The sequence below is a fragment of the Colwellia sp. 12G3 genome, from assembly GCF_002836775.1.
Lineage (GTDB): Bacteria > Pseudomonadota > Gammaproteobacteria > Enterobacterales > Alteromonadaceae > Colwellia.
On the sequence record NZ_PJAQ01000068.1, the window covers coordinates 403701 to 461371 of the forward strand.

The window sequence follows — 57671 nt, forward strand, 5'->3', positions numbered from 1 at the left end:
CATCATATTGCCGACCAAATGGAGATGAGTGTTGCAGCCGTTTTGGCATTAACCAATGATTTATTAGACCGCGGCGTTATCAGACGTATCGCAGCCGTGCCTAATCATTACAAGTTGGGTTATCTATATAACGGCATGACGGTATGGGATATTGATGATGAGCAAGCTGAAAAGTTTGGTGATGCTGTCGGTCGACTGCCTTTTGTCAGTCATTGTTACCTTCGCCCACGTCACTTACCCCAATGGAATTACAATTTATTTGCCATGGTGCACGGAAAAACCCCTGAAGCAATAGCCAAGTATAGGGGTCAGATCAAAGAATTGTTAAAAGAAGTATTGGTCACGCGCAACCATGATTTAAGTCAAGACTTCATGACTAAAAGTAATGATATGTTAACCAGCACAGCAATACTGAAAAAAACAGGTTTGCGTTTAAAGCGATAGCTAATTCAGCGCTACGCTTGTTCGCAACAAGAGCATTACCATTATTAACTTTGCCTGGGTATAAATAAATTATGTTTAGAATCTCACAACTTTTGAAAACATTGCATGATGATATGGCTGAATTTAAGCCAGTAAAAGCGGCAAGGAAAATGCCTGGTCCTGTGGTTATCTGGAACTTGATCCGTCGCTGCAATCTTCGTTGCAAACACTGTTATGCAACCTCGTTAGATATTGATTTTAAAGATGAGTTATCAACCGAGCAAGTTAAAGCCACCATTGATGATTTAAAGGTTGCTCACGTACCTGTGTTAATTCTTTCAGGTGGTGAACCTTTAATGCGCCCTGATATTTATGAAATTACCGCTTACGCTAAAGAAAAAGGTTTTTATGTTGCCCTGTCGACTAATGGTACTTTAATTGATGAGTCCAATATTGCCCAAATCAAAGCAGCAAATTATCAATATGTTGGTATTAGTATTGATGGTTTAGAAGAATTTCACGATGAATTCCGCCGACAAAAAGGCAGCTTTAAAACCTCAATGCACGCCATTAAATTATGTAAAGAGGCAGGTATAAAAATCGGCATGCGCCTTTGTTTAACCAAGGATAACGAAAAAGATTTACCTGCGATGTTAGATCTAATGGAAGAAAATAACGTCGATAAATTTTATCTGTCTCATTTGAATTATTCGGGTCGTGGCAAACGTACCGCTGAAGATGATGCCATGTTCAAGATGACTAAAGATGCAATGGAATTGCTCTATGAACGTGCTTGGTCTCATATCAGCCAAGGCATAGAAACCGATTTTGTCACCGGTAATAACGATGCGGACGGACCTTTTTTATTAAAATGGGCCACCAAACAATTTGGCGAAAGTCACCCACAATGTATTGCCAATTTACAGCAACGTTTAATCAATTGGGGCGGTAATGCCAGTGGCGTTAATGTCGCTAACATCGACAATACCGGCACCATTCACCCTGATACCTATTGGTGGAATCATCCCATTGGTAATGTGAAAACAGAAAAATTCTCTGACGTTTGGAAAAACACCCAAGACCCATTAATGCTTGGCTTTAGACAGAGCCCTCGTCCGGTAAAAGGACGCTGTGCACAATGTAAGTTTTTAAATATTTGTGGTGGTAATACCCGCACCCGTGCTTTTGCACAATCGGGTGATGCTTGGGCAGAAGATCCTGGCTGTTACTTAGATGACAGTGAAATAGGCTATACCCCACCGCCATCAAAATTTTCAGACGGGTTAGCCAATGAAAAAAAGGCAATTCAATTTGTCGAAGTTTAGCGGCGAATCGCAGACTAATTTTTAACAATACATACCGATTAAAGAAACTAATTAAGCAACCGAGCCTGTCCTGAAAATGGGCTCCAGTTCAATAAGGCGAGAGCATGAAGACATCATCATTAAATCAATCAAACCAGCCAAACAGCCTCATATCTGTAGATAATGGCAAAATATCAGCACGAGGAAAATCAGTATTAAACCAAGGCGAAGTTGCCTTAGTAGGATCTGGTCCTGGTGATGCTGAATTACTGACAATCCGTGCTATGCGTTTTATTGAGCAAGCTGAAATAGCCATCTATGACCGTTTGGTAAGTGATGAAATACTAGCGCTATTACCTGATAACTGTGAACGTTTTTACGTCGGTAAAGAGCAAGCCAAACATTGCGTACCGCAAGACCGCATCAACGAAATTTTAGTTGAAGAAGCGCGCTTAGGCAAAAGAGTGTTGCGCTTAAAAGGTGGCGACCCTTTTATATTTGGTCGTGGTGGTGAAGAAGCAGAATATATGCTGCAACATGGTGTAAGTTGCCATATTTGCCCAGGTATCACCGCCGCTTCAGGCTGTACCACCTATGCTGGCATACCGTTAACCCATCGTGGTGTTGCGCAAGGCTGTACTTTCATTACTGGTCATATTCAAAACAATGGTCAGCTTAACTTGCCATGGCAGAGTTTATGTTGCCCAACCCAAACGGTTGTGTTTTACATGGGGATTAATACCTTATCTAAAATTACAGAAAAATTAGTTGAGCATGGCCGAGATATTAATACGCCAGCAGCCTTAATTCGCAAAGGTACCCAACCGGAACAAAAAACCTATCGAGGCACTATCGGTAACTTGGCTGAGCTAGTAAAAAAACACAACATTACCCCACCAACGCTTATCGTTATTGGTGATGTGGTGAATCAGCTCACTGAACAACAATTAAAAACACCGGGCTTTTTAGATGCCAATGACTATGTGCAACCACAAGCAATAAAAATAGCTTAAATAAAACAGCTGGATCCTCGATTAACACACCACGAGGATGACGACTGGAAAGTTATTTCATAAAACCTTAGCCCAATAGCCGTCATTCCCGCATTCACTTAGCGGGAATCCATGGGCTAAATATCACGAACATAAAGGTTCCACCATGACTAAAAACCTTCTTTTACTGTCGCTCTCTGTCGCGATTTTATGTGGTTCCTTCACGGCTAATATTGCCAATGCAGCGACAACAACAAAGATCGCAATGTCTGCCACTGAAAAAGCTGCCACCAAGAAGCTCTATCAAGACAATTGCCAAAGCTGTCATGGTGTTGATAGATTAGGCGCTATGGGACCGGCTTTATTACCCGAAAATCTTGCTCGATTCCGAAAAAACAAGGCTATTGAGGTTATCAATAATGGTCGTGCTGCCACACAAATGCCTGCTTTTAACAATGCCTCAACGAAGACCTTAAGCAAGGCTGAAATAGCCAGTTTAGCCGATTATATTTATACGCCATCAAAAGCCTCACTTAGCTGGACAGTTGCCGATATTAACGCGTCAAAAGTACAACATTTTGATCAAAGTAAATTACCCAATGAAGCGCAATTTGATGCTGACTTAATGAATTTATTTATTGTCGTTGAATTAGGTGATCACAGCGCGACCTTATTAAACGGCGACACCTTTGAGCCCTTAGATCGCTTTAAAACGCGCTTTGCCTTACACGGCGGGCCAAAGTATTCACCTGACGGCCGTTTTGTATTTTTTGCCTCTCGAGATGGTTGGATCAGCAAATACGATATTTATAATCGCAAAACAGTCAATGAAGTTCGTGCGGCAATTAATACCCGAAACATCGCCATATCAAATGATGGCAACTATTTAATTGTTGGCAACTACTTACCTAACAATGTAGTAATACTCAATACCACTGACTTATCGCCGCTTAAAGTGATTGATGCCATCGATAGTGATGGCAATAGTTCTCGCGTCAGCGCTGTTTACAACGCACCACCTCGCTTTAGCTTTATCGTTGCACTAAAAGACGTCAAAGAAGTATGGGAAATCCCTTACAGTGATGAAGGTGGCGTTGAAGTCTATAAAGGTTGGGCGCATGACTATAGAGTAGAAGCCAAAGCAGAAGGTTGGAAAGCTGACTTATCTAAAAAGAATGAGCAATTCCCTATTCGTCGTATTAAAACTGATGATTACTTAAATGACTTTTTCTTCGACCCTGATTACATCAATTTAATTGGTACCGCGCGTAACAGTCACAATGGCCAAGTCATCAACTTAGACACTAAGAAAAAGGTAGCTTCAATCGGTTTAACAGGCATGCCACACTTAGGCTCTGGTATTACCTGGAACTATCAAGGTAAGGAAGTGTTTGCTTCGCCAAATATCAAAGAAGGTAAAATTACCGTTATTGATATGGAAAATTGGAATGTCATTAAAGAGATTAAAACCGAAGGACCTGGTTTCTTTATGCGCAGCCACAGTAAATCACGTTATGCTTGGACCGATGTATTCTTTGGCCCGAACAACGACAAAGTACATGTTATTGATAAGAGCACGTTAGAAATAGTGAAAACCTTATCACCATCACCAGGTAAAAATGCCGCTCATGTCGAGTTTACCAAAGACGGAAAATTCGTACTATTAAGCGTGTGGGATATGGATGGTGAACTCATTGTTTACGATGCTGAAACTTTAGAGATAGTAAAACGTATGCCAATGAAAAAACCGTCTGGTAAGTACAATGTATTTAACAAAATTAGCTATGAAAAAGGCACTAGTCACTAAATACTATTGATGTTTTATTACCAAGTAATCAATGACTAACTGATATAGTAATAAAAAGACAATTACATTGGTTAGGAAAAATTTAATGAGCTATAAAATTGAGCCCATCAAAACACATCAAGATCCACAGGTTTGCGAAATAATTAAAAAAGTTGGCGCCGAGTTTGGCGCCGTAGGTGAAGGCTTTGGCCCTTCGGATGCTGAAGTTAATGCGATGAGTCAGCATTATAAAAATGAAGACGCTAGCTGTTACTTAGTTGCCACTATCGAAGAGAAAATAGTTGGCGGTAGTGGTATTGCTGCTTTTAATGGTAGTGATGAAATATGTGAGTTACGTAAGTTATTCCTACTAGCAGAAAGTCGAGGGTTAGGCCTTGGCAAAAAACTTACTGAAGATTGTTTAGCTTTTGCTAAAGTTCAAGGCTATAAACAATGCTACTTAGACACATTAACTAACATGACATCAGCAATATCTCTCTATGAAAAACTAGGTTTCATTCATCTAGATACCCCTTTAGCAGGTACCATCCACAGCGGTTGCGATGTGTGGATGTTAAAGACGCTGTAATATATTCACTACAGCGCATCTATTTATAACTTGGCAGTAATGTCGTTCCAGTCGTTACTCTCTTGAAATAAGTTTACTCTTGGTCAGTTCTTAATTACCCTAGTTTTATAAGACTAAAGCTCACTCATGGGCTAATAAGCACTAATCAGCAATAAATAAAGGCATCCGTTAATGTTATCAACTTTCTTTAAAACAAAACCTGTGATTGATGAATCAAGCAAAGCGTGGGTATTTGATACCTTTGCTTGGTGTATTGATCAACTTGATGGCGACTTTTTTCAAAAGAACAGTGAGTTGATTCTACCTAACAATAGCTTTTATCCGGGTAGTTCAAGCAGCGTAGAAGAAATGGCAGATACCATATTTGCTAATACCCTTAAATATACCGGTATGACCTCATGGCCAATAAAGCTGACTGCTGCCGAAGGTTTTACCCAAAAACTAATGCCTCAGTTAACTTTTGAATCAAGACTTCGCGGTGAAACTGCTAATGTAAGTACTAATGCCAGCGCTAATATTGGCGCTGCTATGAGTTATAAAGTAGAGGGTGAAGAACTAGTAACTACAACCCCGACTTCAACACCTACGATAGATATTGCATTTCACGCTAGTCAGCTTAACCAACCACAAGATTTAATTGCCTATTTAGTTCAAATACAGGCCGGTATTTTAGTTAACCAACATGGCGTCCTCCCTCCTGGTGGCAAGGAAGTATTACCGCAAACAATAGATTTAGTCGCCTGTTTTATGGGCTTTGGTGTTATTTTTGCTAATACAGCTTACCAATTTAAAGGCGGCTGTGGTTCTTGTAACAACCAAAGCCTGAATCGTCAGGCGGCATTACCTGAGTTAGAAACAGTTTACGCGTTAGCATTATTTTGCGTAATAAAAGGCATTGAGATAAAACAGGTAAAGAAAGCATTAAAGTCTCATTTATATAAGCCATTTCGCCAAGCGCACAAAGAGATTTCACTGTATTTACAAGAAAACACTAATCCTAACCACGCACGATTAATCGCTGACAGTAAATCTTAATGTGTGATTTTATCTTCGCTAAGGCGTCTGTGCAATAATCCGCAATTCACTTAAATGGAGTTAACGTGAAACCACAAATCGGTATTGTATTTTTAGTTCTCGCTACATTAATAGCGATGGGCACAGCTGCTGCGCACTTATCTTGTATTTATTTAGGCCCGCAATGTTATGCCGCACAAATGGCGCCAGCGCAAATTATAGAGTCCGCAATTAATGGAACCTATTTAGCGCCAATAGGCACCCTATTAGTCTCTGGTATTTTTGTTGTGCTAGGTCTTTATGCGCTATCTGCTGCTGGTTTTACTGGTAAACTAATAAACAAATTACCGTTGGTGAACTATGCAATTTATACCATAGCGACCTTATGTATTATTCGCGGAATGTTGCCATTGCAGTTATGGCTACGCCAGCCCGAAAAAGTGAGTGACGTGGTATTTTACGTAGGTATTGTCTGGCTTTTTACTGGACTATTGTACTTATTCGGTTATCGACTTTGTGGTAAAAAACGTATAACAAACAATTAAAAATTAACGCTATATAAATATTGGAGAGATAATTGAATATTTTGCTTGTCAGTAGTAGCCAACGAGATGAATCTAAAAGTTTTGATGTCGCCAACTGTGTTCAAAAGCCCATATTGAATGACATCCAAGGTGTTAACTCATCAGTATTAGATTTATCACGTTAGCCTTTTTATTAGACCATTATGGTTTAGCTAGAGACGATTCAGCTGCGTTAGCAAGTAATAAAGATGAGGTGTTAAGTCAGTTATACGCCTGTGATGCAGTGGTGTTTATAGCACCAGAATGGGGCGGTATGATCCCCCCAGCCCTTGTTAATTTATTACTATTAACGGCTAATGGCTCCGCCAACGGTTTACCGCTAGGTCACAAACCTGCCTTTGCTATAGGTGTTTCATCCTCGGGTGGTGGCAGTAATCCTATTTCGTTATTAAAAGGTTATGCGGCTAAAAATAGTCAACTTATGTGGCTCCCCTTACATGCCATTATTCAAAATGTTGATGACTTTTTAGCGCAAGCATTGGATCCACAATTAGATAACAGATTCTCGCAAGTACAGTCACGTTTATTAGTAGGTTTAAAGAGTTTAACTATTTACGCAAAGCAATTAGCAAGTGTGAGAGAAGAGTTAGTTGAGTTGTCAAAAATTCATCCTTTTGGTCAGTAATTTATCTCGGTGAGCAGGGTAAGAGAAACTAGAATGAACTACATATCATGATAGCTGCAGTATTAAAAACAATGCGTCCTCCCTTCCTATTGTTAACACTCGTCTGTGTTTTTGTAGGGTTTTGCACATCACTGACTAGTGGTGCATTAGTTGATAAAACGCTATTTTCATTTACTTTTATTGGCGCTATGTCTGCTCACATCAGTGTAAATATGTTGAATGAGTATCATGATTTTAAAAGTGGTTTAGATTTTAAAACCCAAAAAACTGCGTTTAGTGGTGGCAGTGGTGCCCTGCCCAATAATCCGAGCATTGCTACTGTAGTGTTGTTATTAGGGCTGTTGGCATTATTTATTACTATCGTTATCGGCTGTTACTTTATTACTTTTATCGGTACTAGCATATTGCCTATTGGCCTAATCGGCTTGGTAATAATTGTCACTTATACTCAATGGCTAAATCGTATGCCAGTATTATGTTTAATTGCTCCGGGTGTAGGGTTTGGCTTATTGATGGTTGTGGGTACGTATTTAGTCTTAACGTTAGAATATTCACCACTGGTTTGGCTGGTATCGCTAATCCCATTTTTCTTAATTAATAATCTGCTTTTGTTAAATCAGTATCCTGATATGCAAGCTGATGCCAGTGTTGGCCGTAAAACCTTTCCGTTAGCTTTTGGTATTAAACGCAGTAATCAGGTTTATGGGCTATTTATGGTGGCTGCCTATTCTTTAATCTTAATATATATGGCTGTTGGAATACTACCGACAATAAGTGTTATTGCCTTAATGCCGTTAGCACTTTCAGTATTTACATTAACTGGCGCAGTCAAACATAAATCAAATATTGGCAGCTTTCCAAAGTACTTGGCCGCGAATGTTGCTGCAACACTATTAACGCCATTTTTACTCGGATTATCACTACTTATTGGCTGATGCTTAGTTGGTATTTAACTAATATAAAGTGAGTACTTGCTATCGTTTCCAAAAGACATTGATTAACGCACCGACCATAATTAAACCACCACCAATAATGGTAGTAGCCATAGGTACTTCACTAAAGTATGCCCAACCAATGAAAACTGAAAACAATACCTGTACATACGCATAAGCCGTTGCTTTGTTAGCATCAGCGCTGTGCAGTGCTTTGGTTAATCCTACCTGCCCTACTTGGGTGAATATCCCCACTAAAATGAGTAAACCGGTCGCCGCTAAACTGGGCATAACAAAGTCACTACCTAGCATGATCATAGAAATGGGCAAGGCAACCAGTGGGAAATAAAAGATAATGACTGAGCTGTCATCAGTTTTAGTCAGTTTTTTGATAATAATATAAGCCACTGCACTACCAAATGCCCCGAGTACGCCCGCGCCTATACTAATCCACGGATACTGAACGACGCTATCTAATTGTAAATTAGGTTGAATGATGATGAATAAGCCGAGTAAACTGATAACGATACAAGCGATGGTTGAGCGCTGTATGGTTTCTTTCAAAAAATACAAAGCTAGCACAGCGGTAAAGACAGGGTGCAAATATTGTAATACGGTCGCTTCAGCCAAAGGCAACGTTGTTACCGCATAATAAACAAACATCAAGGCAAACGATCCGACGGTACCACGTGCAATCAGTAATACTTTATTATGTCCCCATAGAGAGATTTTTTTACGCTTAATGTCAGCATAACTAATAATGCCCGACACGATTGCCCTTGCAGCAACAATTTCCAGAACTGGAATACCCAAGCCGCTAACCTCTTTTACGCAGGCTGCCATTAAGGCAAAACCTAACGCCGAGATCAACATATACCAAACGCTCATTGGCATTGTGTTTTTTATGGTCGTGAACATTTATTATTTACTCGAATAGAAAAAGAAACGTTATTTTTTCAGATCGGCGAACAGCGGGAAGACTCTATCTCTAATTGCTTGATATCGCTGCTGTTCACATAAGCCAAAACCCGATAATTGTCTTACTTTATTACGGCCAAACAAGGGTACTGTCATACCCGCAAAAAATCGGCAATAACTCTCAAGAGATAAAGCTTGGTTTATTTTACCTGAAAGTCGCTCAGCTAACTCAGTCATGCCCTGCTTTAAGGCTTCATCACTCGGCCATGGAATTTGTGCTTGAGAATGTTCAAGTACTGCAACCTGGCCACGACAAACACTACAATGACCGCATTGTGGCACTGTGCCTAAATGATTAACACCTGCAGCATCAAAGCAATTATCATCAAAGTAACGTGCCAAGTTTACCGTTAAGCAAGTGTCGAGTTGAAAGAAACGCACTAACGTAGCGATACGTTTTATTTCTTTTTCTTCATTGTCTTTAAAGTAATTACTGAGACTTGAGCATAAACTAGGATCAGCTAATTCATTAGGGTTTACTTTAAAAACCTCTGTCATACCTTTTGTTTCAAGTACGATCAGTTGCTGCTCAGCTAAGTATTCAAGTGCGGCAATAACGCGGTTACGCTCAATACTTTTATCTTGCAATAACGTATCAAAATTTAAACTGCCCCACACTTTTTTAAAGTCGGTCGCATTAAAAATTCGTTGTAAAAAATCTTTGCGTTGATCATTAAAACGATTAATTATTTCAGCTTTTGGTTTTAACAGTTTAATTTTAAAATCAGCAAAATAAGCATAGAGCGGTTCAATCACCCCAGCTAACTCTAATTGAACCAATAACGTTTTAAGCGGTAATTGTTTGATATTAACGGCATTAGATAATTGGAGTATTTGTAACTCCCACTTGCTGTCACTCACGCCGCCGTAGGCACTGGTGATAATTTCTGACTTTATGATATTTAATAACCTTTCAATGCCAGCAAACTCTGGTGTATCACCATAAACAAAATTTTCAACGGTATTTAAACCATCAAGGTTTGCTAAGGTAAAACACTGAGACGGCAGTCCATCTCGCCCTGCTCTGCCTATTTCTTGGCTGTAGTTTTCTATCGATTTAGGCAAGTCGTAATGAATAACAAAACGTATGTCACTTTTATCAATACCCATACCAAAAGCAATAGTCGCGACAATGACTTGGATTTTCCCCTCCATGAAATCTTGCTGGATTTGACTGCGGGTATCACTGTCAAAACCGGCATGATAAGCACAAGCATTAATGCCATACTGCTTTAAGTATTGTGCAACCTTTTCAGCGGTATGCTGCAAGGTAACGTAAACAATACCTGCGCCTTGTTGCGCCTTAATAACTTTTTCCAGTTGATTATTTTTATGTGATTCAGCAACCGGTAACACGCTTAAATCGAGATTTTGTCGATAAAAGCCCGTTTGCACAATATGTTCATCTCGAATCGAGAACTTAGCCGCCATATCTTGTTTTACTTTACGCGTAGCTGTCGCGGTGAGTAATAACACCAAGGAAATTTTTAACGCTTGGCAATAACTCGGTAGCTTTAAATAGTCAGGTCTAAAATTATGACCCCACTCAGAAATACAATGCGCTTCATCAACCACCAACATAGAGACAGGTACTGATTCAATAAATTGTCTGAAACGTTCATTTTTAAAACGCTCTACTGAGACCATCAATACTTTAATATCACCATCGCGCACGCCAGCCATAACCGTTTGTGCTTCATTGCCTTTTAAGGTCGAATCAATACTTGCTGCTTTAATACCTTTACTGGCAAGGAACGACAGTTGGTCTTTCATTAACGCTAATAAAGGCGATACTACTAAAGTTAGATGCGGTAAATGTAGTGCAGTTAACTGATAACATAAACTTTTACCCGAGCCTGTCGGAAATATAGATAAGCTCGATTGGCCATTTAATAATTGCGTTATTGTTTGCTCTTGCCCTGGACGGAAGTCATTAAAGCCAAACGAGTTTAACAGGGATTCTTTGAGAGAATTACTTGGCAGATTATTCATAATGTAAACCTTAATAACGGATCAAGTACCACAGAAAGTATGATAATTTTCATCACCATCAGCAGGAGAATTTTGATAGTTTTTAGTATTTTCTACTGTTGTATAAGGTTGTCGCAATACCGCCAAAAACTCATGCAATGCTGTTAAGTCGCCCTTTTCTTGATAAGAAGCTTGGCTTGTTGCTAAAATAGCTTCAACATCATGATTTCTTGGAATAACAACCGGATTATTGCTCAGCATTAACTTATGCGCAGCAGTTTTAAATCCTGCGATACGTTTTTGCCAATCTGGCAGCCACTCACTAAGCACGGTAAATGAAGATTCTTCAATAGAGTCATCGTTAAGTGAATCAACTAATGAGGCGGTTAATGCAGTAAAGGTTTGCGTGTAATCCAGGCTGTTTTTTTGCATGATGGCAATTAACTCACTAATAAGTTTACCATCACCCTCTTCAGGTTCATTAATACCAATTTTAGCCGCCATCATAATCAAATAACCTTGTTCAAACTCTTGATGGAATTGTGCTAATAGCGGTTGAAGTTGTGCTACTGCATCATCTTCATCGCTATCGACTAACGGTAATAATGTTTCTGCCAATCGCGTCATATTCCACTGCATAATACTTATCTGTTTGCCAAATGCATAACGACTATTACGGTCAATGGAGCTAAAAACAGTTTCCGCATGATAAGTATTCATCATGGCGCAAGGACCATAATCTATTGTTTCCCCAGAAATAGTCGTATTGTCTGTATTCATGACGCCATGGATAAAGCCAACTCTTAACCACGACAAGACTAAAGGAATCTGCTTTGATAAAACGGCTGAAAAAAAGTTAAGTACTTGTTGGCTACTAATTTCATTGTCATCCGCACCTTTTGATGTATCGGCACCTAACTCAACAAGTAGCTCTGGAAAATGACGATTAATAGAATAATTAATCAGCTTTTTAAGTGAGTCAGTATCGCCACGCGCAGCAAAATATTGAAAAGTTCCTACGCGTATATGACTGGCCGCGACACGGGTAACAATTGCGCCAGCAAAAGGCCTATCGCGATAAACACTTTGACCGGTAGTAACCACAGCTAAACAACGCGTAGTAGGCACACCAAGGGCAAACATCGCTTCACTCATAATGTATTCACGTAAGGCGGGTCCAAGGGCACAACGACCATCACCTTGTCTTGAAAATTGACTGACACCTGAGCCTTTAAGTTGAATGTCCCAACGCTGTCCATCAGCATCTGCAACATCACCTAATAAATGCGCGCGACCATCACCAAGCTGCGGATTAAATTGACCAAACTGATGACCTGAATAAGCTTGGGCAATTGGTTCACTGCCAGCAAGTAATTGATTACCCGAAAAGTACTGCGCTAATAAATCAGCATCTTTATTTTGTTCAAAGGTAAGACCTAAAACTTGAGCTAACGGTGCATTCCATAATAACAAAGAGGGCTGCGCTACAGGGTCAGGCATAATTTTCTGTGAAAAGCTTTCGCCAAGATCACGGTAGTTATTAGAAAGATTTATGGTCATTTATTTCTCTTGGTAAAATTTGTCTTCAATACGTTGGCAAAATTGTACTAGATTTTGATAATTTTTGGCTTGTTTAGTGAATACATTTTCAAAACCACAATCAAAGCGTACTGAAATAAACTCACATAAATGCGAATAGACTACCGCATCAAACGATGTATGCTGTTCGCCAAAGAAGAAGTCTTTATCAGCCAACAGCGTGGAGAGTGATGTTAGGCTTTTATCTGCCATAGCAAGAATTTCATCAGGGGAGTGACGACCGACACCTTGACCATGGAGGTTGTTCTTTACTTTTCTACGGATAATACTCGGAATAAACCAACGCAGTGGTGCTGGTAACTTACCAAAAAAGGCCTTTTTGGCAAACGGCCAACTATCGTCTAAGACCCAACGAGAATAAACCAAACACCAATAAAGACCTTCATCTAATGATTTAGTGATTAAATAGGCTTGTGCTTTTTGCTCTGACGTTAGCTCAGTATCTAAAGTTACCTGATAGTGCTTTGTTAAATAACTCACTATTGCTTCGGAGTCAGCAACTACTTTACCGCCATCATCAATGAAAGGTAATTTGCCTTTTGGCGATGTTTTTAAATATTTAGCACCACTTTTAACTTGGAAGGGAATATTCGCCATACGCATAAAAAGATCGACTTTAACGACAAATGGACTTGCGTCCATTACATTAAAACACTTTCCAAAACCATAGAGTGTAATCATTACTTATCCTTGTTTTAGGTATTTAATTAACTGTTGTATTAGCTAAGTTTACCAACAACATACTTTGTTTTTATACGATAACACGCTATAGGATTTCAGTTAGCATCTAAGTTAACATCAGTGTTGTTTTATCACGGTAAAAATGAGCATTTTTCGGGAGGGATAAATAATTTAACCGCTATATGACTTGCGGTATTTTAATTGAAAATTTGATACCTTCATTTACCACGCTAGTACACGTTATTGAGCCATTAAGACGTTGAGTCACTAAATTATAAACAATATTTAGTCCTAACCCAGTTCCCCCTTTATTGCGCTGGGTCGTATAAAATGGGTCAAATATTCTAGGTAACACCTCTTCTGAAACACCGAGCCCATCATCTTGATAAGTCAGATAAATAAACTCTTCATCCAGGGTAAATTTGATAACAATACTGTGCTGGATATTTTTATCAAAGCCATGCCTTAATGAATTTATCACAAAATTGGTCAGTAGCTGTCCAAAGGTACCGGGAAAATTATCAAATTCAAAAGATTGATCTCCTTCAATAGTCACCTGCACCTGATAAGACCTCAGCTCTGGCAGTAAACTCGCAATGACTTCATGCAGATAATCATAAAGATTAAACACTCGACGACTTTCACTACTTTGATCGACAGAAACTTCTTTAAACGTTTGAATTAATGTGGCGGCTCGATTCAGATTATTATAAATTAAATCACTACATTGCTTATGATACTTGAGGCTTGTTTCCATTCTCGATTTAGTCAATTTCCCTTGGCTAAAGTCATTTTCAAGCAGATCTATTTTATCCATTAGTGCCGTGGCAGCTGTAACAGCAATACCTATTGGTGTATTTATTTCGTGAGCGACGCCGGCAACTAACTGACCTAACTGAGACATTTTTTCAGATTCTACCAACTGCTTTTGCATTGCTTTAAGTTGTTCATTAGTTGTCGTTAGATCATTATAAGCACGTTGTAAATCATACGTTCTTTGCTTAACCCTTTGCTCTAGTTCTTTATTATTGAGTTGAATACGTTTTGCCATTTCAGCTAATACATCAATGATTTGACTAATTTCATTAAAGAAAAGTTCAGGTCGCTCTGGGTGCAAATTCCCATTGGCATACTCAGTAATCACTTGTGATAATTTACTTAATGGGTTGAGTATTTTTTGAATAATATAAACATTGACGACAATAATTATAATTAAGATAAACACCGTGAGAAAATTAAATTTCTCAATAACAGTACGTACTTTTTGTAAAGCATTCGCTTTATCACGCTCCACATTCGCATGTAATATGAGGTGTTTCTTATTTTCAACAAGATCTGAGGTTAACTCTCGATTAGAAGCTGTGATCTTATTTATCACAATATTTGTCTTTACCGCAATAATCTCTGCCTCATCACTCACAGCAAGGCCAGCATCACGACTTACAATAGATTCGTTTTCCAATGATAGATCGATTAACTGGCTATTCGAGAGTTTTGCCTGCCAATTATCAAACACTCTTTCCATCGGCACCAATCCAACCAAATAGCCGGTATTTAAGGTTTCAGAGTCAGTAAATATTAGCGGTGATATATAAAGTAAAATATGATCGCTAGGAGTTTTTCCTTGATAAATTTCATTATGAATAGAGGCTTTATTACGCAATGAATTACTAAGCTGTGAAGACTTTATTATTTTGACAATATATTGCGGTACCGTTGATTGATCTTTAGAGAGCTTATCTATTTCAGACAACAACACACTCACATCAATCAATTCAGCCTTACTCGGTGACGCCTCGGCAATCCATCCTGACTTATCAATTAACATCACCGCACTGAACAAAGAGTTTCGCGACGTTAATCTATTTAATTTTTCACGTGCTTTTTGACCAAAGACACCAATATAAGCCGATAAAATTACATCTGCATCTTGCGAGGTTTGTATTAAATCACTGGTGAGTAATTGCAGTTCAAATTCGACTGATTGTGCTACGTTTAAGTTTTGCAGTTCTAGCTTTTCTATTTGCTCATTGATTTGAATATGATGAAACTCTCCTATCAAATAATTAGAGAAAAAATAGAGCGGCAATAATGAAAAAACAAATGTCCAAATGAATAATGTTTGTCGTAAACTCTTAAAAAGATTTATGAACATTAATGATGCTTCCTGTTCAAGATCATCTGTTCACGCTCTACCGATTTTTGCATGTAAATGGCAGCTTCTTTTGCACTTAACTCCCCCTGCATATAAAGCATAAATCCTTTATACATGCCATTCCACACAGCAGGGATAGACGTACTAGCAGGTAAAGCCCTACTTCGCTGAAACTGCGCATATGAGAACTTAAAATCACTATCCGCATGAGCTAAAATTTTAGTCATTACCGCTACGTTAACAGGGAAAACACTGCTTTCTTCGAACATAAGCTGTTGATATTTTTCTTGTTGAATAAAATGACTAAATTTTACCAACGCATCATGCTTCGAGCCTTGTAATGAATGCTTTGGAAAGGCTATGACTAAATTACCTTTCATTGGTTTAAATTCATGACCATTTAAGGTGGGGAAAGGCGCTAAGCCTAAATTATCACCGAGGGCTTTTTTCGCCAATTTATATGTCCAAGATCCAGACAACGAATACGCAAATTTCCCTTGATAAAAGTCAGTACTCACACATTGATAAGTACAGTCTTTATCAAGTACGCCTATTTTAGCTAAATATTTATAATACTTAAGGGCAGAAACCGTTGCGGCAGTATTTAACTTTACCTTTTCTTTATCTACAGGAAAGCCACCAAAAGCATCAATAAAAGGCACAAACCAAAACATTTCATTATAATTAATGGCTACTGGCTTAATGCCTTTTTTGTTAAGATCTTCACTGGCATTAACCAAGGCTTCCCATGTGGTAGCGGGGTCATCTACCAAAGACTTATTGTACATAAACAATAAGTGATTTCCCTGAAAGAGAGGGATACCCAATATCTCATTTTTAAAGGTTGTCTGATCAATAACAACAGGGTTAACTGCGGGATTGATAATGTCTTTAGAAATCACCGAAAACTGCATAACGTTGTGATAACCAAGCCAGTCTGATGGCATCAAAATAATATCGGCTGACTTACTTTTAAAGCCAGATAAAATAATCGATTTTTTCATTTCTTCATGGGCAAAGCCATTAATTTTAAGTTCTATATCTTTATGTTCCGCATTGAAATCTTGTTTTATTTTCAGCCAAAGCGAATTATTTTCAACCCAACTATGCCATAAAACGAGCTGAGTTTTTGCCAGTAAAGAACTGGAATAAAACAGCATAAACATCAGAGGTAAAATGGTTTTAAAACGCTGAAGATACATTAATGCGTAACTCCTTCTAATTGTTTGATTTTATACAGCTCATGTTCTATTTTTTTCTGAATAAAGATAACGGTTTTATCTGCGGTTAACTCCCCAGCTAGATATAATTCAACCCCTAATGCCATACCAGGCCAAACTGCCGACATTGCTGCTGAGGTAGGCATAGCAAAGGTATTTTCTAATAACTTTAATACTATTTTTTGATTTTCACTGCCTTGGAGTTGCAATGTTTTGACTAAATTAGCATCAACTGGGATCTGACCATTTTTTTGGTAAAAATGTCGTTGAACCTTTTCACTTTGCAAATAATTTGAAAAAGTAAAGATAGCCTGTGCTTTTTCACTGTGCAGAGAATTATTAGGAAAGGCCAACACGGTAGTTGAGCGCATTGATTTTAAAGGTAAACCGTCGATAGTAGGAAGTGCTGCAATGGCAAAGTTATCGCCTAACCTTTTTTTACCGTCTCTATATGACCATATGCCATTAAATGAATAAGCAAATTCACCACTAAAAAACCGTTCATTGGTACAATCAAAATCACAACTTTTTTCAGTCAATTTTTTATCCAATAAAAATTTGTAGGCTTTTAATGCTTTTTTCATCGCTAGCTCATTTATGACTACTTCATCATTCACCAGTGAGAAGCCGTTGTAGGCATTTAAGAAACTAATAAACCAGTACATTTTGTTAACTCGCATCGCAAGAGGTTTAACGCCTTTTTGTTCGAGCATAGTCACTTGATTCGCCATTTCTAGCCAGGTAGTTGCGGGTGTATCAACAAGACTTTTGTTGTAATAGAGCATTAAATGGTTACCCTGATAAAGCGGTATGCCAAAGAGTTCATTGCCTTTTCCAGTTGCTTGAATTGCGGCTGACTCAGTATTATTGTTGAACCAATGTGCAGGAACTTCACCTAACTTCAGTACTTTATAATATCCCAGTAAATCGCTAGGAAATAACACCATGTCAGGTGCTTCATTTTTAAACATAGACAAAACAATAGTGCTTTTAAGATCGTCGGTTGGATAGTTTGTGGTAATTATCTTTATGTTTGGGTGCTGTTTGGTAAAGTTTTCAGATAACTCTTTGTAAAAGCCCCCAGCAGCATAAGAATGCCAAAAATGAAGCGTCACCTTTTCCGCGGAGAGAGCGACAGAAGAAAATAAAAAGATAGAAATGAATATAAAAAGATTGCGCATTTTACCCTCCTTATTTAATTATTCCTTTAATTATTCTTTTATTGAGTATAGATAATGAGGGAAATGTAACTAATTTTTAGGCAGGAAACAACTACATACGTATGTAGGATATTTGTAATAATTTGAAGTGTTTTTTAGTCATAATTATGACTAAAACTTAAAAACCTATCCAGTTGAATTCGTTAAAATAACTTAATAGGCTTAATATTAAAGGACTGACAGAATAGACTGTTTTTTATATTTCTGCAGCAACCACTGAGATTTCAACAAGCAAAGCTTCTCGCGCCATTTTAGCGGCAACACAAGCACGTGCTGGTGCATGCCCTTCTGGTACCCAAGCGTCCCATACAGCGTTCATATCAGCGAAGTAGCTCATGTCTTTAACGTAGATCGTCGCAGATAAGATGTGCTCTCTGTCACTTCCTGCTTGCGTTAATAGTGCATCAACTTTATCAAGCATAGTTTGCGTTTGCTCGGTGATGTCTTTAGTGGCATCTGCTGCTACTTGACCACATAAGTAAATAGTACCGTTGTGCTTAACGATACGACTCATTCTTGGTTTAGTTTCTAATCTTTCAATAGTCATCTTAATTACGCTCTTCCTATTTGTAATTTTAGCTGCTTTGTTCTCGCTTTTAATTCCATCACTTATAGTCATCATCTCTCCTTGGCATCCATGCCATCGCGACATACCGTTCATCCTGAACATAACCTCAAAAATTAAAAACTCAAACGCTTTGCTAAAATCCCAACTAGTTTGAGCTCCTTGTCTGGTTCTTGTTAAAAAAAAGCCCCAACGTTTTTCAACCTTGGGGCTTTATCAATATATATTATTAAGCGTTTAATTTAGATATTAGGCGACGGAAAATCATTCAAATTCTAGGAGAATGCACGGAGCTGACGTTAGTCAGTGAGTACCTTCGACAACGAAGTTGGCTGATTTAACTAGTCTAAGACTAAATTACTCCCATTCGATAGTCGCAGGCGGTTTCCCTGAAATATCGTAAACTACGCGTGAGATACCTTCAATTTCATTAATAATACGGTTAGAAACTAACCCTAAGAAATCGTATGGTAAATGTGACCAACGTGCGGTCATAAAGTCGATTGTTTCAACACAACGTAATGATACAACCCAGTCATACTTACGTGCATCGCCCATTACGCCTACCGATTTAACAGGTAAGAAAACGGTAAAGGCTTGGCTAACTTTGGTGTATAAGTCATGTTTGTGAAGCTCTTCAATGAAGATAGCATCCGCACGACGCAATAAGTCAGCGTATTCTTTTTTCACTTCACCTAAAATACGAACACCTAAACCAGGTCCAGGGAACGGGTGGCGATAAAGCATGTCGTAAGGTAAACCTAACTCTAGGCCAATTTTACGTACTTCATCTTTAAATAATTCACGTAATGGCTCAACTAAACCTAACTTCATGTAATCTGGTAAGCCACCTACGTTATGGTGAGACTTAATTACATGTGCTTTACCGGTAGCAGAAGCTGCAGATTCAATCACGTCAGGGTAAATAGTACCTTGCGCTAACCATTTAGCATTTTCTAATTTGTTAGACTCTTCTTCAAAAACATCAATAAATACATTACCGATAATTTTGCGTTTCGCTTCTGGCTCACTTTCACCCGCTAAACGATCTAAAAATCTATCTTCTGCTTCAATCTTAATGATATTTAAACCGAAGTGGTCACCAAACATATCCATGACTTGCTGGCCTTCGTCTAAACGAAGTAAACCGTTATCAACAAATACGCAGGTAAGTTTATCGCCAATAGCACGATGTAATAACATAGCAACTACTGATGAATCTACACCACCTGAAAGACCTAGTATAACTTCGTCATCACCCACTTGCTCTTTCATTTTAGCAATTGCATCATCAATGATTGATGCTGAAGTCCATAACTTTTCACACTGACAAATTTCAACAACAAAGTTTTCTAAAATACGAGCACCTTGTTTAGTGTGTGTTACTTCTGGGTGAAATTGTACACCGTAAAATTTCTTCTCTTCGTTAGCCATTGCGCCATAAGCACAACTTGCTGTTTGTGCAACGGTAACAAAACCTTCAGGGATAGCTGAGACTTTATCGCCGTGACTCATCCAAACGTCTAGTAAAGCATTACCGTTATCACCAATGCTGTCTTCAACTTTGTTAAATAACGCCGATTGGGCAATTAGCTCAACCGCAGCATAACCAAACTCTTTATGAGTAGAGCTTTCAACGCCCCCGCCAAGTTGCTCAGCCATTGTTTGCATACCGTAACAAATACCTAATACAGGTACGCCAGCGGTATAGACATATTCAGGTGCACGAGGAGAATCGGCTTCAGTTACTGACTCTGGGCCACCAGCAAGAATAATACCTGTTGGGTTAAAGCCTTTGATTTGCTCTTCAGTTACATCCCAAGACCAAAGTTCACAGTAAACGCCAATTTCACGTACGCGACGTGCGATAAGCTGAGTATATTGAGAACCAAAATCTAATATCAGTATTCGGTGATCATGAATGTCTTTACTCATGTTGTTTTCCTACTTTATTTAACTATTTATAAAATGAACAGGCTGAGTTGTTATCTCAATGAGATGTCAACTCAGCCTGCTTGAATTTTTTGTTTTCATTTACCAAAAAGCAATGAAGAATAGTTTAGTTCGAAGCTAGTTTGCACAAGAGCAAAGAAGAAGCACGGAGCTGACGATAGTCAGTGAGTACTGCTGATGCCGCTATTGTGTTAACTAGCAAAGAAATAAGTTGTTCTGTTTAGCCCATCCGATAATTTGGCGCTTCTTTGGTGATTGTTACGTCATGTACGTGTGACTCACCCATGCCTGCTGATGTTATTTTCATAAACTCAGGTTTGGTACGCATTGTTTCAATATCTTTACAACCCGTTAAGCCCATTGATGAACGTAAACCGCCCATCTGCTGGTGAATAATAGCTGAAACTGGGCCTTTATAAGCAACACGACCTTCAATACCTTCAGGTACTAATTTGTCGGCTTCGCCATCAGTTTTTTGGAAGTATCGATCACTTGAACCATCTTTTTGCGCCATAGCGCCTAAAGAGCCCATGCCACGATAAGATTTGTAGTAGCGACCTTGGTAAAGTTCAACTTCACCAGGTGCTTCTTCAGTACCAGCTAACATGCTGCCAACCATAACGCAGTGTGCGCCAGCAACAAGTGCTTTAGCAATATCGCCAGAGAAGCGGATACCGCCATCAGCGATAACTGGAATACCAGTACCTTTTAAGCCTTCAACTGCATTTGAAATAGCGGTTAGTTGTGGTACACCAACACCGGTAACAATACGTGTAGTACAGATTGAACCAGGGCCTATGCCTACTTTTACAGCATCAACACCGGCATCAGCCATTGCTTTTGCACCCGCAGCGGTAGCTACGTTACCAGCAATGATTTGTAAATCTTGGTATTTTTCACGTGTTTCTTTAACTCTATCAAGAACGCCTTGAGAGTGACCATGTGAGGTATCAATTAATAAAACATCAACACCCGCAGCAACTAATGCGTCAATACGCTCATCAGTTCCAGCACCAACACCAACAGCAGCACCTACACGTAAGCGACCTAGTTCGTCTTTACATGCATTTGGCTTATTTTCAGCTTTTTGATAATCTTTTGCAGTAATAAGACCGACCAATTTGAAAGCATCATCAACCACTAAGATTTTCTCAATACGGTTACTGTGCATCAAACCTAAGATTTCTTCACGTGCAGCCCCCTCTTTAACAGTCACTAAATCTTCTTTAACTGTCATAAGTGAAGAAACCGATTTAGTTAAATCTGTTTCAAAACGCAAGTCACGACCGGTAATGATACCAACTAAGTTGTTGTTATCATCTACAACAGGGAAACCTGAGAAACCCAAGTCATCAGCTTGGTGCATGACTTGTTCAATCGTAAAATCAGTACTTACGGTGACAGGGTCTGAAACAATACCACTCTCATATTTCTTCACTTTAGAAACATGTTTGGCTTGTTCAGCAATGGTCATATTTTTATGAATAAAACCTAAACCACCTTCCTGCGCTAACGTAATCGCTAGGCGTGACTCTGTTACTGTGTCCATAGACGCAGAAATCATCGGTACGTTTAAGTTAATTTTACGGGTTAATTTGGTTTTTAAATCAGCCGTATGTGGGAGTACTGTTGAATGAGCAGGTACAAGTAGTACGTCATCAAAAGTTAAAGCTTCTTGGGCAATTCTTAGCATCGCAACATCTCTCTAAAAGGGTTGGTTAGGGAGTGAATATTGCGGCAGAATTTTAACCGTTTTCTTGTTTTAGGTAAACCTATTTTTATCAAATATCGATAAAAATAGGCAAATATACCCGCTCCACCTCAATAGGCTCGATTCAGTGGGAATTTAAAAAACTTTAGGTAAGGCATTCATTGTTAGGAATGGTTGTTCCCTTCATAAAATGGATAACGCAGCATAAAGTATTTTAAAGCCTACCCAAAGGGAAACACAGAGCGGCATCACTTCGTTGTTGCATCAATTTGTAAGGGAATGCCATAACATAATTGATACGCCTAGAAGTGAAATTACTCTGTGTTTCTGAACTAGCATATTGAAGTAGAACGGGTATAAAATGCCTAAATAGTTTTTAATGATGAAAATAAATTGAAAGATGACCCTATTCAATAAATAATAGTTAATATTCTCAACTATTAAGCCCTGCTTTCTTGCCATTATGAGCCAACAGCATATTTTACAAATAAGTGAATTAACGAAAAAAGTACGCTTTATTCTAGAAAGCGAACTCAATACTGTTTGGTTAACGGGTGAAGTATCAAATTTTATTGCCGCCAGTTCAGGTCACTGGTACTTATCATTGAAAGACGCCAAGTCGCAAGTTAAGTGTGCCATGTTTAAAGGCAGCAATAGGCGTGTCCGTTTAAGTACGGGGGCAACACCCAGTAATGGCCAACAAGTACTGGTACGCGCAAAAGTCTCTTTATATGAACCACGTGGTGACTTTCAACTAATTATCGAGCACATGGAAGATGCCGGCACGGGTTTATTACGCCAACAATATGAGCAGTTAAAAAATAAACTGAATGCCCAAGGTGTTTTTGATTTATCGCATAAAAAGCAATTACCAAAACATATCAACTGTGTCGGTATTGTTACTTCACCGACAGGTGCAGCGGTAAAAGATATTTTAACGGTACTTAAACGTCGTAATCCCAATATCAAAGCTATTATCTACCCTTCCCTTGTACAAGGTGAATATGCTCAAGGTGATATTTGTCATGCTATTGAAAATGCTAATAGCCGTAACGAATGTGATGTACTCATTGTTGGTCGAGGTGGTGGCTCCTTAGAAGATTTATGGCCATTTAATGAAGAGAGTGTGGTGCAGGCCATTTATAACAGTGTATTACCTGTGATTAGCGCCGTAGGCCATGAAATTGATACTACGCTCAGTGATTATGTCGCCGACTTACGTGCCCCAACGCCATCTGCTGCCGCGGAGTTAGTATCAAGTGATAGCAGTGAGCTTATTAACCATGTAGTTATGCTTAAACAACGTTTGATTAAAGCACAACAAGGTAAGTTAGCGTATTTAACTAATGAACGAAATTATTTTCAGCATCGTTTATCGCAAGTTCACCCCGAACAACAGCTACAATTACAACAGCAGAAAGCTGATGAATTGTGCTTACGCCTAAAGCAAACAATGAAGCGTAATATACTCCAAATAAAAAATAAGCCTGCGCAGCTTAATCAGCGACTATTACAGCACTCTCCAGCAAAAAACATCCAATTACAACAGGAGCAAACCAGTCAAAATATGCATAGGCTCACGCAAGCAATGCAAAATTTAATACAACATAAAAGTGACAGTTTTGTGCATTTGATTGAGCAACTACAATTGGTTAGTCCATTGGCCACGATAGCGCGCGGTTATAGTGTGACCCGTAATACAAAAAATGAAGTGATTACTAAAGTAGAGCAACTATCTACTGATGAACAAATTAGTGTGCAACTAAGTGATGGGAGCATTAACGCTAAAGTAATAGAATAATTATCTTAAACCCAATATTAATTACTTTTATTGTTATTTTATACTTTGCAACGATATAAAAAAACGCGAATAAATCGCGTTTTTTTATATCTGCTATTTCATAACAATTGCTATATTAATTCTTACGCTTATTTCTTGATATTAAACCAAGTAGACCTAATCCCAAAATAGCTAACGTTGTCGGTTCAGGTACTAAAGTAACAGGACCATTAGCATCATTAAAATGTGCAAAATTGCGTGATGAATCAGCTATTGAGAACTCTAATGAAGCTTCACCACCATTTTCAAAGAAATACAACTCAATATTATGAACACCTTCGGTTAAGAACTTAGTGCCTTCGAAGCGTCTTTCAGGATGCAGGCTAGGATCGTTTATTACAAGCTCACCATCAATGTATAAAAATAAACCATCATCGTTAAAAGTTCTAAAGAAAAAATCATCATCAGCCGCAGTTAGAAATTGACCTGTGATACGCGCAAAAAAAGTTTGATTTACTGAATGACCAGTACCTATTGCGCCAGCATCTGTGGCTGAAGGCCATGGGTTACTACCAGCAATATCTCCTGCAAAACCAGCTGGATCATCAGTAAAGTCGATTTCTCCCCAGTAAGCAGAAGTACTCGCATTGTTATTTTCAGCATAATCAATAAGAGTATTCACATCACTTGACCAGAAATCATCATATTGTTCGACAAGCAGTAAACCTGCATTCGCCAAGTTAGATAAAGACAAAAGGGCTGCTGCAGCCACAAATTTCAAACTAGATAACTTCATTTATTTTCCTTCGATTAATTTAGATAAATAGAGCCTACCCCTACTAGGCCCTACACAGCAAAAATAATGCCAAGAAATTAAAATACATATAGATCAGTAAAATAGAATAAAATCAGTTTATGAGGATAGTTGTAGCGTTTAGGAATGTAAAATTACCTGACATAAAGAACAAAACATTTAAAAGCATGAGTAATAACAGGGAGATCGAGCATGATTGTGGATTAACAAGAACAGTGAAGTTATGGCAAAGGGATTAATCAACCCTTTCCTAAAAGCTGGAATTTATAAAACAATAGTAATCCTTTAGTCATCTTGGGCGAGAGCTACGTAGAGTAAATCAATCACTTGTTGTTTGTTTACCCGATTGAATTTAACACCAAAAGATAAACCGTCAACTTGTTGTTTAATATTACAAACGGTCGCGTTAAGTTTAAGGTTGTTGTCCCCTTCACTCGTCTCCACCACAATATCAATTATTTTATCTTCTGCCAGTACTAATTTTTCACCATTGATAATATCTAGCTGACCACCGTCAACCGATATGTTTGTCATGGTCGTTTTCCAATAGACATCATCAATTTTTACTTTAGCTGAGATTTTAGTATCAATACGTACAGAAGAACGTAATTGCTGTAATGTTACGGTATTAGGGATATCTAGCACCATAATACGTGAGGGAATTTGTAAGGTTTGTCTAATAGTACTAATAAAGGCAACCGCTGCCCCATCGCGTCCTTCAATAAGCCCACGCACAGTAATAACTGTACCTTGGCCAATATACTGAGAAAAAGTACCTAATCTTTTTGCCTCGGGAAATTCAATAAGTACATATTTTTTAGGTAAATATCCAATAAAAAAGGTATTAAACTTTCTTTTTTGTCCAGCCGGCGTAGAAATATCAATCGTGATAGGCGCACCCGCTTTCAAAAAGCCGAGGTTACGTGCAGAAGGTTTAGATGGATCAATCAAAATTGCTTGTTCAGCCATATTTTTCAATAAGGTAAAAGGAGCGTATACGATACCTTATTAAAATAAGGCTAAGATTGCAACTTGCTATTAACTAGCAAGTTGCAAATCAACTTTAATCTTTTTTATAACCTTGTATTGAACGAGCAATTTTCTTTTGCTCAGTAAAGTTAAGCTTCTTCTTGCCGGCAAATGGGTTCAAGGTGTCTTTAAACTGTATACGGATAGGCGTACCCATCATTTTTAATGACTTACGGTAATAATTCATTAAATAGCGTTTATAAGACATTGGTAATTTCTTAGCTAAGTTACCATGAATAATAATGATAGGCGGATTATAACCACCAGCATGAGCGTATTTCAACTTAACGCGTCGACCGTTATGCATAGGCGGTTGATGATCAAATATAGCCATATCTAATATCTTAGTAACCATTGCCGTGGATATGCGTTTCGTTGCTGAAACAAAGGCTTCTTCCACTGACTCAAATAAATGGCCAACACCGGTACCATGTAGTGCCGAAATAAAATGAATACGGGCAAAGTCAATAAATCCTAAACGTCTATCAAGTTCAGTTTTAATACGATCTTTTTCATGTTCTTCTAAGCCATCCCATTTATTAACTGCAAGGACTAATGAACGCCCTGCTTCAAGGATAAATCCCAGTAAGCTAAGATCTTGATCACTAATACCTTCTTGAGCATCGATAATAAGAAGACAAACATTAGAGTCTTCAATTGCACGCAAGGTTTTAATCACTGAATATTTCTCTACAACATCAGTCACATTCTTACGACGACGAATCCCCGCGGTATCAATTAAAGTGTATTCACGACCATTACGTTCCATTGGAATATAAACGCTATCACGGGTTGTACCGGGCATATCAAAAACAACAACACGTTCTTCACCTAATATACGGTTAGTTAGTGTTGATTTCCCAACATTTGGACGACCGATGATTGCTAATTTTATCTTGTCATTTTCTTGTGGCTCACCTTCAAGCTTTTTGGCAAGCTGCTCTTCAGTCAACTCAACGTCAAACTCACCTGAGAATTCATCATTTTCAGATTTCTCGGCTTTTGGTTGGCCAAGTGCTTCAATATGAGGCGTTAATGCAATCGTTAAAAGTTGTGTAACACCACGTCCGTGGGCAGCAGCAATTTGATGCACATGCTCGCCTAAACCTAGCGAGTAAAATTCAGCTACGGCTGAATCGCCATGGATACCATCAATTTTATTGGCAACTACGAATATTTTTTTATTTTGCTTACGTAAATGATCAGCAATACCATGATCAGCCGCGGTCAAACCATCACGAGCATCAACTAAAAACAGTACCGCATCGGCTTCTTCTATCGCCATCAATGACTGTTCAGCCATTTTCACATCAATACCTTTTTCATCGCCATTTATACCACCAGTATCAATAACAATAAAAGGATGTTCTTCAACTTCGGCTTGACCGTATTGACGATCGCGAGTTAGACCTGGGTAATCGGCTACAAGAGCATCGCGACTACGGGTTAAACGGTTAAATAATGTTGATTTTCCGACATTAGGACGGCCAACTAGAGCAACTACAGGAAGCATGAGTACCTCAAAGGAATCACCATGCAAGCGAGTAACGCATGGTTTTTCAAAACAAATAAAAACTAAATATCAAAGAGAATATATAAAACACTCAACTCGATTAGCTAAGGTCTTATGACTAAAAATGATATTACTAAAAACAAACAACGGCTCCAGATGCATTTAGCATAGGAGCCGTTATTAATTCTAGCTGCTTTTCTTAGAAAAAAAAGCCGCTAAAAACAGTGCAACTTATTGCGCAGCACTGACAATATTTGGTGTAATAATAACTTGTAAGTCACCATCACGGGATTGGCTATATATTTTATCATCAACTACTGTTGGCGTTGAATGTATACCACTACTATCGATTTCATGGCGTGTAACTATTTCACCAGTCTCTTGCTCTAGCCAATGCAAGTAACCTTCAAAATCACCAACAACAATATATCTATCAACTACTGCAGGTCCCGTTACGCCACGGTTTGTCAACTCTAAATTACTCCAGCGTTCAATACCATCATTACGATTAAGGGCATAAATATGACCACGAGTATTGGTAATAAAAATATCATTACGATAAACAGCAATTTGTCGGTATGACGAATATTGGCGTTTCCATAAAATGCGTCCTGATTTTAAATCAACAGCAACTAAGTTTCCACGGGCAGAGATACTGTAAACTTTATCGCCAAAAACTACTGGCGCTGAGTCAACATCGATAACGCGTTGCAATTCTGTTGAGCCCGTTGCTTCGCCGACTTCTGTCGTCCAACCTGCTTGGCCTTTTTCAAGAATATAAACACTTAATGCACCCTTGCCTGAGCCAACTAATACACCACCTGATGCAATAACCGGTGTACTAATACCACGTAACGTCAATGCAGGCACATCTTGCTCAGCTTCCCACAAGTCATCACCCGTATTAGCATCAAACGCTTTAAGTATACCAGAGGCTGAATTTACCACTAAAATGCCAGAATCAATGGCCGGAGGAGTAATAATTTCACCCTTTATTTTAGCTCGCCAGACCAATTCACCTGTCTCTGCATCAAGTGCAAAAACATCACCGTTTTCAGTACCAATAAAGATTTTATTAAGTCCTGCTACCGGGCCACCAGCAACTAAAGCCGAAACACGACTATCCCAGAAGCTTCGTTCGTTATTGATGTCACTTAAATCGGCTTGCCAAACTTTCTTACCACTTTCTTTTTCAAAAGCAATCACATCGCCCATGCGACTAGCGCTATAAACTTTGTTGTAAGCAACAATAGGTTTTATTCGTGAAAAGTAATCGCTAACACCGTCACCTACACTACGATCCCATAAAACTTCCACATCAAAAGCATTATCTAAGTCGGAGAGCTCTGCTATTTTAGTACTAGGGTCTTCGTCATCATTTGATGAACACGCAAATAAGCTTGAAGACAACAAGACAATAGCTAGTACTTTTTTAGCATTAAGACCTTTAAAAATTTTTTTATCAAAACAACGCATAGTGTGCCTTATTAACAAAAGTAAATAATTTTACCAAACAGTAGCCTTAACTTACTTAGCTGCAGGCTCAGTTACTACTGCTTCCACCACTAATTTCTCAGTGACAGGTAATGTAGTTACTTGTGCTAAATCATCTAATTTAATTTGTAAACTTGGGCTTGTGGCAATACCATCAGCAGCAATAGCAGCTTGGTAAGCACTTCGAGCAAGTTCGTTTTTCCCTTGTTGCAAGTATGCATCACCTTTAATTTCTTCAATGGCAGCAGTAAATGATACAGGTAAATTACTGTTTAACGTTACAAGAGCATCTGAATATTGTTCAAGCTGAACTTGTACACGTGCCAAGCGTAAACTTGCGATAGCTTTAATACCATCAGTTGGCGCTGACTCAATCGCTGCAGTTAGTTGCTTTTGAACTTGTTCCCAATCTTTATGCGTCGCTGACTCTTTAGCAAGGGCCAAAGCCGTTAAAGTAACATAACTATTAGTACCATTTTCACTGATAAATTTTTCGCCGTTAGCAGTAAAGTTTTTATCATTTTTACCGCTCTGTTCAATCAGTGTTTGATAACTATCTGATACAGCTAACTCTTGTTCAAACTTATTATCTTGATAAAGATTAAAACCGATAAAGCCAGCAAATCCTAAAGCGATACCCGCAATTATTGTGTTACCGTTTTGTTGCCAGTAACTTTTAATCGCTTCTACTTGTTGTTCTTCTGTTTGATAAATTTCCACTACATCACCTTGGCTTTAAGCTCTTATATTAATTCAGATAATAAACTTGAAATTTTAGAAAATTCCACGCTTTCCTGTTCTTTTTGTCCGCGTAAGTATTTAACCATAATTTTCTCTTCGGCAATTTCATTATCACCTAAGATTAACGCGATTTTTGCGCCTGATTTATCAGCACGTTTTAATTGTTTTTTCATATTGCCGCCACCGCAATGACATTGCAATCTTAACTCTGGTAATTGATCACGCCACAGTTCAGCTAACTTGTTCGCTTCAACTTGCGCATCATCACCTAATATAACCACATAGGCATCTACCTGAGGACGTACATCGGTAATCGTTTCTAACTCCGTTAGCATCAAGACTAAACGTTCAATGCCTAAGGCAAAACCAAAGGCCGGCGTTGCTTTACCACCGAGTTGTTCAACTAAACCATCATAGCGTCCGCCAGCACAAATAGTACCCTGTGCGCCAAGTGTTGTAGTAACCCACTCAAACACAGTACGGTTATAGTAATCTAAACCGCGTACTAAACGCTCGTTCAATACATACTTAATACCTGCTGCATCTAATCGAGCACATAACGTTTCAAAGTGCGCTTGCGTTTCTTCACCGAAGTGTTCCGATAACTTCGGCGCATTAACTAAGGCTTCTTGCACTTGCGGATTTTTACTATCCAGCACTCTTAGCGGGTTGGTATGCATACGACGCTTAGAGTCTTCGTCTAATAACTCTTCATGTTCAAGTAAATAAACAATCAACGCTTCGCGATAATTAGCACGTTCGTCATTCGATCCTAATGAATTCAACTCTAGTGTGACAAATTCACTGATACCAAGTTCCCGCCATAAGCGCGAAGTTAGTAAAATAATTTCTGCATCTATATCTGGAGTCGCGATACCAAAGGCTTCTAGACCAAATTGATGAAATTGGCGATAGCGACCTTTTTGCGGTCTTTCATGGCGAAACATCGGTCCCATATACCAAAGACGTTGCTCTTGGTTATATAGTAAGCCATGTTGATTACCAGCACGAACGCAACTTGCAGTACCTTCTGGACGCAGTGTTAAGCTATCGCCATTTAAATCATCAAAGGTGTACATTTCTTTTTCGACAATATCGGTTACTTCTCCAATACCGCGTTTAAATAGTGCTGTTGACTCAACAATTGGCATACGAATTTCAGCAAAACCATAATTACTGGCAACACGGCGTAGTACCGCTTCAACCATTTGCCAAATATTGGTTTCACTTGGGAGGCAATCATTCATGCCACGAATTGCTTGTAGAGCCTTTTGTTTAGCCACTGAGGGGTCTCTCTTTCTTATGTCTTTATAAAATACCGACAAGCCAGCCATGTTTAGACAGACTTTTAGTACTTAATACGGTTTAAATTTGCGCAGCGCGCAGTATACCCAATAAAAGCGTGCTAATAAACCATAGGATTATTAGTTTCCTTTTATTGGGATAGTAATTAATCGACTGATTTAAAATCTATTTTGTTTTTTTCATCTTGGCGCTCAGTGATCGCATGTGCTTTTGCACGTATACGCTGCTCTAGTTGATCAACAAGGTTATTATTATCAAAACGCTCTTTTTGACGTATACCATCTAAATAGAAACCACTTTTTTTACTGCTGCCCGTAAGGCCAAGATCCGACACCATAGCCTCGCCAGGACCATTAACAATACAGCCAATAATTGAAACATCCATTGGTGTCATAATGTCTTCAATACGTTGTTCTAACGCATTTACCGTCGACACCACATCAAACTCTTGACGAGAGCAACTTGGACAAGCAATTAAATTAATACCACGACTGCGTAATTTAAGTGATTTTAAAATATCAAAACCTACTTTAATTTCTTCAATTGGATCAGCGGCAAGGGATATACGGATTGTATCGCCAATGCCCTGTGCTAATAAAATTCCTAACCCAACTGAAGATTTTACCGAACCAGATCGTAAACCGCCGGCTTCGGTTATTCCTAAATGTAATGGGTTATCAATTTGTTTTGCTAATAATTTATAAGATTCAACCGCTAAAAAAACATCTGACGCTTTAACACTCACTTTAAATTCGTGAAAATTTAATCGGTCTAAAATATCAACGTGACGCATCGCCGACTCTAGCAATGCTTCAGGTGTTGGTTCAGTATACTTTTCTTGAATATCTTTTTCTAATGAACCGCCGTTAACACCAATACGAATAGGGATATTGTAGTCTCGAGCACACTCAACCACGCTACGAATTCTATTTTCATTACCAATATTACCCGGGTTAATACGCAAACAGTCCGCACCATACTCAGCAACTTTTAACGCGATGCGGTAATCAAAGTGGATATCAGCCACTAAAGGCACATTAACTTGCTTTTTGATTTCTCGAAAAGCTTCTGCTGCGTCCATCGTAGGCACGCTTACTCTGACAATATCTGCTCCAACGGCTTCCAATGCTTTTATTTGCGCAACGGTTGCGGCTACATCAGTAGTCAATGTATTTGTCATTGATTGCACAGTGATTGGCGCATTACCACCAACAGGTACATTTCCTACCATTATTTGGCGAGAGATTCGACGGATAATTGGAGATTCTTTAAACATAATCTTTCTTTATATAAGGTTTTTCTAGAAGGTAATCAATTGATTGAGGATAATCTAGATTAAAGACTACTCAACAATTGGCAAATTAAATTTAGCAATGTTGCCAACATTAAAAGCCGACATATCTACTGGTTGTCCATTAAAAGTAATACTTGTTAATTCTGGTTTACCAACGGTAATACTTAGCGGCGCTTTACCTTGAATGGTCATTACATAGCCTGACTTTTTGACACCCCAAGCAATTCGTTCACCCGTAGCATCAAAAATATTCACCCAACAATCACCATTAAAGGTAAACACAGCGGTGCTTATTGCTGGCACTACGGTTAATGTCTCAATATTATTTTTACTCGGATCACTACTCTCATTGGAAATAGCGTCACTAGTAGACAGTTCAGTCTGTGTACCTAATTCTACGTCACTTTTATTTTCGTTTACTTGAGTATTACCATTAGCTTGCTCTTCACTCAAATAGGTTGATTCAAGGTCTTTTACAGCAACTTCATCGCTGACACCTTTTACTATTGTCGTGCTTGAAATAGCTTTTGATGTGTCAGTTTCTTGTTGTCTGCTCTCTTGCTGCCACCATAAAATGGTCAAGCCAACGAGAACTGCCACGATAAGATAGCTTAACCACATTACCCTGCTATGCTCTGCTTGTTTAGCTGTTTCTCTAGAAAAGCTCAACATCTCGGTACGCTGAATTGTAGCGGCATCAAGAGCATCATAACTTGCCAGTACATCTTCTACTTCAACGCCAACTAATTTAGCATAATTAACTAAATAGCCTCGATTAAAAGTAACCGGCATTAAGGGATCGAAAGTATCGTCTTCAATATTTTTAACAATACCAACTTTGAAGTTTAATTTACTGGCAATATGTTCCTGTGACAATGACAATGCTTCGCGAGCTTCTCGCAACATAGTCCCAGGACTCACCATTTCCATGTCTTCACTTAGCTCAGTGATTATTTCAGGAGTAGTACTTTGTTCTTCGTTACCTGCTTTATTTTCAGGGGATACTTCATTATTCATTAATATTGTTCACTGTTTGAGGATCGACCACATAGAGTTTATCGCCTATACGGATTTTATTTTTCTCGGCGATATTATTCCACTGACGTAATCTTTTTAGCTTAACGTTATATTTCACCGATATACTATAAAGATTCTCACCTGGTAATACTTTATGAAAAGCGTCTTGAGAATCAACCATTTCAATATCATCAACAAACTTTTTAGCACTATTTTCAGCACCTTCATCGATGATAGCAGTGGTTGATGTCGCCACAACAATCTCAAGTTCGTCAGCCATTTTTTTATCTACTGTTGTGGTTTCAGCAGTGATAACTTGAGCTTCGATTATGTTCGGTAACGCTTCTGGTAGAGGTACATCACGTGTCGCTGGTATAGGCTTTGTTGAAGTCGGCTCTATTGCACTTGAAACGGGTTGAGCCACTACGGCTATTTCTGTCACTACAGCGGCAAGTTTTTCTGCTTCTTTACTTGTCGCTATCGGCGTAATTTCTTCTGCGTTAGTCACTACCGTGCCACTTGAATCCACTGCTGTGTCATTTGAAGTAACTATTGCCACTGCTGCAGTAGCCGTAAGTAAAGCAGCTCCTGACCCCATTGCAGTTATAGTAGTGTCTGCTATTAGTGATGGTGTGCTAGTCATTGCTGTAGTTGTAACTGCAGCATTTGTAGAAGTAACGACAACCTCATTAGCAGTTAATGCTGGGGTCACTGTTTTAACACTACTAGTATAAGGCGTATTTGCTGATTTTTTCGGGGAAAGTTTTACCACACGCTTATTCTGTGATGGTGATAATCCACGGTTTTTTTCTTTTTGGGTAAGTTGATATTTCTTTGCTAACTCATCTGACTCAATAAACTCGAGCTCATTAAGTAGATATTGTTTACCTTCCCATGATTGAGGATACATTTTCACTAGCATGTTAGCGTAATTACCAGCGGTACGACGCTGACCTAACTTCCAATAAAGTTTATATGCTAACGCTAAAGAACTGGCAGTAAAACGTTGGGTATTACGCTCAAATTTTTGCAAGAAACGCTTACTTTCTTTGTAATTTCCCATGGCATATTGTAAACGTACCATTTGTAATAAGGTTGTTGTTCTATTTGGGCTGTGGAATATAGCCTTATTTAAATACATCTCTGCTTTTTCAAAATTATCTATTTGTAAATAGCATGACGAAAGGTTTTCATAGCTTTGGGAAACGAGTAAATAACTCGGTACCGCAATCGCTTTTAAAAACTGAACTTCTGCCGCCGCAACTTTGTCTTGACGACATAAAAACACCCCATAATTATTTAAGGTGTCGGCACTATCGGCTTTTATCGTTAAGGCTTGTTCAAATGACTCGATAGCCAGTGTACCTTCACCTACGGTTTCATAGTAATGAGCAAAGGCAGTATGCACTTGTACTAAACCTGGCGAGAATTGTTTCGCTTTCTCAAGGTTAAGTTTTGCTTGTGACATGTCACCCATTCTTAAATAACCTAAGCCTAACGAAACACGAGTTGCCGCCATTTCATCACGGTTAGCTTGGTTTTTTACAATCGGCTCATTATTTTCAAAGCTTTGGGTAATACAACCACTTAACAATGAGATAGAGATAGCAGTTAACAATGTTAGCTGAATACATTTAGTCAGAAATTTATCGATAATATGCAATGCGTTAACCGCCTCTTATTGTTATTTTTTCACTAAAAATCAGTATGCTAATGGTTAAACTATTTTTATAGAGATAGTGTCAGCTTTAGACTCATTTTTCAATGAACTTATTTCAGCGTTCTTAGCCGCATTTATAACACTTCGCTTAGTTCTATCAAAAACATCACCAGCTAACTGACCACAAGCCGCATCAATATCACCACCACGTGTACGTCTAGTGATAACAGTTAATCCATAACTTTGTAATACTTTATCAAAACGATCAATACGAGAGTTACTTGAACGCGTATAAGGCGAACCTGGATATGGATTAAAAGGGATTAAATTAATCTTACTCGGTAAGCCTTTTAAGGCATGCGCTAACTCATGTGCTTGATCAGTACTGTCATTAACGTGATCAAGCATAACGTATTCAATAGTAGCTTGTTTATTAGCTTTTGAACCATCTATATAACGACCTGCCGCCGCAATGAAGTCTTCCAATGGATACTTTTTATTAATGGGTACTAGTTCATCACGTAACTTATTGTTTGGTGCATGAATTGAAATAGCTAAAGCACAATCAATTTTCTCTTTAAGCATATCTAATGCAGGTACTACACCTGAGGTACTCACTGTTACGCGACGCTTAGATAGGCCATAACCTAAATCGTTTAACATAGTATCAAGGGCAGGAATTAAATTTTTCATATTTAATAAGGGTTCACCCATACCCATCATTACAATATTGGTAATAGGGCGGGTACCGGCAATACGGGTTGCGCCAATATCATTAGCAACACGCCATACTTGACCAATAATTTCGGCCATAGATAAATTGCGATTGAAGCCTTGTTGAGCTGTAGCACAGAAGGTGCACTCTAACGCACAGCCAACCTGAGATGATACGCATAACGTAGCACGATCATTTTCAGGGATCCAAACAGTCTCTACTTCCTGTCCGCCTTCAAGTTTTAAGGCGTACTTAATAGTACCGTCTTCTGACACTTGTTTTTCAGAAATTTCCGGTGCTGTAATTACGCAGCTGCGCTGTAATTTCTCACGTAATTTCTTATTAACGTTAGTCATTTGTTCAAAGTCACTGTAACCAAAGTGATAAATCCACTTCATGATTTGATCAGCTCTAAATGGCTTTTCACCAATAGATTCAAAGTATTCACGCATACTTTTATGATCAAAATTAAGTAGGTTTACTTTTCCGTTTACATCACTCATAGAACAAACTCTCAATAACTAAGATTAAACCGCTTGATAAAGCAGCCTAAAAAACAAGGCGCATATTGTACACTTTTCAAGCAACAATCGCAATTTTACTAGGTTTATTTTAAGAGGTATTTATTTTCCACTTAAAATAATAAAAGGATTTTACCGAAACCAGTAAAATCCTTTCAATTCGCTTCAATTAAAATTGAATTAACAATATGCTAATTTGTTCAAGATTGAGGAGCTAGCGCAGAGCGTAGTTTACTACGTGAGCACTTGCGACAAAAATATTGAGTAAAGAAGCAATTGTTAAGCAATATTAACGAGTGCGTGGACAAATCTCTTCGTCTGAGAAGAAATATGCAATTTCACGAGCTGCTGATTCTAAAGCATCAGAGCCGTGAGCAGCATTTTCGTCAATTGAATCAGCAAGATCAGCACGGATAGTACCAGCAAGTGCTTCAGCTGGGTTAGTAGCACCCATGATTTCACGGTTTTTAAGAACAGCATTTTCGCCTTCTAAAACTTGAACCATTACAGGACCTGAAGTCATGAATGAAACTAAAGCGCCAAAGAAAGGACGTTCGCTATGTTCAGCGTAGAAACCTTCTGCTTTTTCTTGGCTTAAGTGAATCATTTTAGAAGCTACGATTTTTAAACCAGCAGTTTCAAAACGGTTGTAGATTTGGCCGATAAAGTTTTTAGCAACTGCGTCTGGTTTTACGATAGAAAAAGTACGTTCGATAGCCATGATAAGCCCTTTTAAATTGATTAAAGTTAAGTTAAAAATAGTAATTTATATTAAAATTTTTATAAATTATATATAGCCATTTAGTAAAATGACTATAATTTTGGGCGCATTATAGACGAAAGTACTACAAAAAACTAATGAAATCGCGTTTAAGCAATATCATTAGTTTAGTTAGAGACTAACCATTGAAAGCGTTGTTCAGATCCACCTAAACACTTATTCTGCGATATTGGCGGTACACTGGTTTCCAGAAGTTTCTGTCTATTTTAGCCAGTAACTCTTCATCACTCATAGGCAGAGCTAGGTTTTCTCTAAAAGCAACTTGTGCAATGGCAAAAGCAATATCTTTACTCAATTGTGCAATAGCAGTTAATGGGGGCAGTAGTTCATTCGATTCATTATTCGCTAAAGGTGACGCCGCCGCTAAGGTTTCACTTGCCACTTGTAACATATCATCAGTAATACGACTGATATTTGCTGCAACAACAGCTAAGCCAATGCCCGGGAATATGTAACTATTATTACACTGTGCAATAGGATAGGTTTTACCTTCGTATTCAATAGGCTCAAACGGACTTCCCGTCGCAATAATCACTTGCCCTTTTGTCCAATTAATTACTTGGCTTGGCGTTGCTTCTACTTGACGAGAAGGATTGCTCAACGGGAAGATAATTGGCATTTCACAATGAATCTTCATTGCGGTAATAACTTGTTCGGTAAATAAGCCTGCTTGACCTGAAACACCAATAAGGATATCAGGTTTCGCGCCGTGCATTACTTCCACAAGTGTAGCGAACTCTCCGGCAACATCCCAAGCCGCTATAGCTTCATTGCTTTGCACTAATTTTTGCTGGAAATCACGAAGACCTTCCATACCTTGCGTTAACAAGCCAAACCTATCAACCATAAATACTTGGCTACGTGCTTTTTCCGCTGAAATACCTTCGCTCATCATTTGACTGATAATTTGCTCCGCAATACCACACCCAGCCGAACCAGCACCAACAAAGGCGACGCTCTGCTCTGATAATTTTGAACCTTTACTACGACAAGCCGCAAGTAAAGTCCCAACAGTAACGGAAGCGGTTCCTTGAATATCATCATTAAAACAACAAATTCTATCTTTATAACGTTGTAATAAGGGCATTGCATTAGGTTGAGCAAAGTCTTCAAATTGCAACAAAACATGCGGCCAACGACGTTTAACTGCACTAACGAATAATTCTAAAAATTCATCATAAGAATCTTGATCAATACGCTTATGTCGCGCGCCCATATACATTGGATCGTCTAACAGCTTTTGGTTATTAGTGCCCACATCAAGCATTACCGGTAAAGTATGCGCGGGACTAATACCACCACATGCAGTGTAAAGAGACAGTTTTCCAATGGGAATACCCATGCCGCCAATGCCCTGATCGCCTAGACCTAAAATACGTTCACCATCAGTAACCACAATGACTTTTACTTTATTTTTAGTCGCGTTACGTAACATGTCATCAATATTAAATCTGTCTTCATAAGAAATAAACAAACCACGAGAACTGCGATAAATATCCGAAAATTGCTCACAAGCATCCCCTACCGTCGGGGTATAAATAATAGGCATCATTTCGGCAAGATGATTTTGTACTAATTTAAAAAATAAAGTTTCATTATTATCATGGATCGCACGTAAATAAATGTGTTTATTGATATTCGTTTGAAAGCAGCTGTACTGACGGTATGCACGCTCAGCTTGCTCATCAATGGTTTCGAAGCGTGGCGGTAAAAGCCCTGTTAAGTTGAAACTACCGCGCTCTTCTTTACTAAAAGCGCTCCCCTTATTTAATAGCGGGGTTTCTAATAGTGAAGGTCCTGCATAAGGTATATAAAGTGGGCGTTTAGATTGAGGCATTGGGCTGGCTACTTATTTGTTTGGTGAATAATGAATATATGCTTAATTAATGACGTAAAGTATAAATGATATTGATCCTGCTGCAAAGCATGAGCATGGTTGAATATGCTAAAATTGAGAATAATTAGTTGAATCGATTTAAAAAAGATATATCGATTCCGCAATGCGAAATAAGTATGCATTTTTTGACAAAAAATATGTATTAGCTACGCCTGTAATTTCACATCTCTAGAGAAAACGAGCTAACGTCACTAATCAACCTCAGCCATCCAAGCCAATTGAATAGCTTCGAGCACGCGTTCTCCGCAATGTTTAGGATCATCATCAAAGCGTTCTAACTCGAGTATCCATTGTCTTAAATCGGTGAAATGTAACTTAAAGGGGTCAACGTCAGGATGTTGTTCAATTAAGTCCAAAGCAATCTCTTGTGAGTCACTCCAAAGTAGTCCTTTTGACATATTATTTTGCCTATGATTAGTTAAGTTACTTTAGCTTTTTTCCTGTTAGATATTAGCAACTCCCGTTGACCAATAAAGCCAGAAACTAAAATAATAATTGAAAGAAAAAGAAATCTACAATTAACATTAGTAGAAGCCATATGAATAGCAACCTCGCTTTTCGACAGAAAGAGCAATCGGTAAGCCACCACTTTTTAAGTTTACTCTTCATTTTCTCTCCACAAAAAACACTTTGTATTTATATTGACGTATTTAGTCCTAGATATTATAGCCATTACTTTCCAAAAAATAATATGTAAAATCTATTTCAAAGACAATGTTAGCAATCTACTGCTAATATATGTCAATAATGCGGTTTTATATACCACATATAACAAGTAAGGCAGTAACATGGATTCTTTTGATAAGCATATTTTAAGCATTTTACAAAAAGATTGTACTCTATCAACCAGTGACATCGCTGAGCGCGTTGGTCTATCGACGACACCTTGTTGGCGAAGAATACAAGCGATGGAGAAGTCAGGCATTATTAAAGGACGTGTTGCGCTTGCTGACCCCGAAAAGTTAAACGTAGGTTTATCTATTTTTGTCATGGTAAAAACTAATAAACACAACCCTGATTGGCTGGCTACCTTTGCTAAGGTGGCAGATGATTTTCCTGAAATTGTTGAATTCTATCGCATGAGTGGTGATGTCGATTATTTACTTCGCGTTGTCGTTCCAGATATGAAAGCCTACGATCGCTTTTATAAAGAGCTTATCACGCGCGTTGACTTCTCTGACATTAGCTCTAGTTTCGCTATGGAAGAAATTAAATATACCACGGCGCTACCCGTTGATTACATTTAAATCGACGTGATTCTCGCATGCCAAAACTAACCATTTTGAGTCAATTTTTACATAAAATTTATTAAAAATGATCAGCGGCAGCATTTATGGCTTGGAGTTAAACTTATAACAAGAACTTTTACAGCTTAAGTATTATTACCAATTACACCTAAATTAAAGGGGACAGAAAAGATGCCCTGACTGGCGAAAATATCAATATTCAAGGAAACTCAAAACACAGTAGCAACTTAACCACCTATTATGAAAATGACTGGTTAAGTACACGTTTGTCTTATAATTTCAGAACTGAATTATCTACTGCCGTGGGTGAGGAGATTACTGATGATTATGGTCAATGGGATATTAACGTAGCATTTAACGTAACCGACTATCTCTCAACAGTATTTGAAGGTATTAACGTAACCAATGAAATAATTTATACCTATGATCGCAATGAATATGCACCCATTGGTATATATAAAAATGGCCGACGTTATTACACCGGTCTAAGGGTTGGTTTTTAGGTTATCGATAGTAGTATCGGCCAGTGAACTTTGCTAAAATTGCGCAGAAAAGCTGAAATGCCCCCCCTCATATTCACTTTGATTTTTATCACCCGAAACTGAATTATAACCAGCTTGTATTGAGTAATTATTATCTATGAAATAACGAACACCGACACTATAAAAATCATTATCTGCATACGTAACTGACACCGATGTTTTATCGTCATAATAGTAGCTACCATTGATACTCCAGTAATCCTTTGAAAAAGCATTATCACGGTTATTTAGAGTATAACTCCCGCCAAGTACCAAGTAACTTTGCTCTGCAATACCAAAAAAATATTGAGATGACAACTGATGAACATCAAAACTGTCATCAACACCATAGGTAAAACCAATGTAATCTGTGTCTGCTAATTGTAAATTATAGCGAGCGCTATAGCTAAATGTGTCTTCGCCATCTTCATCCTCGAGATAGCCGGCTTGAATTACAAAGTTATCAGTAAACAAGTAACCTAACTTTACTGATAAATCGTTACCACTGTCATCATAAGAAAATTCATTGTAATCTCGTCTGGATTTGTTATAGCTATAACTTCCGCCTAAAATAAAACTATTGGTAATCCACTCGCCACTAACTCCTACTTTATTGTTGCTGTAATCGCTATTAAAATTATTGTCATTATTAACAGCAAAATACTCGGAGTTCCGATTACTGGAAAAAATAGAAATAGTGCTGCTGGTATTAATATAATCAAACTCATTTAGTGGGCCTAACGACTGTCTTTCATCAAAATAGTATCGACTAGATAATGAAAAATTATCTGAGTTTCCTTTACTAGAATAGTTATATTCTGATGCGTTAAATGAGGACTTGTTTTGTGAATAGCTTAAATGAGTAAACGATTGGTAACTTTCAGCAAGTACAATATTAGGTAACAGTAAAGTAGCAAGACAAGATAGTTTAAATAGTTGCAAAGGGTATATCCTTATTATTTTGATCCATGTTAAAAAGCAAAACAAATATGACACTAAAGTTTTATGAAATCTACTAATCCATTAATAATATTACACTTTTCATACAAATCACCCACAAAACAACACAATAATAAAATACTATCCCTTTACTGGTATCGCTCGGTATACTAGCCGATATAATTATTTTATTGATGACTAAAATGAGCACGATTAAATTCTCAAGCACAGAAACAGAACAACTAGTAACTAAAATCCAAGGCTATTTTTCTAATGAACTTGACCAAGATCTTGGTCAATTTGATGCAGAATTTTTATTGGATTTTTTTTCTAAAGAAGTGGGGGCTTATTTTTATAATCGTGGTTTGTTTGACGCACAAACAGTAATTGCTGCCAAGTTAGAAAATGTTGCTGAAATGGTACACGAAGGTATCAGTGAAATAGAGAAGCCTGTCAGTAAGTAGCCTTACTTTTAGTTATAAAAAAACTCGCCGAAGCGAGTTTATTTTATACAACAATAGATAGTTTCTATTTACTGTTCTTTATTAGTTTTTACTGGAAAGCCACGATCACGCATTAACGCTTCAACTTTCGCATCACGACCTCTAAACGCACGGTAAGCTTCACTTGGGTCAACAGCATTGCGAACACTAAATAAATGCTCTACCAATTTATCGGCAACGTCTTTATCGTAAAAACCACCAGGGGCTTGTGCAAAAGCTTCTGCCGCATCAGACGTTAATACTTCTGCCCACATGTAACCATAATAACTTGACGCATAACCTTCACTGCTAAATATATGGCCAAATTGCGGACTACGATGACGCATGACAATTTGCTTTGGCATTTTTAACGCTGCTAATGTCTCACGTTCAAATTTATCTGGGTCAATGCCTGTAGGGTCAACAGTATGAAACTTCATATCAACTAACGCTGAAGCTAAATACTCAGTGGTACTAAAGCCTTGATTAAACGTTGCTGCTTGTTTTATTTTAGCAATTAGTGCTTTAGGCATAGGCTTGCCTGTTTGATAATGCACAAGATAGTTATTAATCACTTCATCCGTTGCTAACCAACGCTCTAATAATTGAGATTGAAACTCAGTGTAATCACGTACACCTGAATTAAGTGTTGGGTACTCAACTTTAGACGCTAAAAAGTGTAAAGCATGACCAAATTCATGGAAATATGTTTCAGCATCTGACCAAGAGATCAGCGTTGGTTGCCCAGCTACTCCTTTAGAGAAATTAGAGTTATTTGATGAAAGTACATTTTTCTTGCCTTCAAACGTTGTATGACTACGATACGTAGTTGCCCATGCACCTGAACGTTTACCTTTGCGAGCAAATGGGTCTAAGTACCATAAGCCTATATGTTCACCTGAAGTTTTGTCTTTTACTTCCCAAACGCGAACATCTTCATGAAATACCGGCACAGAGCCATCAGTCACTTCTGTAAAGTTAAAGTTAAATAAACGCCCCGCAACATAGAACATAGCTTCACGTAGATTATTTAACTGTAAATACTGCTTAACTTCATCAGAGTCTAAGTCATATTTATCTTTACGTACTTTCTCCGCATAGAAACGATAATCCCATGCTTGTACTTGCTCTATACCGTCTTGTTTTTTACCAATAGCGAGCATGTCAGCAACTTCTTCATCAACCCGTGCAATAGCAGCAGGCCAAACAGACTCCATCAAAGCAATAGCATTTTCTGGTGATTTAGCCATACGGTCTTCTAAGCGCCATGAGGCATAGTTCTTATAGCCTAATAGGCCGACACGCTCATGACGTAACTGTAAAATTTCCGCGATAATGGCATTATTATCAAAGTCATCACCGTTGTCTCCGCGACTATAATAGTTTTGCCAAACTTGTTTTCTTAACATGCGCTCTGTTGAATAGGTTAAAAAGGGATCCATTGAAGAACGAGTATTGGTAATCGCATACTCACCTTCACGGTCTCGTTCGGTCGCTGCTGCTGCCGCAACATTAACAATAGAGTCAGGCAAGCCACCCAATTGAGCTTTGCTTAAGTAAACAACATAGTTTTCTTCATCTGCTAAAACATTATTACCAAATTTTGTTTGCAACTGCGCTAAACGTTGATTAATTAGGGCATAACGCTCTTTATCACTATCATTTAAGGTAGCGCCATCACGTGAAAAACTATTATACGTTAAGAAGACTAAACGTTGTTTTGCCGGACTCAGTGTTTTAACTTCATCTGAATTATAGACAGCTGAAATACGATCAAATAATTGTTGGTTTTGCTTGATGGCCGAAGAAAATGTAGATAATTTTGGTGCTAGTTCCGTTTGAATTTTTCTAAATTCAGTACTTGATTTATTAGCACTCCAAATACCGTAATAAGTGAAAATTCGATCTAAGTCACTACCCGTTTTTTCCATAGCCACGATGGTATTTTCAAATGTTGGCGCTTGCGTATTATTAGCAATCAAATCGATTTCAGCTAGATTAGCTGCCATCGCTTGTTCCATCGCTGGTACTAGCCCTGCTAAAGTTACTTGATCAAAGGCAGGAACGCCTTGAAAAGGACCTTGCCATTTAGCCAAAAGAAGTGCTTTTGATTCGGCTACTGTTTGAACGCTCGCAGTAGCTTTATTTATTGTATTAGCTGCGGGCTGTACATTAGTCGTTTCAGTTGCGGTTGAGCACCCCATTAAAATACTAGAAACTAAAAATGCTTTGATAAACTGAGGTTTCATTGAATATTCTCTTTTTATAGTAATTACGCTTAGTCTAGCAAGCATCGACTGGAGAGGATATATCAACAACAACCGTTTATCGCAGTAACTATACGGTTAATCTTGTTTATATCTTTAACGCATAAAAAAGGCCGACTACCTAAGTAGCCGGCCCAAAGGGGAGTGGAGTTATAACAAGTCTATTAAGTAATTTTCTCTGTCCGTAAGAATGACGACTAAATGATTTGATATGGGTTGGGAGCTCCCCTTTAAACGGTGTCGAGTATGTCCGTACTCGTTATTTATTTGCTATTTTGTTGCCGCTGCAGTTGTGGCAACAAAATCAATTAATTCTTGTTCTGTTAGTGATTTATCCGCATTACTATCAATTTGTGTAAATGACTTTACTAACCACTCATTCTTGCCAGCAACAACTTCTTGTTGGCTTAACTTGCCATTTTTGTCAGTATCAAGTGAAGTGAAAGTAAATTTGTCGTTCGACTCTTCTACCGCTTCAACTACTGCTGAGCTAACTGAGTTTTCTGCATGTACGACAGTGTTATCCTCAGTAGTATGAGCTAGAGCATCATCAGCATTGACGAAAAAAGAAGCCATACTTACGGCTACAACAAATGCGGTTACTTGCGTTAAACTGATACTATTCATGGTGATCCTCATTTTTAATATTAAAGCGTTTTATTTGCGCTAGTTAAATTCATTATCGATAGAGACTTAGCATAGAATGTGCCAACAACATCAAACTTTTGATTTAAATGAATTTTAAATCAATGTTGTTCTTTATTTCAATCTAAGCCCACAATAAAGTGTCGCCAAATACCAACACAATAAAATATTAGCGATTACTATCAAGTAATACCCTTACAGAAAAAACAATAAAACATTAACTTACAATAACTTAGTGCAGAATAATTTATTACATATGCTTGTCTCAAAATAAAGACACCCTTGTTTTTATTTTATTTTTATCATACAAAGGTCATCTAGTTATAATCACCGTAAAACGTTCAGGCTAAATTTCATGACTCTCCTTAGCAAACTAAAAAGAAAGAAAGCATTACTAAGGCAGTTCACACTTTCCTTTTATATTTTTAGTCAGTCGCTTCTGAACAAGACTTCCATTAATAAGCTGACATTAATTGGCTTTACCTTTGTTGCTATGCCGTTAGTGATGGCTTTACTCTTTGGTGCTAATAAAGTGAGTCAATTAGCTAAGCAAAGTACTAGCGCTATTTATCATGTTGCGCAATTAACTCAACTTAACAATAAACTCGATGACACTATTGCCAAAATAGAGCGCTCGGCGAGTCAATATGTCGTACTCAAAGATGGTGAATTACTTACAGTATTTAGTCGCCACCAAAAAGTGTTAAAAAGTATCATTAAAGAAACATCAGCTAAACAGCAAGATAATGCGCTAAAAGAGCAGCTCACATCGCTACAGGTTGAGAGCGATAGACTAAGTGCTTTGATGCTAAGTGATGTAATTGAGACGCTGTCATTAACGCAAATTCAACAAGAATTCAAACCATTACATCTTATTAATAAAAAGCTAGAGAAACGCAGTAACTTTGTCGTTAATCAACAAGTTTTAAACATACATCACACCACGGAAGATATTAGTAATAATATCCTTGAACGTTTATATATTATTCCTATCACTCTCTTGATTGCTGGTATTTTCATCATTTTGATCACGAAACCGTTAAAACGGCTCACTGATAAAATAAAACTATTAGAGCAAGGAAATTTCGAACAAGAAATCAACTTGCATGGCCCTGCCGAAGTCAGGGAAATCGCAGATGCGCTAGAGAATATGAGGCAACGCCTCCATGCACTTGAGTTACAAAAGTCGAGTTTTATTCGGCATATATCCCATGAGTTAAAAACGCCACTCGCTGCGATTAGAGAAGGCACAGAGCTTATCTATGATAATAGTGTTGGTCCCCTCAATGAGGATCAGCAAGAAATTTGCGACATCATTCGCACCAGTGTAAATCGCTTACAGCGCTTAATTGAAGACTTACTTGATTTTAATATTGTATTGGATTCAACCAGCTTACATGGCTTAGATAAAATTAGTTTATCTGAGCTAATAAGTGATGCTTGCAACGTTAGGAAACTCGATATTAAATCTAAAAATTTGCTATTGAAATGTAATAACAGCCCTTATTATATTTACAGTAATAGCAAACAACTCAGTGTTGTTTTAGATAACATTCTTTCTAATGCGATAAAATATTCCCCCAGAGACGGAAATATCACCATAACTTATAGCAGTAGCAAGGAGTACATAACCATTAATATAATTGACCAAGGTCCTGGGATAGACCCATCACTTTGCGAGAAAGTATTTGATGCTTTTTATCAAGGGACAGCACCGATAAACAGTCAAATAAAAGGTAGTGGTTTAGGGCTAACTATAGTCAAAGAGTTATTGCTGCGCCTTAATGGCAGTATCAAAATAATACCGGCGAATAAACTCAGCGCTACCACTACAAACGGTACCTGTGTCAGCATCACCTTACCCAATACGCAAACAGATAAAACCTTATGAAAAAAATGAAATTTAGCGTAAGAACTTCAATAATTAGCAGGACTAAACACTGTTTTTCGATAACGTTTATTATCCTATTAGCGAGCTTATCAAGTGCTTGCCAAATTACAGCACCAGTAACTGGCACAATGACTGAGACTACTCGGGGTTCGGTTAAATATAGTCAGTATTACTTATGGTTAAAAAGCTTAAATAACAATCAGTTGTTACTGGAAGAGCATAAACAGCACTCATTACTGACGAGTGAAGTTAATGGCAAAGCACTTAGCCAAGGTAAACTCATTTTAATTTATAGTTTGCCAAATTCGACTATTCATCAGCCTTATAAAGCAAAACGACTGCTCAATGAACATTTATTAGCGAGCAATAGCATGAGTAAAGAAAATTTGGCCTTTACCATGTTATTAAGGGATCAGTTAAATACCCAACTGCATTTACTTGAAAAACAAACACTGTCTGAGCAAGAATTAACTAAACAGAGTGATGAGCATCACGCGATAATTGAGCAATTAAATCAACAATTAAACCATGTAAACCAGCAACTGATGTTACTCAAACTAATTGACCAAAATATTAACGAGCGTGGCTAAGCCATGAGTGAGAACGTTTTATGAGCCTAAGCACCCAAAAAATCCCCCGTAATTCAGCCAAAATCCTCATCGTAGACGACGATCCTAGTTTATTACGTTTACTCAGCATTCGTTTATCCGCTGCTGGCTATAATGTTGAATCCGCTGCCAATGCAAAAATAGCCTTAGGGACATTGCAAAACTTTGTTCCTCAAGTTGTTATTAGTGATTTGCGCATGGAAGGTATGGATGGCATGGCTTTATTCGAACAAATTAGAGTACAGCATCCTAATATCCCGGTGGTGATAATGACTGCCCACGGCACCATTCCTGATGCGATTAATGCAACTAAGCAAGGTGTCTTTAGTTTTTTAACTAAGCCTTTTGAAAGCCAAGAGCTGTTAGACACTGTTGAGCAAGCAATACGCTTGCAGCCTTCAAGTGGTGAGCAAACGTGTGAAACTGAACTATGGCGTAATAATATTATTAGCCGCAGTACTGTGATGACTTCACTATTACAGCAAGCTAAACAAGTGGCTAACAGTGACTTTAGTGTACTTATTCACAGCCAAAGCGGTACCGGTAAAGAACTGCTGGCAAAAGCTATTCATCAAGCCAGTAATCGTAAAGATAAGGTTTTTACTGCCATCAATTGTGCAGCGATCCCTGAACAACTACTTGAGTCTGAGCTATTTGGTCACATTAAAGGAGCATTTACCGGTGCAGAAAGAAATCACCAAGGTTTATTTCAAGCAACCGATGGCGGAACTTTATTCTTAGATGAAATTGGAGATATGCCACTAAGCTTTCAAGTGAAACTATTACGCGTTTTACAAGAAAGAGAAATCAGACCGGTAGGCAGCACGCAAGCGGTCAAGGTGGATGTACGCATCATATCGGCAACGCATGTTAATTTAACTAAAGCCATTAAAACAGGTACCTTTAGAGAAGATTTGTATTACCGATTGAATGTGGTTGAGTTGGAATTACCAACATTAATGCAACGCCGAGAAGATATTCCACTGTTAGTACAGTACTTTTTAAATCAAGCGGTTGCTCGTTCAAACGTACCAATAAAGAGCATTAGCCAAGAAGCTATGGAATTACTTATTAGTGCACCTTGGCCGGGTAATATAAGACAACTGCAGAATGTTGTAGAGCAAAGTATTGCGCTGTCGAGTGAAAGTGTCATCAGTGCAAACTTAGTAAAAAATGCATTACGTGATGATTCAACTCAATTCCCCTCTTTTCAGCAAGCGCGAGATCATTTTGAGCGGGATTATTTATCTAAATTATTAAAGATTACTGCGGGAAATGTATCTCAAGCGGCACGAATTGCTCAACGTAATCGTACCGAATTTTATAAATTATTAAATCGTCATCATTTAGTCGCGGAATCATACCGCGAAGACTCATAAATATTTTATGTAAAAAGGAAGCCACATCAAAATGATGTGGCTTCCTAGTATGGTACCCAATCTTGGTGTAGTTTGGGAATTTAAAAAGTTTACTGGCTAATAAAGTGTAATGCTTTGGTAACAGTCTCTAATTAAGCTTAAAGTCTACCTTTCTCACTTTAATATTCACGCCAGCATCAGTTAACTCTTGGTAAAAATCGCCCTCTTGGCAATAACTCACTTGTCGACAAACAATCACGTACTTAAGTACGCCAGCTTTATCACTTTGCAATGCGGCTTGTTTAAACCAATACATCGCTTGGCTAAGATCCTTATCAATATATTCACCGTTCAAGTACATTTGAGCTAAGTTGATTTGCCCTTGAGCAAAACCTAATTGAGCTGAGCGACTGAAGCGCTCAAAAGCTTGCTGTAAGTTATTCTCTTGGTAACTCGATGTTTTAAAACTTAATCCCGCAATATTTTCTCGTTTACCGGGAATATATAATGTTGAACCCAATTCAGGTTTAGGATCATTAATGTAATTTCCATAAAGCATATTTTGATCTGGCCGTTTAATCATATAAATAGCAGAAGACTCATGCATGGTTTTTAACTGGGACAGCTTTAAATCATAACGCTTAGACTCAAAGTAATCTTTATATCTCAATTGCCCATATCTGATACTATCTTTTAGTGATTGTTGACGAAGATAAAAAACATTACCGTAAAGCAGCGTCACAATATCACCGGTGATATCGACGACTTTGGCAATGCGATATTTTTCATTCGGTCTAAGATTTTCACTAAGAATACGAAAGTCTAAAAAATAAATATCATTCACTTTCGGGCTAACAAGGTAGGCTAAGCTGTTATCATCATCTTGTATGGACTGGTTTGATTTTTTATAAATAAAAAGACACAACGACACTAAGACAATAACCTTTAACGCGTTAGCAACCGTAAAATGACTCTGAAGTCTGATAACTGCGAGCCTCGCTTTTACTGTTGTCTTCATCGTACTGTCAATTCCATTTTGTGCTTTGACGTTATCCATTCATCATCCTTAAGTTTTAAATGCCAATTGAAAATAAGAGCCTGAAGTAGTTACGTATATACCCGTTCCTCTTGAAGATGCAGGTTTCAGCTGGAATTATAAACGCCTTTAGGCAAGGCATTGATTGAAGAGAATAGTTATTCTATTGTCGAAATCAATAACGCAGCATAAAGCGTTTATAAACCAGCCCTTTGGGGAAGCCTGAGCAAAACATACTCGTCGTTACATTTTTTTTTAAGGGAGTGACCATTAATAAAAAAATGTGCCTTGAATATGATTCGCTCAAGCTTCCTGAAACGAGCATCTTCAAGAGGATCGGGTATATAGTAACCTAGCTTGTAACCACGCAGAAATATCAGTGAGCTGCTCTGGTAATACAGAATGCTCCATTGGGTAACTCTGCCAAGTAACTTTATAATTTGCTGCTGTTAGCAATGTATTGGCCATTTTACCCGCACTCATAGGCACAACATCATCTCGCTCACCGTGGTTTTGTAAAATAGGCGTAGCAACATTAGCACTATGACATTGCTCTGGTAGTTTGTCTGCTGTTGGTAAATAACAAGATAAAGCTAAAATTCCCGCTAAACTTTGCGAGAACCGTAAACCGGTAAATAAACTCAATACGCCACCTTGGCTAAAGCCAGCTAAGACGATATTTTTAGCTGGTATACCCATATCAATTTGCTCTTGAATTAACGCTTGAACAAGCTTTTCAGAAGCTAATACACCGTCCATATCCGCACGGTTATGTAAATCCATGCTTTTGATGTCATACCAAGAGCGCATAACATAACCTTGGTTAATCGTTACTGCTTGCTCTGGTGCATGCGGGAAAATAAAGCGTATACCGTGATTTTCTGGTAAAGCTAACATTGGCACAATAGGCGCAAAGCCGGCACCCGAATCTCCCAGACCATGTAACCATATGACACAGGACGTTGCTGGGGATTTCGGCTCTATAGTAATTCGTTCAAGTGACATTGTTGACATAATATTTCAATGATTTATTCGTTAATAAAAAGATGCCACATCATAACAACGGTTAGTGTCTGTGGCAAAAAAGCATATTGACTATTTTTTACAGTAATTGCCCGACATTACTTTGAAAGTAATCTAAAAAGGTTCGTGTTTTACTGGCAATATTACGGCTTTGATAAAGTACACTTAAGCGCTGGGCGACACTTTCATTACTGAGCGACAATCGTTTTAGTGGCTGATTTTGTGTACTATTTGGTAAAAGTTTAACTTTTACCAAACTGTTTTTTAATACATAGTCAGGTAACTTGCACAGACCAAGTCCTTGCTCTGCTGCTTGAAGACGCATTTCTGGACTAGAAAGTACTACTCTACCACTAACATTAACTTGCTCAATTTTATCGCCATTACGAAAATGCCAAGGCTTATTTCCCTCTGCCAAAATACAATCATACTGGCTAAGTTGTTCTGGCCTAATACTTTCTTCTTGCAGCAGTTTAATTTCACTCTCAGATGACATAGTGGGTGAAAGGTAAATAGATTGTGGGAAGCTTAATAATTCTTTAGCAATCCAGTTTGTTGTTGGCAACGCTTGTTCGTGCAAGACAAAACAAAGGTCAAACTTGGGGTCAAATTCAGGAACCGAACCAGAGTAATGCTGACAATGTAAATTAATTTTAGGGTAGCGCCTTAAAAAATCACCAATTAAAGTACTAATAATTTTATTAAAAAACTCTAAGGGTAATAAAATATTTAGCGTACCTTGCGGCTGATTTAATGATGATAAAAGCGCTTCTTCTACTTTGCCTAAGGCATCAATATGCTCTTTACTTGCACAAAAGAGTAAGCGACCACTATCGGTGAGCTCCTGCTTTCGTGTTGTGCGCAAAAGTAGTTCGCAACCTAATTTTTTCTCTAACAGCACTAAGCGTCGACTTATTTTTGATTTTGCTATGCCTAGCTCTTTAGCCGCTAATGTAAAAGAGCCTGCTTCGACTAAGCTAACAAATAAATGCAAATCATCTAAGTTGCTCAATTTCATACCTCCGCCTATTGTTTCATTTTTAGAACAATGAATTCCATTAAACACATCTAATAAAGCAATTGCAACTTAAGTACACTGCATTTACTGATTAAAAACTAAGTAACCGGTATTTAATAACCCCCCTACATAATGGAGTACATCATGAGCACAGATACATTGATAAAAGTTGAAGATGTTTTAGCTGAGCATTTTTCACAAGTAGTAGAGCAAGCTGAAAGGAAAGTATTAATCGACTTTTATGCGCCATGGTGCGCGCCATGTAAGATGCTAACCCCTGTCGTTGAGCAAATAGCACAAGAGCATGCAGACATTAAAGTAATAAAAATTAACGCTGATAACAGTCAAGAGTTAATGGCTAAGTTTGGCATTCGAGGTATTCCAACCTTATTATTAATGAACAGTGGCCAGTTAGTGGCTACGCAAGTAGGCGCTGCTTCGTTCAGCCAAGTGAAAAAGTTCGTGCAACAGTAATCAAACACCCAACAACTTAGCCCTCTAGGCTATCAACAGTGATAGCCTAGTTTTTATTATATTCACCAAATTATTAACTATTCATTGATCTATCTCGGGCATCGCTACTAACTATTTATTACAATCATTTACAACAACCCCATTACCATGATGTCGTAATCATCTTCGATGCATACAAGGCACACCAATGATGCAAATAACCGACTTAGCAACAGAACAAAAAATTCCACCACTATTACGCTTAGGCTTTCGACCATTTTTCCTTAGCGGAGCCCTCTTTAGCGTTTTTGCCATTACGCTTTGGCTATTAATTTATAAGGGAACAATTAACTTATCTCCTCTAGGAGGAGGATATTGGTGGCATATTCATGAAATGATTTTTGGTTTTGGCGGCGCCATTATTGCAGGATTTTTATTAACAGCTGTACAAAATTGGACAGGGGTTAGAGGCGCACAAGGCACAATATTACTCGCTTTGTTCTTACTTTGGTTAGCGGGTAGGATTTTCCTAGTAGTACCTGATCTACTCGGTTCAATACTTACCGGTTTGATTGACCTAATGTTTCTGCCAACAGTTGCTTATGTTTTAGCTAAACCCATTATTGCCATAAAGCAGTACCGTAATTTGTTCTTTGTACCATTACTCGCATTATTTACCCTCGCTAATTTAGAGATGCACTTATCTATACACTACCCGACAACATTCAATAGCGTATATTCTGGTTATGCTGGTGTAATGCTGGTAACGTTTTTAATGTCGGTAATGGCTGGTCGTGTTGTTCCTATGTTTACAGCCAATGGCACAAATACCGCGAAAATAGCTCCATTACCATGGTTAGATAAAGCAGCCAATGGTAGTTTAGCAATTGCTATGTTCAGCTTACTATTACAACCAATAGTTGGCTTTTCAGCGCTATTCTTTGGTGTATTACTTATTATTGCCAGCGTATTTCAAACAATGCGTTGGTTAAGATGGCGACCATGGATCACCTTGCATGTTCCTCTTTTGTGGTCTATTCACGGCGCAATAAAATTTATTTGTTTTGGTCTATTCGTGCTGGGTGCCAGTTATGTAATACCCGAAGTACCGAGTAATCATGTTTGGCACCTACTGACTGTTGGCGGTATTGGTGGTTTGATTTTAGCTATGATTTCGCGTGTTTCTTTAGGTCACACGGGCCGCCCTCTAACACCACCAAAATCAATGAGCATTGCCTATGTATTGATAAGCTTAGCGGCATTAGTACGTGCTTTTGGTCCTTGGGCTATTCCTGAAAAAACCTTATTGTTTATTGATATCAGCGGCGGATTTTGGCTTATAGCGTTTATTATTTTTATAATCGGTTACGGTCCTATGCTAATCAACGCAAGAAAAGATGGTCGACCTGGATAGAGTGACTTACACTAGGTGATTAGCAAAACAATAGTACCTTTTTAAATAAATAAGCTAGCTAGCTCTACACGAACTATCTAGTTTATTTTTATTGACCGACTACAAAACTTTATTAAGTCATCACTACCCCCTTACTAACACACCTACAAAAAAATCAATAAATAATGAGTAAGCAATATGCGTGCAGTATTTCTAGATAAAAACACTTTCAGTCCTGTTATTGAATTCTCTGCTATTGAGCAACAGGTTAGCCAGTTACTCTGTTATGAGATAACGTCCCCTGCCGAGATAATAGAACGCTGTATTGATGCCGATATTATTATTACCAATAAAGTACAGTTAACCGCAGAAATATTACCAGCCTTACCTAAAGCAAAACTCATTTGTATCAGTGCAACAGGTTATAACAATGTAGATATTGAAGCGGCTAGACATTTAAATATTGCCGTAACAAATGTCAGTGGCTATGCAGGGCAATCAGTAGCACAGTATGTTTTTGCCCAGTTACTTGAGTATTATCAAAAAACTAACCATCACAACAGTAATACTGAGCAAGGTTTATGGTCAAGCAGCAATGCTTTTTGTTACCACGGCAATAGCATTAGTGAATTGGCAGGAAAAACACTGGGTATTGTTGGTTACGGTAGTTTAGGTAAAGCGGTGGCAGTTATTGCGCAGGCTTTTAATATGAGGGTTATTATTAGTGAGCGGCCTAAAGCAAATGCGATTAGAGCAAATCGCGTTTGTTTTGATCAAGTTATAGAGCAAGCTGACATTATTAGTTTACATTGCCCACAAACAGCTGAAACAGAAAACCTAATCAATGCTGATGTTTTATCACGTATGAAAAATACCGCGGTGTTAGTCAATACAGCTCGAGGGGCATTAATTGATGAAACGGCTTTACTAGACGCCTTAAAAAGCAAAGAGATTGCTTGTGCCATTTTGGATGTGTTAACACAAGAGCCGCCTCCCGCTTCGCACCCGTTACTTAACAGTAACTTGGAGAGTTTAAAGATTACCGCGCATATCGCCTGGGCAAGTATTGAAGCGCAACAGCGGTTGATTGATTTATTAAGTCAAAATATTTTTGCCTTTAAGCAAGGTGAACGATTAAATCGCTTAGTTTAAATTGACTTAGCAAAGAGATAATCAATTAATTTATTTACTAATACGCTATTTTCACTGCAACTTATCTGGAGCTTTGCTATCTTAACCTTGAGATCACCAATAAGATGCGTTTATAAATCCATGACTATTCAAAAAGACACCGTTAAGTATTTACCATTAACTGCAGAATATTATTCACAAGTTATAGCCCTCGCCAACCATGTTCATGGTGATGGTTATTTAGATGATGAAAAAATAGTTGAATGGACCAATAAAGGCATAGTTAACAAGATAAACTGTAGTTTTGTTGCGTTGATCGATAACCAAGTTATTGGCTTTCGTAGTACTTATTCTGCCAATAATTGGCAAATAGATCAGTGGTGCACACCAGTAATATGGCAGGTGGATAGTCAGAAATGCTGTTATTTCAAATGTAATACCGTCGATGAAAGATATCGCTGCTTAGGTATTGGTAAGCAGCTATTACAACTTGCCATAAAAGCTGCGCAGCAACAAGGCGCAAAAGCGGGTATAAGTCATTTATGGAAACAAAGCCCTAACAATAGTGCCGTATCATATTTCAGCAAGTGTGGTGGGAAATTAATAAAATCTCACCCCGATAAGTGGAATGAAGAAAGCAAACAAGGCTACGATTGTATTTTATGTGGCCATGATTGCCACTGTGAAGCGGCTGAGATGATTATTCACTTCGATAATGAACATTTTAAAATAGCCAAGTAGAGCAGTGATGAACTAAGAATTAAATATTATCAGCGTCACTGTTGAGCAGGTCTGTTATGTGCTTAAAAATATCTTCATTAAATAGCGCTAATCCTTTGCGAGTAAGAATAAAAGATGATGCACTACCGACATCATGAGCAATTAGGTCTTCATGGCGTAAAAATGCTAGCGTACCTATATGAGCAGCACGTTTATCGGTTTCAATCACTGCGTCTGGGAACACATCATTAAAGCCAATTTCTGTAGGCGTTGGAAAGTGCTGCGCTAATAGTTTTAATATTGTGACTGATGACTCATCGAATTGTGAAAAATTGACACCCATTGTATTCTTCCTCAAAATAAATTCCCTTCGACCTAAAATATAGCAGACTAAAATCAATTATAAAATTATAAAATTATTAAGTGTTCAAGTAGCTAACACTTTATCTGCTCACATGAGACACAAGACTTATTTGAGCCTACCGACAATTCTGAAGTCACTTGGATAATTGAAGATACTTTTGCATGGCAATATTATTTACAGAATATTGCAAAGGCAACCTTTCCAGACACTATCACTATCATCATGCATGGCTTGGGAGATCTTGGTTCGTCATTATTTGTTACTAGAAGCCATTGCCGGTAATTGCCAATCAATCGGATTCATTTCATGCTTAACTAACCAAGCATTGGCTTGGGAGAAATGCTGACAACCATAAAAGCCGCGGTAAGCAGACAGTGGCGATGGATGTGGGCCAGCTAATACTAAATGCTTGTCTTGATTTATATTTTTACCCTTTTTATGAGCATGTGCTCCCCATAAGATAAAAACACAGCCGTCATTATGTTCATTTAATTCATTAATAACCTGCTCAGTAAATATTTCCCAGCCCAGTTTTGCATGGGAATGTGCATTACCTTGCTGCACAGTTAACACTGTATTTAGCAATAGTACCCCTTGCTCTGCCCAAGGCGTTAAACAACCATGTTTTGGTGCTTTAAAGCCCTTAATGTCTGTTGATAACTCTTTATACATATTGACGAGTGATGGTGGTACTTTAATCCCCTCTTGTACTGAAAAGGCTAAACCATGCGCTTGATCTTTTCCGTGATAAGGATCCTGCCCCAGAATAACAATTTTGATATCTGCTAAGTCAACATGATTAAAAGCGTTAAAAACATCATTTTCTGTTGGATAAATTGAAATTTCTGACGATCTTTGCTTTGCTACTTCAGTGACTAAATCCTTGAAGTAACTTTGCTTAGTTTCACGGTTAATAAGCTGCTGCCATTGTGGTTTCATTATATTCATATCCAAAGGTTTAATGAGCAATAAAAAAGCTATCACCAAGGGTGATAGCTTTATATTTTACCGTAGTATTTTAACTTAAGTAATGTTGTTAAGCATTGTCAAAATAGTTATTGTGAAGGTTTACTTTCCACTTAACTTACTTAACTTAACAGGTAGCTACGTAAATCGCTGAAATCAGTACTGAGATCTTGCGATAAAATAGGCTCGCCGGCACAATCAGCAAGTTCCTTTGGTAAACCTAACGGCTGACCAAGAATACTTTCAACAACTTCTTTAAATTTCGCAGGATGAGCTGTTCCTAAAAACACACCAAATTCGTCTTCTGTGGCACTATATTGTAGCGCTTTATATGCAACAGCAGCATGTGGTTCACTAATGTATCCCAATTTTCTAAGCTGAATGACTGTTGATTGGGTTTGTTCTTCGTCTATTGATACTGAGCTAACACAACCTTGCTCAACAATACCGTTCTTCAACATATGTTCAACGCGTGGCCAATTATTCGGATTACTGACATCCATCGCATTTGAAATAGTCGCTACCGTTTTATTCGGTGTCCACTCACCTGTTTCTAAATAACGTGGCACAGTATCGTTAGCATTAGTCGCTGCAATAAAGCGCTTAATAGGTAAACCCATCGCTTTCGCAAATAAACCTGCAGTAAGGTTACCAAAGTTACCACTTGGAATAGAAAAGACAATACTGTCTAAGTCACTTTTTGCTCTTGAAAGCTGGGCAACTGCTTCGAAATAATAACAAACTTG

The 57671-nt window shown here is 38.1% G+C and carries 53 protein-coding genes (2 of these 53 cut by a window edge); 21 read left to right on the plus strand and 32 right to left on the minus strand.

What is annotated here, in order from left to right; genetic code table 11:
- The 10 genes from ahbB to CXF71_RS19380 form a co-directional block, all read left to right on the plus strand.
- On the plus strand, nucleotides 1–444 hold the 3' portion of the coding sequence (gene ahbB / locus CXF71_RS19340) for a siroheme decarboxylase subunit beta (protein ID WP_101234561.1). The gene continues 105 nt to the left of window position 1, outside the view; the window shows 444 of its 549 coding nt (coding positions 106–549); its start codon lies off the left edge, out of view; its stop codon occupies nucleotides 442–444.
- A gap of 71 nt (nucleotides 445–515) precedes the next feature.
- On the plus strand, nucleotides 516–1748 hold the full coding sequence (gene nirJ, locus CXF71_RS19345; RefSeq protein ID WP_101234562.1) for a heme d1 biosynthesis radical SAM protein NirJ: 1233 nt from the start codon (nucleotides 516–518) through the stop codon (nucleotides 1746–1748).
- A gap of 104 nt (nucleotides 1749–1852) precedes the next feature.
- A complete protein-coding gene (gene cobA / locus CXF71_RS19350; RefSeq protein ID WP_198559921.1) occupies nucleotides 1853–2740 on the plus strand; it encodes a uroporphyrinogen-III C-methyltransferase in 888 nt (295 codons plus the stop codon).
- 145 nt (nucleotides 2741–2885) lie between these two features.
- Nucleotides 2886–4526: a nitrite reductase gene (locus CXF71_RS19355; protein ID WP_101234563.1), complete on the plus strand. Its 1641-nt coding sequence runs from the start codon at nucleotides 2886–2888 to the stop codon at nucleotides 4524–4526.
- Nucleotides 4527–4611: 85 nt separating this feature from the next.
- Nucleotides 4612–5094 (plus strand): GNAT family N-acetyltransferase, encoded by a 483-nt coding sequence (locus CXF71_RS19360; RefSeq protein ID WP_101234564.1) that lies wholly within the window; start codon nucleotides 4612–4614, stop codon nucleotides 5092–5094.
- Between the two features lie 171 nt (nucleotides 5095–5265).
- On the plus strand, nucleotides 5266–6129 hold the full coding sequence (locus tag CXF71_RS19365; protein ID WP_101234565.1) for a hypothetical protein: 864 nt from the start codon (nucleotides 5266–5268) through the stop codon (nucleotides 6127–6129).
- Between the two features lie 65 nt (nucleotides 6130–6194).
- Complete coding sequence (locus tag CXF71_RS19370) at nucleotides 6195–6653, plus strand: hypothetical protein (RefSeq protein ID WP_101234566.1); 459 nt, start codon at nucleotides 6195–6197, stop codon at nucleotides 6651–6653.
- Between the two features lie 32 nt (nucleotides 6654–6685).
- Complete coding sequence (locus tag CXF71_RS21855; protein WP_269800826.1) at nucleotides 6686–6817, plus strand: hypothetical protein; 132 nt, start codon at nucleotides 6686–6688, stop codon at nucleotides 6815–6817.
- A gap of 68 nt (nucleotides 6818–6885) precedes the next feature.
- Nucleotides 6886–7317, plus strand: a complete 432-nt coding sequence (locus CXF71_RS19375) for an NAD(P)H-dependent oxidoreductase (RefSeq protein WP_157826804.1) — start codon at nucleotides 6886–6888, stop codon at nucleotides 7315–7317.
- A 47-nt stretch (nucleotides 7318–7364) separates the two neighbouring features.
- The gene (locus CXF71_RS19380) at nucleotides 7365–8252 is read left to right on the plus strand and encodes a prenyltransferase (RefSeq protein WP_232771551.1); all 888 of its coding nucleotides are present in this window, start codon (nucleotides 7365–7367) and stop codon (nucleotides 8250–8252) included.
- A 39-nt stretch (nucleotides 8253–8291) separates the two neighbouring features.
- Here the strand turns inward: CXF71_RS19380 and CXF71_RS19385 are convergent, their stop codons facing one another.
- From CXF71_RS19385 to guaB, 10 genes are all read right to left on the minus strand, one after another.
- Nucleotides 8292–9167 carry a DMT family transporter gene (locus tag CXF71_RS19385; protein WP_198559922.1) on the minus strand — a complete coding sequence of 292 codons (876 nt, stop codon included), beginning with the start codon at nucleotides 9165–9167 and terminating at the stop codon, nucleotides 8292–8294.
- Nucleotides 9168–9197: 30 nt separating this feature from the next.
- Nucleotides 9198–11219, minus strand: coding sequence for a RecQ family ATP-dependent DNA helicase (locus CXF71_RS19390; protein ID WP_101234568.1), 2022 nt, complete (start codon nucleotides 11217–11219; stop codon nucleotides 9198–9200).
- Nucleotides 11220–11240: 21 nt separating this feature from the next.
- On the minus strand, nucleotides 11241–12758 hold the full coding sequence (locus CXF71_RS19395; RefSeq protein WP_101234569.1) for a protein adenylyltransferase SelO: 1518 nt from the start codon (nucleotides 12756–12758) through the stop codon (nucleotides 11241–11243).
- The gene (locus tag CXF71_RS19400; protein WP_101234570.1) at nucleotides 12759–13478 is read right to left on the minus strand and encodes a Tom37 metaxin N-terminal-like domain-containing protein; all 720 of its coding nucleotides are present in this window, start codon (nucleotides 13476–13478) and stop codon (nucleotides 12759–12761) included. It abuts the gene before it with no gap.
- A gap of 178 nt (nucleotides 13479–13656) precedes the next feature.
- On the minus strand, nucleotides 13657–15633 hold the full coding sequence (locus CXF71_RS19405) for a sensor histidine kinase (protein WP_101234571.1): 1977 nt from the start codon (nucleotides 15631–15633) through the stop codon (nucleotides 13657–13659).
- Nucleotides 15633–16835 carry a sugar ABC transporter substrate-binding protein gene (locus CXF71_RS19410; RefSeq protein WP_101234572.1) on the minus strand — a complete coding sequence of 401 codons (1203 nt, stop codon included), beginning with the start codon at nucleotides 16833–16835 and terminating at the stop codon, nucleotides 15633–15635. Before CXF71_RS19410 ends, CXF71_RS19405 begins: the two co-directional genes overlap by 1 nt.
- The gene (locus CXF71_RS19415) at nucleotides 16835–18034 is read right to left on the minus strand and encodes a sugar ABC transporter substrate-binding protein (protein WP_101234573.1); all 1200 of its coding nucleotides are present in this window, start codon (nucleotides 18032–18034) and stop codon (nucleotides 16835–16837) included. The genes CXF71_RS19410 and CXF71_RS19415 overlap by 1 nt, the downstream gene beginning before the upstream one ends.
- 235 nt (nucleotides 18035–18269) lie before the next feature.
- A complete protein-coding gene (locus CXF71_RS19420) occupies nucleotides 18270–18620 on the minus strand; it encodes a RidA family protein (protein ID WP_101234950.1) in 351 nt (116 codons plus the stop codon).
- A 375-nt stretch (nucleotides 18621–18995) separates the two neighbouring features.
- On the minus strand, nucleotides 18996–20573 hold the full coding sequence (gene guaA, locus CXF71_RS19425; RefSeq protein WP_101234574.1) for a glutamine-hydrolyzing GMP synthase: 1578 nt from the start codon (nucleotides 20571–20573) through the stop codon (nucleotides 18996–18998).
- A 238-nt stretch (nucleotides 20574–20811) separates the two neighbouring features.
- On the minus strand, nucleotides 20812–22284 hold the full coding sequence (gene guaB, locus CXF71_RS19430; RefSeq protein ID WP_101234575.1) for an IMP dehydrogenase: 1473 nt from the start codon (nucleotides 22282–22284) through the stop codon (nucleotides 20812–20814).
- 481 nt (nucleotides 22285–22765) lie between these two features.
- On the opposite strand from guaB, the gene xseA reads away from it, so the two are divergent.
- Nucleotides 22766–24103: an exodeoxyribonuclease VII large subunit gene (xseA, locus tag CXF71_RS19435; RefSeq protein ID WP_101234576.1), complete on the plus strand. Its 1338-nt coding sequence runs from the start codon at nucleotides 22766–22768 to the stop codon at nucleotides 24101–24103.
- Between the two features lie 115 nt (nucleotides 24104–24218).
- Here xseA and CXF71_RS19440 read toward each other — a convergent pair whose 3' ends face one another.
- From CXF71_RS19440 to iscX, 13 genes are all read right to left on the minus strand, one after another.
- Complete coding sequence (locus CXF71_RS19440; RefSeq protein ID WP_101234951.1) at nucleotides 24219–24878, minus strand: PEP-CTERM sorting domain-containing protein; 660 nt, start codon at nucleotides 24876–24878, stop codon at nucleotides 24219–24221.
- Between the two features lie 303 nt (nucleotides 24879–25181).
- Nucleotides 25182–25865, minus strand: coding sequence for a PilZ domain-containing protein (locus CXF71_RS19445; protein ID WP_101234577.1), 684 nt, complete (start codon nucleotides 25863–25865; stop codon nucleotides 25182–25184).
- Between the two features lie 94 nt (nucleotides 25866–25959).
- Nucleotides 25960–27438, minus strand: coding sequence for a ribosome biogenesis GTPase Der (der, locus tag CXF71_RS19450; protein WP_101234578.1), 1479 nt, complete (start codon nucleotides 27436–27438; stop codon nucleotides 25960–25962).
- Nucleotides 27439–27669: 231 nt separating this feature from the next.
- The gene (gene bamB, locus CXF71_RS19455; RefSeq protein ID WP_101234579.1) at nucleotides 27670–28914 is read right to left on the minus strand and encodes an outer membrane protein assembly factor BamB; all 1245 of its coding nucleotides are present in this window, start codon (nucleotides 28912–28914) and stop codon (nucleotides 27670–27672) included.
- A 51-nt stretch (nucleotides 28915–28965) separates the two neighbouring features.
- Nucleotides 28966–29652, minus strand: coding sequence for a YfgM family protein (locus CXF71_RS19460; RefSeq protein WP_101234580.1), 687 nt, complete (start codon nucleotides 29650–29652; stop codon nucleotides 28966–28968).
- Between the two features lie 23 nt (nucleotides 29653–29675).
- On the minus strand, nucleotides 29676–30956 hold the full coding sequence (gene hisS, locus CXF71_RS19465; RefSeq protein ID WP_101234581.1) for a histidine--tRNA ligase: 1281 nt from the start codon (nucleotides 30954–30956) through the stop codon (nucleotides 29676–29678).
- Nucleotides 30957–31123: 167 nt separating this feature from the next.
- Nucleotides 31124–32254, minus strand: coding sequence for a flavodoxin-dependent (E)-4-hydroxy-3-methylbut-2-enyl-diphosphate synthase (gene ispG / locus CXF71_RS19470; protein ID WP_101234582.1), 1131 nt, complete (start codon nucleotides 32252–32254; stop codon nucleotides 31124–31126).
- Between the two features lie 66 nt (nucleotides 32255–32320).
- Nucleotides 32321–33289, minus strand: a complete 969-nt coding sequence (locus CXF71_RS19475) for a RodZ domain-containing protein (RefSeq protein ID WP_101234583.1) — start codon at nucleotides 33287–33289, stop codon at nucleotides 32321–32323.
- Nucleotides 33282–34952 carry a type IV pilus biogenesis/stability protein PilW gene (gene pilW, locus CXF71_RS19480; protein WP_232771552.1) on the minus strand — a complete coding sequence of 557 codons (1671 nt, stop codon included), beginning with the start codon at nucleotides 34950–34952 and terminating at the stop codon, nucleotides 33282–33284. The genes CXF71_RS19475 and pilW overlap by 8 nt, the downstream gene beginning before the upstream one ends.
- 54 nt (nucleotides 34953–35006) lie before the next feature.
- Nucleotides 35007–36167 (minus strand): bifunctional tRNA (adenosine(37)-C2)-methyltransferase TrmG/ribosomal RNA large subunit methyltransferase RlmN, encoded by a 1161-nt coding sequence (locus CXF71_RS19485; protein ID WP_101234584.1) that lies wholly within the window; start codon nucleotides 36165–36167, stop codon nucleotides 35007–35009.
- 307 nt (nucleotides 36168–36474) lie between these two features.
- Nucleotides 36475–36906 carry a nucleoside-diphosphate kinase gene (gene ndk, locus CXF71_RS19490; protein WP_101234585.1) on the minus strand — a complete coding sequence of 144 codons (432 nt, stop codon included), beginning with the start codon at nucleotides 36904–36906 and terminating at the stop codon, nucleotides 36475–36477.
- Between the two features lie 208 nt (nucleotides 36907–37114).
- A complete protein-coding gene (locus CXF71_RS19495; RefSeq protein WP_101234586.1) occupies nucleotides 37115–38803 on the minus strand; it encodes an NAD-dependent malic enzyme in 1689 nt (562 codons plus the stop codon).
- Between the two features lie 251 nt (nucleotides 38804–39054).
- Complete coding sequence (gene iscX / locus CXF71_RS19500) at nucleotides 39055–39261, minus strand: Fe-S cluster assembly protein IscX (protein ID WP_101234587.1); 207 nt, start codon at nucleotides 39259–39261, stop codon at nucleotides 39055–39057.
- 390 nt (nucleotides 39262–39651) lie between these two features.
- Here iscX and CXF71_RS19505 point away from each other — a divergent pair, with 390 nt between their 5' ends.
- The gene (locus tag CXF71_RS19505; protein WP_101234588.1) at nucleotides 39652–40110 is read left to right on the plus strand and encodes an Lrp/AsnC family transcriptional regulator; all 459 of its coding nucleotides are present in this window, start codon (nucleotides 39652–39654) and stop codon (nucleotides 40108–40110) included.
- Between the two features lie 266 nt (nucleotides 40111–40376).
- Complete coding sequence (locus CXF71_RS19510) at nucleotides 40377–40613, plus strand: TonB-dependent receptor (RefSeq protein ID WP_101234589.1); 237 nt, start codon at nucleotides 40377–40379, stop codon at nucleotides 40611–40613.
- A gap of 33 nt (nucleotides 40614–40646) precedes the next feature.
- On the opposite strand, the gene CXF71_RS19515 is transcribed toward CXF71_RS19510, so the two are convergent.
- The gene (locus CXF71_RS19515; RefSeq protein WP_157826805.1) at nucleotides 40647–41573 is read right to left on the minus strand and encodes a putative porin; all 927 of its coding nucleotides are present in this window, start codon (nucleotides 41571–41573) and stop codon (nucleotides 40647–40649) included.
- Nucleotides 41574–41773: 200 nt separating this feature from the next.
- Here CXF71_RS19515 and CXF71_RS19520 point away from each other — a divergent pair, with 200 nt between their 5' ends.
- Complete coding sequence (locus CXF71_RS19520; protein WP_101234953.1) at nucleotides 41774–42034, plus strand: DUF2164 domain-containing protein; 261 nt, start codon at nucleotides 41774–41776, stop codon at nucleotides 42032–42034.
- A 68-nt stretch (nucleotides 42035–42102) separates the two neighbouring features.
- Here the strand turns inward: CXF71_RS19520 and CXF71_RS19525 are convergent, their stop codons facing one another.
- Nucleotides 42103–44301, minus strand: coding sequence for a M3 family metallopeptidase (locus CXF71_RS19525; RefSeq protein ID WP_101234591.1), 2199 nt, complete (start codon nucleotides 44299–44301; stop codon nucleotides 42103–42105).
- Nucleotides 44302–44589: 288 nt separating this feature from the next.
- Nucleotides 44590–44946: a hypothetical protein gene (locus tag CXF71_RS19530; protein WP_101234592.1), complete on the minus strand. Its 357-nt coding sequence runs from the start codon at nucleotides 44944–44946 to the stop codon at nucleotides 44590–44592.
- 373 nt (nucleotides 44947–45319) lie between these two features.
- Here CXF71_RS19530 and CXF71_RS19535 point away from each other — a divergent pair, with 373 nt between their 5' ends.
- From CXF71_RS19535 to CXF71_RS19545, 3 genes are all read left to right on the plus strand, one after another.
- Nucleotides 45320–46855 (plus strand): HAMP domain-containing sensor histidine kinase, encoded by a 1536-nt coding sequence (locus tag CXF71_RS19535; protein WP_101234593.1) that lies wholly within the window; start codon nucleotides 45320–45322, stop codon nucleotides 46853–46855.
- Nucleotides 46856–46983: 128 nt separating this feature from the next.
- Nucleotides 46984–47445 carry a hypothetical protein gene (locus CXF71_RS19540; RefSeq protein WP_157826806.1) on the plus strand — a complete coding sequence of 154 codons (462 nt, stop codon included), beginning with the start codon at nucleotides 46984–46986 and terminating at the stop codon, nucleotides 47443–47445.
- Between the two features lie 20 nt (nucleotides 47446–47465).
- The gene (locus tag CXF71_RS19545; RefSeq protein ID WP_101234595.1) at nucleotides 47466–48842 is read left to right on the plus strand and encodes a sigma 54-interacting transcriptional regulator; all 1377 of its coding nucleotides are present in this window, start codon (nucleotides 47466–47468) and stop codon (nucleotides 48840–48842) included.
- Between the two features lie 127 nt (nucleotides 48843–48969).
- Here CXF71_RS19545 and CXF71_RS19550 read toward each other — a convergent pair whose 3' ends face one another.
- The 3 genes from CXF71_RS19550 to CXF71_RS19565 all read right to left on the minus strand — a co-directional run bounded on the left by CXF71_RS19550 (nucleotide 48970) and on the right by CXF71_RS19565 (nucleotide 51898).
- Nucleotides 48970–49878 (minus strand): tetratricopeptide repeat protein, encoded by a 909-nt coding sequence (locus CXF71_RS19550; RefSeq protein ID WP_101234596.1) that lies wholly within the window; start codon nucleotides 49876–49878, stop codon nucleotides 48970–48972.
- A gap of 306 nt (nucleotides 49879–50184) precedes the next feature.
- Nucleotides 50185–50871, minus strand: a complete 687-nt coding sequence (locus tag CXF71_RS19560) for an alpha/beta hydrolase (RefSeq protein ID WP_101234597.1) — start codon at nucleotides 50869–50871, stop codon at nucleotides 50185–50187.
- A gap of 88 nt (nucleotides 50872–50959) precedes the next feature.
- Nucleotides 50960–51898 (minus strand): LysR family transcriptional regulator, encoded by a 939-nt coding sequence (locus tag CXF71_RS19565; RefSeq protein WP_101234598.1) that lies wholly within the window; start codon nucleotides 51896–51898, stop codon nucleotides 50960–50962.
- Between the two features lie 144 nt (nucleotides 51899–52042).
- Here CXF71_RS19565 and trxA point away from each other — a divergent pair, with 144 nt between their 5' ends.
- The 4 genes from trxA to CXF71_RS19585 all read left to right on the plus strand — a co-directional run bounded on the left by trxA (nucleotide 52043) and on the right by CXF71_RS19585 (nucleotide 55616).
- Nucleotides 52043–52372, plus strand: a complete 330-nt coding sequence (trxA, locus tag CXF71_RS19570) for a thioredoxin (protein WP_101234599.1) — start codon at nucleotides 52043–52045, stop codon at nucleotides 52370–52372.
- A gap of 187 nt (nucleotides 52373–52559) precedes the next feature.
- On the plus strand, nucleotides 52560–53765 hold the full coding sequence (locus CXF71_RS19575; protein WP_101234600.1) for an NnrS family protein: 1206 nt from the start codon (nucleotides 52560–52562) through the stop codon (nucleotides 53763–53765).
- 177 nt (nucleotides 53766–53942) lie between these two features.
- Nucleotides 53943–54896 carry a D-2-hydroxyacid dehydrogenase gene (locus tag CXF71_RS19580; RefSeq protein ID WP_101234601.1) on the plus strand — a complete coding sequence of 318 codons (954 nt, stop codon included), beginning with the start codon at nucleotides 53943–53945 and terminating at the stop codon, nucleotides 54894–54896.
- A gap of 120 nt (nucleotides 54897–55016) precedes the next feature.
- Entirely contained in the window at nucleotides 55017–55616 is a 600-nt protein-coding gene (locus tag CXF71_RS19585) for a GNAT family N-acetyltransferase (RefSeq protein ID WP_101234602.1), read from the plus strand.
- 19 nt (nucleotides 55617–55635) lie between these two features.
- On the opposite strand, the gene CXF71_RS19590 is transcribed toward CXF71_RS19585, so the two are convergent.
- From CXF71_RS19590 to thrC, 3 genes are all read right to left on the minus strand, one after another.
- The gene (locus CXF71_RS19590) at nucleotides 55636–55938 is read right to left on the minus strand and encodes a hypothetical protein (RefSeq protein WP_101234603.1); all 303 of its coding nucleotides are present in this window, start codon (nucleotides 55936–55938) and stop codon (nucleotides 55636–55638) included.
- Between the two features lie 273 nt (nucleotides 55939–56211).
- Nucleotides 56212–56898 (minus strand): uracil-DNA glycosylase, encoded by a 687-nt coding sequence (ung, locus tag CXF71_RS19595; protein ID WP_232771553.1) that lies wholly within the window; start codon nucleotides 56896–56898, stop codon nucleotides 56212–56214.
- Between the two features lie 149 nt (nucleotides 56899–57047).
- A protein-coding gene (gene thrC, locus CXF71_RS19600; RefSeq protein ID WP_101234605.1) for a threonine synthase crosses the window boundary here: on the minus strand, nucleotides 57048–57671 show its 3' portion. 681 nt of this gene lie beyond the right edge of the window; 624 of the gene's 1305 nt are visible here — the last part of the coding sequence; its start codon lies beyond the right edge, outside the window; its stop codon occupies nucleotides 57048–57050.

Bases quoted from the DNA above. Each gene is read 5' to 3' on its own strand.
- nirJ (WP_101234562.1), top strand. From the start codon at position 516: ATGTTTAGAATCTCACAACTTTTGAAAACATTGCATGATGATATGGCT.
- cobA (WP_198559921.1), top strand. From the start codon at position 1,853: ATGAAGACATCATCATTAAATCAATCAAACCAGCCAAACAGCCTCATA.
- CXF71_RS19355 (WP_101234563.1), top strand. From the start codon at position 2,886: ATGACTAAAAACCTTCTTTTACTGTCGCTCTCTGTCGCGATTTTATGT.
- CXF71_RS19360 (WP_101234564.1), top strand. From the start codon at position 4,612: ATGAGCTATAAAATTGAGCCCATCAAAACACATCAAGATCCACAGGTT.
- CXF71_RS19365 (WP_101234565.1), top strand. From the start codon at position 5,266: ATGTTATCAACTTTCTTTAAAACAAAACCTGTGATTGATGAATCAAGC.
- CXF71_RS19380 (WP_232771551.1), top strand. From the start codon at position 7,365: ATGATAGCTGCAGTATTAAAAACAATGCGTCCTCCCTTCCTATTGTTA.
- CXF71_RS19385 (WP_198559922.1), bottom strand. From the start codon at position 9,167: ATGTTCACGACCATAAAAAACACAATGCCAATGAGCGTTTGGTATATG.
- CXF71_RS19390 (WP_101234568.1), bottom strand. From the start codon at position 11,219: ATGAATAATCTGCCAAGTAATTCTCTCAAAGAATCCCTGTTAAACTCG.
- CXF71_RS19395 (WP_101234569.1), bottom strand. From the start codon at position 12,758: ATGACCATAAATCTTTCTAATAACTACCGTGATCTTGGCGAAAGCTTT.
- CXF71_RS19400 (WP_101234570.1), bottom strand. From the start codon at position 13,478: ATGATTACACTCTATGGTTTTGGAAAGTGTTTTAATGTAATGGACGCA.
- CXF71_RS19405 (WP_101234571.1), bottom strand. From the start codon at position 15,633: ATGTTCATAAATCTTTTTAAGAGTTTACGACAAACATTATTCATTTGG.
- CXF71_RS19410 (WP_101234572.1), bottom strand. From the start codon at position 16,835: ATGTATCTTCAGCGTTTTAAAACCATTTTACCTCTGATGTTTATGCTG.
- CXF71_RS19415 (WP_101234573.1), bottom strand. From the start codon at position 18,034: ATGCGCAATCTTTTTATATTCATTTCTATCTTTTTATTTTCTTCTGTC.
- CXF71_RS19420 (WP_101234950.1), bottom strand. From the start codon at position 18,620: ATGACTATTGAAAGATTAGAAACTAAACCAAGAATGAGTCGTATCGTT.
- guaA (WP_101234574.1), bottom strand. From the start codon at position 20,573: ATGAGTAAAGACATTCATGATCACCGAATACTGATATTAGATTTTGGT.
- guaB (WP_101234575.1), bottom strand. From the start codon at position 22,284: ATGCTAAGAATTGCCCAAGAAGCTTTAACTTTTGATGACGTACTACTT.
- xseA (WP_101234576.1), top strand. From the start codon at position 22,766: ATGAGCCAACAGCATATTTTACAAATAAGTGAATTAACGAAAAAAGTA.
- CXF71_RS19440 (WP_101234951.1), bottom strand. From the start codon at position 24,878: ATGAAGTTATCTAGTTTGAAATTTGTGGCTGCAGCAGCCCTTTTGTCT.
- CXF71_RS19445 (WP_101234577.1), bottom strand. From the start codon at position 25,865: ATGGCTGAACAAGCAATTTTGATTGATCCATCTAAACCTTCTGCACGT.
- der (WP_101234578.1), bottom strand. From the start codon at position 27,438: ATGCTTCCTGTAGTTGCTCTAGTTGGCCGTCCTAATGTCGGAAAATCA.
- bamB (WP_101234579.1), bottom strand. From the start codon at position 28,914: ATGCGTTGTTTTGATAAAAAAATTTTTAAAGGTCTTAATGCTAAAAAA.
- ispG (WP_101234582.1), bottom strand. From the start codon at position 32,254: ATGTTTAAAGAATCTCCAATTATCCGTCGAATCTCTCGCCAAATAATG.
- CXF71_RS19475 (WP_101234583.1), bottom strand. From the start codon at position 33,289: ATGAATAATGAAGTATCCCCTGAAAATAAAGCAGGTAACGAAGAACAA.
- CXF71_RS19485 (WP_101234584.1), bottom strand. From the start codon at position 36,167: ATGAGTGATGTAAACGGAAAAGTAAACCTACTTAATTTTGATCATAAA.
- ndk (WP_101234585.1), bottom strand. From the start codon at position 36,906: ATGGCTATCGAACGTACTTTTTCTATCGTAAAACCAGACGCAGTTGCT.
- CXF71_RS19495 (WP_101234586.1), bottom strand. From the start codon at position 38,803: ATGCCTCAATCTAAACGCCCACTTTATATACCTTATGCAGGACCTTCA.
- iscX (WP_101234587.1), bottom strand. From the start codon at position 39,261: ATGTCAAAAGGACTACTTTGGAGTGACTCACAAGAGATTGCTTTGGAC.
- CXF71_RS19505 (WP_101234588.1), top strand. From the start codon at position 39,652: ATGGATTCTTTTGATAAGCATATTTTAAGCATTTTACAAAAAGATTGT.
- CXF71_RS19520 (WP_101234953.1), top strand. From the start codon at position 41,774: ATGAGCACGATTAAATTCTCAAGCACAGAAACAGAACAACTAGTAACT.
- CXF71_RS19525 (WP_101234591.1), bottom strand. From the start codon at position 44,301: ATGAAACCTCAGTTTATCAAAGCATTTTTAGTTTCTAGTATTTTAATG.
- CXF71_RS19530 (WP_101234592.1), bottom strand. From the start codon at position 44,946: ATGAATAGTATCAGTTTAACGCAAGTAACCGCATTTGTTGTAGCCGTA.
- CXF71_RS19535 (WP_101234593.1), top strand. From the start codon at position 45,320: ATGACTCTCCTTAGCAAACTAAAAAGAAAGAAAGCATTACTAAGGCAG.
- CXF71_RS19540 (WP_157826806.1), top strand. From the start codon at position 46,984: ATGACTGAGACTACTCGGGGTTCGGTTAAATATAGTCAGTATTACTTA.
- CXF71_RS19545 (WP_101234595.1), top strand. From the start codon at position 47,466: ATGAGCCTAAGCACCCAAAAAATCCCCCGTAATTCAGCCAAAATCCTC.
- CXF71_RS19550 (WP_101234596.1), bottom strand. From the start codon at position 49,878: ATGGATAACGTCAAAGCACAAAATGGAATTGACAGTACGATGAAGACA.
- CXF71_RS19560 (WP_101234597.1), bottom strand. From the start codon at position 50,871: ATGTCAACAATGTCACTTGAACGAATTACTATAGAGCCGAAATCCCCA.
- CXF71_RS19565 (WP_101234598.1), bottom strand. From the start codon at position 51,898: ATGAAATTGAGCAACTTAGATGATTTGCATTTATTTGTTAGCTTAGTC.
- trxA (WP_101234599.1), top strand. From the start codon at position 52,043: ATGAGCACAGATACATTGATAAAAGTTGAAGATGTTTTAGCTGAGCAT.
- CXF71_RS19575 (WP_101234600.1), top strand. From the start codon at position 52,560: ATGATGCAAATAACCGACTTAGCAACAGAACAAAAAATTCCACCACTA.
- CXF71_RS19580 (WP_101234601.1), top strand. From the start codon at position 53,943: ATGCGTGCAGTATTTCTAGATAAAAACACTTTCAGTCCTGTTATTGAA.
- CXF71_RS19585 (WP_101234602.1), top strand. From the start codon at position 55,017: ATGACTATTCAAAAAGACACCGTTAAGTATTTACCATTAACTGCAGAA.
- CXF71_RS19590 (WP_101234603.1), bottom strand. From the start codon at position 55,938: ATGGGTGTCAATTTTTCACAATTCGATGAGTCATCAGTCACAATATTA.
- ung (WP_232771553.1), bottom strand. From the start codon at position 56,898: ATGAAACCACAATGGCAGCAGCTTATTAACCGTGAAACTAAGCAAAGT.